The following is a 57671-nucleotide window of genomic DNA, read 5'->3' as shown; positions in this document are numbered from 1 at the left end:
GCTATTTACCAATTATTTCAATCCTATTATTCAGCCTCTCCTTTGCCATTTATGGAGAAATGCAAATGCTCAAGTTATTTGGGAATTTGGGAATCTACCAAGGGATGCTTGAGTTCTTTTCTGAAACCGGCATCAAACTGGCGCTGCTGATCGTATTGCTCCTATCATTCTTCATGGTTTTCGCTGCATTGAAGCTGATCTCCGATACGATATTGGAGCTGTCTTTATTATTCTTTTCCAAGGATTCGGAGGGTAAAGCCCTTACCAGTGTAAGAAAGGGAGCGGTCATATATGTGATTGGCGGTGCCTGTTCATTGTTCAGTGTTCAATTCATCATCGCGCTTGGGTCGATCTTTATCGCAACGAATATTGTGGCTTTAATTTATTTTGTCAATAAGTTAAGCCCAAGCCTGGACTTATCGAGGCTGGTGGGATTGGTCTTCTTTCCAATCTTCGCTTGGACGGCACTGATTTCAATTGTCGCTTATGCGGGATTGAAGCTTTATAACAGCGTCATTGCAAGTCTTCCCATATAGCAAAAAAGAAGGTGCCATCTCGGCACCTTCTTTTTTCATTCGGCAGTCTGGCTGATATCCTTCCAAATCAATACATGGGGTGATTGTGAATAGATGGATTGCAGAGTGGATGGCTTGTCTCTCCCAACCCAAACCCCCGTTGTATAGTTTGCTGTCAGACCGACAAACCATATGTCTTTCACATCATTGGTCGTACCGGTTTTCCCGCCGACATAATCCGTAGGAAAGTAGGCTTTGCGGGCTGTCCCGGAAAGGGCCGTTTCGTGGAGCAGCTGCCGCATCTTGGCTACGGTGCCTTTGCTCCATATCTCCTTGGAACGGTCTTTCCATTTATAAAGGACTTTACCCTCTTGATCGGTGACTTTAGTAATGGCGCGCGCTGGCTGATAGTTTCCGTCATTGAAGGAAGTATAGGCATCCGTCAGTTCTAGGGGACTCATGCCATATTCGAATCCGCCTATGGCCGAACTTGTATGGTGGTCTTTTTTGCTCACCTTATTAAAGTCGAAAGCATCCAGGTACTTGAAACTCGTCTCAACCCCCGTCTTTTCAAAAATTCTTATGGCGGGTGTGTTATAGGATTGAGCGAAGGCAGTTCTTATTGAGACCATCCCGTAGCTGTCACCGCTATAATTCTTTGGGCAATAGCTATTGCTGCAATAGCTAGCTCCACTAACGAGCTGATTGATGTCAGCACCCGTTTCTTCTAAGTAGGGAGCATAATCGAGAAGTGGCTTAATGGCTGACCCTGGCTGCCTATAGCTTTGGTATGCCCGATTGAAAGAATTTTTTTTATAATCCTTTCCCCCAATCAAAGAGACAAGCTCGTGCGTATGATGCTGTATAACCACTAAAGCTCCCTCGATATCATTGACACCGAGTTTGGATTGAACAGCAGTCTTTGACTGTGTTTGCAGTTTAATATCGAGGGCGGTATGGATGGTTACACCGGAATTCAAAAGCTTTTTTATCTTTTTATCCAGCTCGGCTTCTGCCTGCTTACGGATAGTGATATCAGGGCTTTGCAGAGTTTTGTCGAGACCCTCGGAGGATGAAACCAGGTTTTTCAATTCCTGATGAACATACGTCACGTAATCGGGATATAAGTCGACTGGGGTGGACAAGTCTAATTTAATCGTACTTTTGATAAGTTTTTCGTACTCGTCCTGTTTTAAATCATCTTCGGCCACCATTTGTTTCAGTAATCTCTCCTGACGCTGTTTCGTTGCATCGAAATGTTTAAGAGGATTATAGTTTTCCGGATTATTAGGGATTGCGGCCAGGAAGGCAAGTTCCGCCTTGGATAACTCTCCAGTCGGTTTACTGAAATAATATTGGGAAGCAGCTTCGATTCCATATGCGCCATTACTGAAATATATGGCATTCAAATACAGCTCCATGATTTCCGGTTTTGATTTTTTTCTCTCTATCTGATGGGCATAAATGAGCTCACTGAGTTTTCGGTTATACGACCTATCATGTGAGAGATAAACATTCCTGGCCAGTTGCTGGGTAATGGTACTGCCTCCTTGTTCAATTGCTTTATTTTGTGAATTGATAAGAAGCGCCCTGCTTATGCCGGATATGTCAACGCCCGCATGATCATAAAATTTCTGATCCTCTGTAACGATGAACAGATTTTCCAGGAAAGGGGGGATGTCTTCAAGTTTTAGGTAAGTTCGTTTCTCACCAGTGGAAATTTCACTGATGACCTTTCCATTTGCGGCCTTCATGTAACTATTCTGAGCCAGTTTTATCGATTCAATGGGAATTCGCTCGTCGAGTACATGATAGGGAGATTGCGCTACGGACCACTCCCGATAAGAAAGGAAAATGGAAAGGATCAGTATGGGAACTAAGAGGAAAATCGTGATATAACCAAGATACGTGCGCATAGTTCAACTTCCTCACTAATATATTTTTAGTATGTCCTTGGATTGAAGGGATGAAAAAATGGTACTTTTGGTCCATTACTCCATCATAATCCAAATAAGGTAGACAATAAAGAGTTTTGGGTAAATTAGGTATGACGTCAGGGTCCGTATCCGAATGGTATGTTACGATCCTAAGAAAAAAATTTCTAAATCTTCTGTTATAATGAGAAAAAAACCATTTTTTGTTTATATGTTGATGTCAGGAATATGAAGGGGGTCATAAAAATGGAGGAACAACAGCAATATGTATTCATTGATTTTGAATTTACGATGCCGGAAGGAAAAGCCAATCCAGTAGGGTTTTATCCGGAAATCATTGAGGTTGGTTTAGTCACCGTCATTAATGAGACCATTCAGGAACAATTCTCATCTTTTGTTAACCCGATGAAATTTCCAGTTTTGACGGGGAGATGCAAGAAGTTCTTGAACATTGCCCAGGATCAGGTGGACCGGGGGATTTCATTTGAAGAGCTGGTCACTTTATTGAAGAAAATAGATGAACAGCACCCGACGACGATTGTGACTTGGGGAAATATGGACATGAAGGTGCTTCGCCAGAACTGTCAGAAAGCAGGGTTGGATTTCCCCTTTTCAGGGAAACAAGTTGATCTTTGCCTGGAGTATAAACGCTTTTTCGGGGATCAAAACCAAACCGGACTTTGGAAAGCTGTACAGGCCTATGGCAAAGAAGGGACAGGCAAGCATCACAGGGCGTTGGATGATGCCATTACGACATATAATATCTTTAAGTTAGTAGAGAAAGATAAAAGTTATATGAAAAACCATGAACCGACGACAATTGGCGATCGCATTGATTTATCAAAGGTATTGAATCATTTAGCGTTATAAAAGCCAAATCATATACTACTGATTTGGCTTTTATCATGTTTTATTTGAAATAGTCTGCTGCTAGATCTTCAAGCAACTGCAAGCTTTTATCATTCCACTCTGTTTGGGCTTCGCTTAAAGTGCTTTTCATTTTCTCAACAGCTTCTCTTAAGGATTCCTTATACTCAGGAATCTCCTCATCAAAGTTCTTTACCATATTCTTTGGGACATTGGTTTGCTCCCGGAATGCCAGAGCACGCCGCTGATGGAACATGGACACTTCCGTTTGCTTCGGGTTATGAAGATCTCCCTGCATGGGATGCTTCAAGACAGCCAACACTTTAACAAGATATGCAGCAGGTCTGATATCGGTGACTTCCCCGATGTATTTTCCAGTTTTATATATGGCGGTAACCTTATCGCCTATTTTAAAATCCTGTTCTGACATTTCCCTACCACCTTTCTTTTAACTTCCTTCATGATACATAAGAACAACGACTTTTCACAGCGAATTTGTTCAATTTCGTAAAGATGCTTTTTTTATGAAAATCGTGTAAAGTGTACAAATGAAGATGAAAAATGGTGTTTCATGCCATTTTATTTTAAAAAGAAAGAGGTTATATACAATGACAAACTTTCCACAATTAACAAGTGAAGTTTTGGAAAATGAAAAAGCGGTCATCATGCAAACGACGATGGGCGATATTAAAATTAAACTATTCCCTGAACTGGCTCCAAAGACAGTGGAGAATTTCTTGACACATGCTGAAAACGGTTATTACGAAGGAATCATCTTCCACCGTGTCATCAAGGATTTCATGCTTCAAGGCGGAGATCCGACAGGGACTGGAATGGGTGGAGAAAGTATCTGGGGAGCCCCATTTGAGGACGAGTTCTCCATGCAATTATTCAATTTGCGCGGAGCTCTTTCCATGGCTAATGCAGGCCCGGGAACAAACGGCAGCCAATTCTTCGTCGTACAAGCCCAGCATGTGGACAGCAGGATGGGTGAGCAAATGAAGCAAGCCGGTTATCCGGAGGAAATCATCAGTGCATATATGGAACAAGGAGGCACACCATGGCTGGATCATAAACACTCTGTTTTTGGACAAGTGGTCGAAGGCATGGACGTTGTTGATACGATTGCCAACGTGGAGACAGTTGCGGGAGACAAGCCAGCAGTGGACGTGGTCATAAAAGGGATCACCATTTTATAAATAAAAGAAAAGCGGGGGGCTTACTGCCTCTCGTTTTTTTATGTTTTAGTGGATTACGCCCACTAGTGGATTGTTCTGGTAATTGATATAATGGGATAATGCAGTTTAATTCCCTATCAGGAAGGATGTATCGGATGGACTTTCTCAATCATGCTTTACTGGGTTTGTTTCTTTACTTTCCAGAAGACAAGACTGAATATATCTCGGCTGGTATAACTTGCTTCATTTTTTTAGTGGCAGCCGTTTTTACGATGAGGGCAATTATAAGATATTCAAAGAAGGAAGAAATGAAAACCAAGCAATTCGAAGATGAAGTCACCAAAAGGAACCAGCGAATGAAGGATGATACCATTTCTTGATCCTGGACATACCAGCAATTGCGAGCCACGTTTTTTTGATATGGATTATCTGAATATGAATGGTATTATGCTTTTGTTAGAAGGTAGAGAAGAATTAAATGTTCCCTTATCAGCATAAGCATTTTATACTATGAACATAGAGATAGAAATTTTGGGGGCGTAATTGGTTATGCAAATCATAGCGAAAAGAATGATTGCGGCAGATACGGTTAAGGACTTTTTCATTCAGCACTGGGAGACGACTCAAGTCGTTTTTTCAAGAGGCTTGTTTCATTATGCGGAACTTGAGGGTGTTGGGGTGATGGACGAGAATGAAAAAATCACGGGGTTGGGAACATACAAATTATCCGGCCATGTTTGTCAGATCATCTCTTTGAATAGTGAGCAGGAGAATCAAGGTGTGGGCTCATCGTTGCTTTATGTGATGGAAAATATCGCTAAGGAAAAAAATTGCCATACTATTAAAGCGATTACAACGAACGATAATCTACAGGCATTGAAGTTTTTTCAAAAGCGTGGTTATGTCATCTCGGAAATCGTTAAAAATGCCGTTGAAGAATCACGGAAAATCAAGCCCGAAATACCATTTTACAGTTTTGATGGAATTCCGATCAGAGACGAGATAATACTGGAGAAATACTTATAATAAGGTGAGATTCACCTGGATTTTGATAGGGGGAATAGGGATGTTTAAGAAAATGGCGGCGGATGCCCTTGGTCTTAGTGATATTGGAAGTGTGATTAAGCCTGCTGATTATGACAAGGTGGATGCAGATGACTATATCATGCATGAAGATGGGGAAAAAATTTATTTCCTGATCAAATCGAAATCCGATGAATATTGTTTTACGAATCAAGCTTTCATACATTTGGACGGCACAAGTGCCATAAGCAAAAAGCGTACACTTACAAGGTATAGCTACAGCCAGCATAATATTTCCAACGCTACACTTGAAACCGCAGGGACCGTGGATTTAGATGCGGAAATTAAATTTTCGATCGGTGCAAAGACTTTCTCGATTGATGTCCATAAGAAATTCATTGAAGAATTAAAAGACTTATTCAAATCACTCGTGAAAATCTCGGAAATTTGCCATGAGAATGAGTATGCCCTTCAATATGCCCAGCAAAGCGTAAACCTTGCTTCTTCCACTTTGAACCAGGTTCGAACTGATGGAAGCCAAATGGCTGCAAGTTTCAAGGAAATTAATTCTGCAGCTTTCGAATGGTTGATGGATAGCCGGAAAAAGTACCATGTTAAAGATTTCGGCTTTGTTTTCGAGAAATATATCAATAATTAAAAAAGGAGGCGAACACGGAATGATGTGTCCGCCTTCTTTTTTAATTGTTCAAATCACTCAAGCCAGGGCTATGTTCATTTGGCATATCCGGCATTTCAGGGACAGGGAATCCTTTTGGCGGATCGGTAACAGCAAGGTTTCCGCCATTTCGGCTCGGTGTCTCCCCTTTGAAGATCTCGCCGATTTGTGTTTGGTCCAGCCTGAAATTGAATTGTGCATTATGGTAGCCTAAATCGACATATTTGCGGCATTCAGGATATTTGTTCAAATCATAATTAGGTACAGGGAAGATTTTTCCCCAGTCAACCCCAAGCGTTTCTAATGCCTTGGCAAATGCATTTTGGTGGGCATTGTCGCGCACCATTAAAAATGCCAGTGTTTCGCGCATAGATTTATTGGAACTCATTTCATAAATCCTGGACTTTTGCAGGACCCCCGTGGACTCAAGTATGACATTGTTCAAAAGGTTAGCCACAAGATTACCGTGATCATAAACCCATGATCCATTCCATGGATTGCCGCCAGCATCGACGGGCAGGGATGCTTTCGCACCAATGATGAAGTGATGGGGGTTTGCGCCGCCTTTGATGACTCCATCCAATGGGGCGCCATCGGTAGCGGAATCTCCAGGCATATTTCCGCCAGCACCATTCAGCAGCTGATTGATGGTTGATTGGACAAGTTCAATGTGGCTAAGTTCCTCCAAGAAAACTCCACGGAGTAAATCACGATATTGTTTAGCCTTGCCGCGGAAGTTTGCGCTTTGGAAAGAATACTGCATCATCGTCCGCATTTCACCGAATTGCCCTCCAAGCGCTTCCTGAAGTACTTTTGCTGCATTCGGATCAGGATTATCGGGAACGATCATATTGATTAAGTCTTCTTTATAGAAATACAATTGGAATCCCTCCTTGAAGTTAATATTCCTAAGTTAGCTTCTGTTATCTGAATTAAATTATCCCTAAGGTAAAAAGTACCTTTATGGAATGATGGGATGGGAGAAATACTAGAGGGAAGAACGATTTTGAAAGGATGTTGCACATGCTATCCAATCAGCAGCTTAAAGAATTTCAACAGCAATTGCAGCAAATGAAACAAGAGTTGGAAGAGCGATTAAATGATTCAGGCAACTACGATTTAAGAAGAAGCTTGGAGGATTCGACAGGTGAGTTATCGAGTTACGATAATCACCCCGGAGATGAAGGAACCGAGTTATATGAACGGGGAAAGGATCTAGCCCTTTCCGAGCATGATCGCGATGAAATAAGGGATATTGAACGAGCGCTTTCCGCCATTGAGGCAGGTGAATATGGAAAGTGTGAGGTTTGTTCAAAGGAAATACCTCTTGAACGTTTGAATGCCATCCCTACCACAACTTATTGTGTCGAACATACCCCATCACAGGAAACTTCGGACAATCGGCCGGTGGAAGAGGAAGTGCTTGGACCCCCATTTGGAAAGTTCGATTATGATGACCGTCACGAATCGGTTGCATACGATGCGGAGGATTCATGGCAGGATGTTGCCAGTTATGGAACATCTGAATCGCCTTCCGATTTTGTAAATCCGCCAAACGATTATGAAGATATGTATGTCGAGTCCGAAGAAAATATCGGATATGTCGAAAATTATGAAAACTTCGTTGGTGTGGATCTATACGGTAAAGAGATAACGGTTTATCCAAACTCCCAATATCAAGAATTGAAGGAAGAACTTTTTGAAGAAAATATTCAAACCTCGTTTGGGGATTTGCCACGATATGAGCATGATCCTTATGTCGATGAAGAGAAAGATTGAAAAAGAAGAACCAGGATTCTAACCCTGGTTCTTCTTTTTATTTATGAAAACGCCAATTTCAAACGGTTTAGCCCTTCCATCAGGACGCTGCGTGAACAACCGAGATTCATTCGGACGAAGCCTTCCCCGCCAGGTCCATATTTTGAACCAGGTTCCAATGCGAGCTTCCCTTGATGGATCAGTCGATCCTTGATTTCCTTGTCGGTCAATCCAAGATCACGGCAGTCAATCCATAAAAGGTAAGAAGCTTCCGGATGCATGACATGCAGTGAAGGAATTTCGGCAGCAATGAATTCCTCTGCCACTTTTATATTTTCCTCAATATAGCCAATCATTTCTTCAAGCCATTCCAGGCCCTCTCGATAAGCGGCTTCCATTGCTGTTAAGGCAAAGATGTTAAGACCATGGAAGGCCAGTTTCGTTTGCGCCTTTTGCAGTTGCTTCTGCAATTTTTCATTACTGGCGATCAGGAATGAAGCCTGAATGCCGGCAATATTGAATGTTTTGCTTGGCGCCATTAATGTAACGGTTATGTCTGCCAAATCTTTTGAAAGCGAGCCGATCGGATAATGCCTTGATGTTTTATGGAATAAATCAGCATGTATCTCATCACTGACGATGACTACATTATATTTTGCACATAACTCCCCGATTCGTAACAGTTCGCCCTTTGTCCAAACGCGTCCGCCCGGGTTATGCGGACTGCAAAAAAGGAATAGTTTCACTCCGCTTTTCAGCTTGTCCTCAAAATCGGTGAAATCAATCTCGAAGCGGTCCTCTTTCATGATAAGGGGACTATTGACCACGACCCGGTCATTATTTTTGATCATATCAAAAAATGGGGTATAGACTGGAGATTGTAACAATATTTTATCGCCCGGGTTCGTGAATGCTTGGATCGTTGTACCGATTGCAGAAACGACGCCAGAGCTAAATGAAATCCACTCTTTATCGATTTGCCAGGAGTGCCGGTCTTTAAGCCAGCTTTGAATTTCGGTGAAAACCGTTCCAGAAGGGACCGTATAGCCGAAAATTGGATGGTTCAAACGTTCCATCAATGCCTTTTGAATGCCCTCAGGAGATGGGAAGTCCATATCGGCAACCCACATCGGGAGAACATCTTCGCGACCATATAATGATGTGAGCGAGTTTTTATCCCATTTTGCAGACCCTGAGTTTTCCCTGTTTATTTGTTCTTCGAATATTGACTTGTTCAAAATATCCACCACCGAATAAAAATTTGTCATTTCGCGAAAAGCTTGTTGTTATGATACTATGAAATCATGTTCTTTGAAAATATTGAGCAGGTGATGATTACATGGATACACAGCAAATGAATCTAGCGTTGGTTGCCGTATTGCAAGAATGGGATCCATTCAAGATAGGATGGGATCTTTATGAGCCGGAAATTGCAGATACGGTCGTAGCAATCCGGGATATAGATGAACCAAAGGAACTGGCGGAAAAAATAAAATCCATTTACGAGTTCTCGTTCGATGAATCCGTTCAGATGGAAAAGTGCCTTGAAGTTGCACAACAGCTGCTCATCATAAAAAATGATGCCAGCTGTTCGATCTAAAGGTGAAAAAGGGTGTACCCATCAGGGGCACCTTTTTTAGGTTTTTTTTGCTCTTTACTCGTAGTTTGTGCAGTATACTCGTGAATTTACGTTGGGGTGGCCACTCCAATAAACCCTTTAATTAATTGATACACTTCTTCCGGTTTCTCCTCTGGAAGAAGGTGCCCGGATTCCTCAAGGACAACAAGCTTGGAATTAGGCAGGTCTTCATGGAGCCTTTGGCCAATATTCAATGGCACAACTCGATCATGCCTTCCCCAAATAAGCAGGCATGGGGTATGAATATCACTAAGGTCCTCCTTTAATAAATCGACTTCCTTGTCCCGAAGCATCCTCCCCAATGCCCGGAAAATATCATGCTTCTTTATGAAGGGCCCTAGATACCCCTGCCGCATTTCATCGTCAATCATGGCCGGGTCATGGACGACATTTTTCAAATTCTTTTCGATACCTGATTTTTGTAGATACCGTTTTATCCCGAATGAAAAGAAGGGCAGGTAACTGACCATCTTCATTTTCTCCGAATAGCTGGGCTGATAGCCTGAACCAGCAAGTAGAATGGCATGGTCGACAAGCTCAGGATACGATTTGATGAGCTGCAGGGAAATCTGCCCGCCCATGGAATGTCCGATGATGCTGAATTTCCTGATGTCTTTTCCTTCTAAGAACATAACGACTGATTTGGCGATGTTCCGGAATGAATATGTATATCGATAATCTTTTCCGCTTTGCCCGAATGGCGGGAGGTCTATGGAAATCACATTGTATTCCTTGATTAAATAGGGCACTAATTTACGGAAACTGAAGCTCGACGACAAAAATCCATGAAGCAGGACAAGGGTGGGTAGGGAATCGTCGATTCGGTCATATTCAAAATAGATATCCATATTACCCACCTGTTCGACGCCTTTGATTGTATGACTTTCCATAAAAGCTCCTCCTCCGTAATTGGTCAATAATAAAAATCCATGTTTTCCTTGATATTCCAAAAAAGGTCCTTTAATACTGTTGCATAACAGTAATTGTAATAATAACTATGAAAAAAGACAATTACTATAACAGGTCACGAACCAATTTTGATATAATAGTGTAAGTTTATCCTGACAGAATAGGACTTATTAAATTATATTGTCATATAGGTTTTTAAAAATGTCTAATAAGGTAATTCGTGAGACTATCTGCCAGCCAAACCATCACATCTAAATTAGTGAATTCCAAAAGGGGGGTTTTCCAATGCACTTGAATGAAGAGGAATTGGAAGTCTTGAGAATCATTGAAAGTAACAGCCGGATTGATATGAAGGATTTGGCTAAAATGACCGATCAAACAGAATCGGACATTGAAATTACATTGAAGAAATTAGAAGATATGCGGGTCATTGTCCGTTATTTAACAGTCATTAACTGGGCTAAAGTGGATGAATACCATGGTGTCACAGCTATGATCGATGTAAAAGTCACTCCTAAACGCGGCGTCGGTTTCGATGAGGTCGCAAAAAGGATTTACAAATTCAAAGAAGTCCAGTCCGTTTATTTAATGTCTGGGGCTTATGATCTTTCGGTCATTGTCGAAGGACGTTCGATGAACGAAGTGGCAAGCTTTGTTTCGGAAAAGCTTTCGACACTGGATTCCGTCATTTCTACGACGACTCACTTCATTATGAAAAAATACAAGCATGATGGCACTATTTTCGAGCAAACTGAAGAAGATAAGCGGATAGTGGTGTCACCATGATTAAAACGAGTTATGTTTCAAAAACGGTTGCAGAGATTAAACCTTCAGGCATCCGCCGTTTTTTCGACTTGGCTGCCAATTTGGAAGGGGTCGTCTCCCTTGGTGTGGGTGAACCGGATTTCGTTACCTCTTGGGCAGTGAGGGAAGCGGCGATCAACTCCTTGGAGGAAGGGTATACCTCTTATACGGCCAATGCCGGATTATATGAATTAAGGTCGGAAATCAGCGGGTATATGGAGAAGCAATTCCATGTTTCGTATAGACCGGAGGATCAAATCATCGTCACGGTCGGAGCAAGCCAAGCCCTCGATATTGCCCTAAGGACTATCTTGAATCCGGGTGAAGAAGTCATTGTCGTAGAACCGTGTTTCGTCGCCTATGCACCGCTTGTGACCATGGCAGGGGGAATACCGGTCACGGTCCAAACATCCAAGGAAGATGATTTTAAGTTGACTCCCCAACAACTCGAGGCGGCAATCACGCCTAAAACGAAGGCTGTATTAATCTGTTCGCCGAATAACCCGACGGGAACCCAGCTTGGGCAGGAAGAATTAGTGATGCTTGCTGACATCGTTAAAAAGCATGACTTGCTGGTGATTTCTGATGAAATCTATGCAGAACTTGCATATGATGAGACATTCACTTCTTTTGCTGCCATTGACGGCATGCTTGAGCGGACAATAGTCATCAATGGGTTTTCGAAAGGGTTTGCGATGACTGGATGGCGTCTTGGGTTCGTTTGTGCACCAAAGGAAATTTCCGAAGCGATGCTTAAGCTTCATCAATATGCTATGATGTGTGCGCCGACCGTTGCGCAGCATGCTGCATTGGAAGCTTTAAAGCACGGAATGCAGGATGTGGAGGAAATGCGCCGCAGTTATCGAAGAAGGCGAAATTATATCGTGAAATCATTTAACGATATGGGGCTGGATTGCCATAATCCTGGCGGGGCTTTTTATGCATTTCCTTCAATCGAGAAAACGGGAATGACTTCAATGGAATTTGCTGAAAAACTTCTGACGGAAGAACTTGTAGCCGTTGTGCCGGGTGATGTATTTGGGGAAAGCGGCGAAGGTCATATCCGCTGTTCCTATGCATCCTCGATGGAACAGCTTCAAGAAGCGCTTAGAAGGATGGAACGTTTCATGAAGAATCATTGCAAATAAAAGCAAAAAAATAGGGATCCGGCCGTTCCAAGCAGCCGGATCCCTTTCCATAGGGGGAATTAGAAAAAAGAGTTAATCTAATGGATTAACATAGAAAGTGTTAATCATAGTATATCCAGTACCCTGAAAAAAAATACACATACTATGACCCTTTTTTTGAATTAAGCTTGTGTATTATATAAAGTATGCATAACATTCAGAATTTGGTCTTCGCTAAAGTCCTTGGCTGTTCTTAGAATGAGCTCCGCTTTTTTTGTTCCGATTTCTTCAATCAGTTTTTTTATATCCTCGTCGATACCAGCAGCGTTCCCAGTTTGGGCATCCTTCAGGAATTCTGAAGCAGGAATGTCAAGAACGGTGGAAAGCCGTAGAATGGTTTGTGTATCTGGAATCGATTCACCCGATTCATACATTTCTATCTTCTTCGTGCCGATTCGTAATTTCAAAGCAAGTTCCTGTTGAGTGAGGTTGTGATTCTCTCGGTATTGCCGGATATTCTTCGCGATATTTGACATAGTCAGACACTCCTTTTTCAGGAAATATATTTTCTTCTTGTCACTATTTTACCATATTATTACTTAAGGGAAGTCACGGAATATGTAGGTTTTGTGAAAAAAATGCCGCATCGAGAAATATCGAAACGGCACGTCGGATGTTAAATGAGATTAGTGGACTTAAGGAATACGAGTATGATCATGATCGGCACGACGTAGCGAATCAGGAAATACCAAAGTTTAAAAAGTGATCGGCCGGAATCAGGGCCAGATTCGAACTCCTTTTGTACCTCGATCCTTTTCATTTGATAGCCGATGAAAAGAGATATGAACAAGGCACCTACTGGCAGCGCGATATTGCTTGTCAGATAATCAGCGAAATCGAATATGGATAAATTGAAAATCTTCACATCCGAAAGCACCCCAAATGATAATGCACTAGGAATCCCAATCAGGAAAACGGTGATACCAGCTATCCAAGAAGCCTTCTTCCGCTTTGCAGCATCACCCTTGATCATGGCTGCAACGGTGATTTCGAGAATGGAGAATGCCGTCGTAAGGGTGGCAAATAATAATAATATGAAGAAAATGAACATGAAGATCCCGCCAAGCGCCATTTCATTGAATACGGCAGGCAACACGACAAAAACCAGTCCAGGCCCGCTTGAAGGGCTGAAACCCAGTGCGAAAACGGCCGGGAAGATGACCAAACCTGCCAGCAAAGAAATGAAGATATTCAGTCCAACTACCGAAAAGGCCGATTTTGTAATATCTTCTTTTTTACTTAAATAGGATGCGTAGGTTACCATCACGGAAACACCGACACTTAGTGCAAAGAAGGATTGGCCAAGTGCCAATAGGATCGTTTCCCCTGTTAATGCGGAAAAGTCCGGCTTCAAGAAGAATTTAACACCCTCCATCGCTCCATCCAGAGTCAAGGAACGGATAAGAAGAATGATGAAAAGGATGAACAAGGAAGGCATCATATATTTATTAGCCTTTTCAATTCCCTTGGAAACCCCGCCTTGCACGACCCAAATGGTAAAGACCATGAATAATAACTGAGCGATAACCGTTTCATATGGATTACTGATTATCGTATTGAAGAAGTTCCCATATTCTTCTTGCGTCAAGTTTGAGAGAGAACCTGTAAAGCTTCTTGCTAAATACGAGATGATCCAGCCTCCGACAACACTGAAGAAGGAAAGAAGAATGATTGAAGCGACGACACCGCCATATCCAATCAACGCCCAAGGCTTTCCAGGGGCGATATGTTTATATGCGCTAATGGCATCTTTCTGTGCATTGCGGCCAATCGTGAATTCCGCTATTAATATCGGTGCACCGATAAGTATGGTGAATAAAATGAAGAGCAGGAAGAAGGCCCCTCCGCCATTTGCCCCAGTCATATATGGGAGCTTCCAGATGGCGCCTAATCCAATAGCGGATCCCGCGGCTGCTAGGATGAACCCAAGTTTTGAAGTCCATTGATCTTGTTTTGACATGATGGAAAAACTCCTTTGGATGTAAAGAATATCTAGCTGTATAATACTTATTTAAAACATTTTCTCATCTTACTATGATTCTGGGGAAATGGGTAGTGCTCACTATTGCAATCTTTAGAAAAATGAGCAAATATTTAAGGGGAATAGAGGTTATTTGCAAATTTTTAGGATAAGTTATACATAAAGAACTTATAATATTTATTATTTCCAAAAAACAAACATTTTTAATGAGTAAAATCCCAAAAAGTATGGTATACTTAACTTTGATTATTTTCCAATTATGTGATATAATTTTTTATTGCGTGAAAAGACGAAAAAATATATATAAAATAGGAGTGTTACCATGTCTGAAAAATTCGAAATTGGTGCGGTAGTTGCTGGTAAAGTAACTGGTATTCAACCATACGGTGCATTTGTTGCTCTTGATGAATCAACTCAAGGTTTAGTTCATATTTCTGAAATTACTCACGGCTTCGTTAAAGATATCAACGAACATTTAAAAGTGGGCGATGAAGTGAAAGTTAAAGTGCTTTCCATCGATTCAGCTGCTGGAAAAATCGGCTTATCGATCCGCGCTACAGAAGAAGCTCCTGAGCGTACTGAAGCTCCGAAAAAAGCTCCGAAAAAACGCCAAGCTTCTGTTAAAGCGACATCTCACATCGAATCTACTGAAGGTTTCAACACATTGAAAGACAAACTTCAAGAGTGGATTGAACAATCTCAACGCGAAGACTTAATCAAAAAATAATTTTGGGAACCGGCAGATCCTTCGATCAGCCGGTTTTTTTTGTCCAGTGGGGCATATGAATGAAATAAAGCCGGGTCATGTGTTTATCCATGGCCCGGCTTTATTTTATAAAACATAAACAGTGCGATGACATCAACGAGTCGGTTTAGTTTCAGGCTCTCTGGAAATTTCAGGGCTTGGTTTAAAGAGAAGACCAAGATTAATGAGACCGGCGATTCCAACCAACCCATAAACGATACGGGCTAATCCAGCACCTTGCCCCCCGAAAATCGAAGCGACCAAGTCAAATTGGAAAAAACCTATTAATCCCCAGTTGATTGCCCCAATTATTGTAAGAACAAGTGCAGTTCTTTGTATTCCACTCATTGTACTGCCTCCTTTTTTTTGAAAAAAATCAGTTCTTTATTTATCATGCTTTTTCATCATATAAATATACATCACTCCAAAAGTTCCGGGCGGATATTTTGTATTTAAATGGAACATTGGTCATAATGAATAAAAGAAAAACTAGCACATACACTTTGGGCAATTCAAAAACGGAGTCAATGTGGCATCAATAAAGGAGAGATATCCATTGGAGAATTACACTTATAAAAATCCTACTAAAGTCATTTTCGGCAAAGGTCAGCTTGAAAGCCTAAAAACTGAAATTCCTGCGTATGGCGATAAAGTTTTACTTGTATACGGTGGAGGAAGCATAAAGAAAAATGGCTTATATGAAAAAGTGGTCAATACCTTGAAAGTGATTGATGCAGAGGTGCATGAACTTTCCGGGGTTGAACCGAATCCACGTATCTCGACAGTCCGAAAAGGTGTTGATCTTTGTAAAGAACATGGTATCGACTTTGTCCTGGCTGTTGGGGGAGGAAGCGTAATCGACGCTACAAAAGCCATCGTTGCGGGTGCTAAATATGAGGGGGATCCATGGGATCTTGTCATTAAGAAGGCACCAGTCGAAGAGGCGCTTCCATTCGGAACGGTGCTGACTTTAGCTGCAACCGGCTCTGAGGCGAATTCGGGATCTGTCATAACGAACTGGGAAACGAAAGAGAAATATGGATGGGGAAGTCCATTGGTATTTCCGCAGTTCTCCATTTTGGATCCTGAAAATACTTTTTCAGTACCAAAAGACCAAACGGTATACGGAATGGTCGATATGATGTCACATGTGTTCGAAACGTATTTCCATCCGGAAACGCATGCGCCGCTACAGGACCGTTTTTGTGAATCGCTGTTATCGACGGTGATTGAAACGGCACCTAAACTATTGGAAGACCTGGAGAATTACGAGCACCGGGCTACCATCCTGTATGCCGGAAACCTGGCCTTGAATGGGTCGCTTGGGGTCGGTTACAGCGGTGATTGGGCAACGCATAACATTGAACATGCCGTTTCTGCTGTTTATGACATCCCGCATGCAGGGGGATTGGCCATCTTATTCCCAAATTGGATGAAGCATGTGCTGCATGAAAATGTCGCACGCTTTAAACAAGTGGCAGTCCGTGTATTCCATGTGGATCCTGAAGGGAAGACAGATGAGGAAGCTGCCCTTGAAGGCATTGAAAGACTGAGGTCATTTTGGAGCAGCTTAGGGGCGCCGACCAATCTTTCGGATTATGGCATCGATGACTCACAATTGGAAATCATGGCTGACAAAGCGATGAGCAGAGGGGATTTTGGAAGATTTAAAGTGCTGAACCGTGAAGATGTTCTTGCCATTTTACGGGCTTCATTATAAACAAGTGATATGATCCATTCTCCCGCCTTGTCAGGTGGGAGATTACTTTATATGCATAATTCATTGTTTACTTGATCGATTTCTTGATTATGAGAATTACATCAGATAAAGTGAAAGGGAAACTAAAGAATTCAAGGAGGAATTTGAATGGCCCATATTCGTTTCGATTATTCAAAAGCCCTGCCGTTTTTCGGGGAGCATGAAATTACCTATTTACAGGATGCTGTAAAAGTGGCACACCATTCCCTGCATGAGCAGACTGGGGCAGGCAATGAATATCTTGGCTGGCTTGATTTACCGGCCAATTATGATAAAGAAGAGTTCTCAAGAATCAAAAAAGCGGCGGCGAAAATAAAAGAAGATTCAGAAGTGCTGCTGGTTATCGGGATCGGTGGATCATATCTGGGAGCGCGGGCAGCAGTTGAAATGCTTCAACATAGTTTTTATAACATTTTACCTTCGGATAAAAGAAATGCTCCGCAAATTTTATTTGTGGGTAATAATATAAGCTCTACATATATGCAGGACGTAATGGACCTATTGGAAAATAGGGATTTCTCGATCAATGTCATCTCTAAATCCGGTACGACCACGGAGCCTGCACTGGCCTTCAGGATTTTCCGGAAACTGCTGGAACAAAAATACGGCGTTGAAGAAGCTAAGGGCCGCATTTATGCTACCACTGATAAAGAGAAGGGTGCATTAAAAACGGTAGCGACGGAGGAAGGTTTCCAAACTTTCGTCATTCCCGATGATGTTGGCGGACGTTACTCGGTCTTAACGGCTGTAGGTCTGCTTCCGATTGCGGTCAGCGGGGCGGATATCGATCAAATCATGGAGGGAGCCGAGCGCGCCAGGGTGGACTTCAGTTCTTCCGAGTTAGGCGAGAATCAGGCATACCAATATGCGGCGGTTCGGAATATCCTTTACAATAAAGGGAAAACGATTGAAATGCTGATAAACTATGAACCTGGACTTCAATACTTCTCTGAGTGGTGGAAACAATTATTTGGGGAAAGTGAAGGAAAAGATCAAAAAGGGATATTCCCTTCATCGGCTAACTTCTCGACTGACCTGCATTCATTAGGACAGTATGTTCAGGAAGGACGGCGTGATCTTTTTGAAACAGTCATCAAAGTGGAAAAGGCCCGTCATGAAATCTTGATTGAAGAAGCGGCCAATGACTTGGATGGCCTGAATTACCTATCAGGTAAAACGGTGCAATTCGTGAATGATAAAGCATTTGAGGGTACGCTGTTAGCCCATACGGACGGTGGCGTTCCAAACCTGATCGTAACGGTTCCTCAGCTTGATGCTTATACTTTTGGCTACCTTGTGTATTTCTTCGAGAAGGCGTGTGCAATGAGCGGATACTTACTGGGTGTAAATCCATTTGATCAGCCTGGAGTGGAAGCCTATAAGGTGAACATGTTTGCTCTTTTAGGAAAGCCGGGTTATGAAAAGAAAAAAGCGGAGCTCGAACAGCGCTTATAATATAAAAGGCATCAAGCCGGAACAACATCCTGCTTGATGCCTTTTTTTGTTGAAAGCTAAAGCAGTGCCATCAAGGAAGCGACGAAGAGAGAGGAACTTCACAAAAGCATAAGGGTGTCTAGGAAGCAAACTTTCGCCAATCGAGGGAACAAAAGGGGCATTCGAGGTTTTTTTTAAGGCACTTTGGTTAAGCTAATAGAAAATTAGCGAAAGAGGTTTTATACAATGATTAAAATTTCTTCTCAGTTAGAAGGGAAAACATTCGGTTTGTTCGATCTGGAGACGAAGTTGAAACCGGAAGGATACGTGATAGGCGGGGGATGGGATTATGACCACGGATCTTTTGATTATAAGATTGATGGCAGTGATGGCTACCAATTCTTGCGGGTCCCTTTCAAGGCTGTTGATGGTTCGCTCGATAAGGATGGGGTAATGGTCGAACTATTACAACCGTTTTTGCTATCTCACAAGTACGAGGACGGGATGGATGATGAAGGAAATATCGGAAACCTCTCCGCTTCCTTCAATCAGTTTGCCGAGCCTGAAGATCCGGATGCCGAATTTCCGGAAAACTATATCTCATTAGGAAAAGCGCTTGTCCGTGATTTGGAAAAGCTTTTATTACATTAATCTTCAATGATGAGCAAGATGTCATCACGATGTATGATTACATCTCCAGGGGGCTTGAATAATGTCTTGCCTCCTGTAATGATGCCGACCAATAAAATATCTTGATCGAATAGTTTAACGTTCAACTGTTTAAACGTCAATTCAACCCAGTCATCCTGGACGGACAACTGCTTGATGTTCAATCCATTCCGGTCTGTTTGCTCTTCGGCATCCGCAAGGACCCCCTTCGATAAGCAATCCTGCATATATTCACTCGCAAATTTATTCGTTTCCACGATACCGTCCGCCCCAGCCCGTAAAGCATTTTCCTTTTGTTCATGCGTTAATATCTCCACAAGACAATATACATGAGGATTCAGCCCTTTGACGGCCAGTAATGTTAATATCGAGAACATATCCGTTTGCAGCTCGTCTTGCTTAAGGTCAGCCGTGATCAGGACGCGTACGGCTTGCTTTACATTTGCTTTCTGCAAAACGGAATCCAATGTGGCCTTTCCTTGGATAAAGTGGATATTCGTTCTTGGAAGCGGGTGCTTTTGCAGCGTATCATCTATAAGGACAATGCATTGATGATGGTTACGATCATGAATGTTTTGGATGATTCTCTGGGAACGGCCATTCCAGCCCACAATGATAAAATGCCCGCCGCCGCCGAATACTTTCTTTCCTGTTAGAAATTGCTGTTCATTGGAGATGGAAATCTTTGCAATGTACGCAAAATAAGAGGTAATCAGGCCGGCGCCTGACAAAATGAGGACCATCCCAATGAATTTACCAAGATTTGTAACGGGAGTGAAATCTCCGTATCCCACCGTTGACATAGTTACGATTGCCCACCAGATGCCATCAAGTAAAGTAGGGAATCTCTCCGGCTCCACAAAGTGTATCAAGACCCCGAATGAAAGTAAAAATAATGCGATGGTGGATAGCAACCTGATGAAACGCGGGAATCTGGGAACGATGCTGGTGTATGGACCGATTCGAATCATGTTTTTCACCCCCTTAAGCTGTTCCTTTTAGTATGGTCAAAAAAGGCTTGGCTCATAAGGGTGCGGCCAGACAAACTTTGAATGATGAATATTGGAAAGTTGCCATTATATTTCGGGTAAATGATAAAAGCCTTCCGGATGATGTCGGAAGGCTTTTATGGTTGAGTCACGTATCCTGAACCGGACTTCATGCTCGATGATTGATTATATGCCCGTTTGCGTTTCGGTATTCCTTCATCTTTTTTTAGACCCTTCTCCGGACGTTAAAGTTATCACTGATGAGCAGCCAGTTTTGAGGGAAGGCTAAGCCGAGCTTCCAATAACTCATTCCCCTTAGGTTCAGTTCTTTGATTAAATCGAATTTAGCCTGAATGGATCTGGCATCTTCAAACCACACCTCATGTTTCCTATCCTCTATATCGGTATAGTTGAAGTGCGGGGCCTGTGCGGTTTCATCATACTCGATGGCAACATTATTGGCTGCCGCAATCTGGATGGCCTGCTGCGGACTCACGGCCTTGGCAGTAGATCCCTGTACAAAAGGCAGGGTCCAATCATAGCCATATAGATTCTGCCCCATCAGGATCTTGTTGGAGGGAATATCGGTGACAGCATATTCGAGAACTTCCCGAACAGGTCCAATAGGTGACACAGCCATTGCCGGTCCTCCGCTATATCCCCATTCATAAGTCATGATGATAACGAAGTCGACGATTTCACCATGTGCTTTATAGTCATGTGCCTCATACCAACGGCCTTTTTGCTCCGCACTTGTTTTAGGGGCAAGTGCCGTGGAAATGAACCATCCTTCTTTCTTGAATCGTTCCTTGGCTTTTCGGAGAAATTGATTATACGCTTCCCGATCGGCCGGCCTTAAAAACTCAAAGTCAAAGTGAATATCCCGGAATCCATATTTCTTTGCCGTTGTAACGATATTGTTCAGGAACTTATTCTGAATGGAAGTATTCGTTAAAATGATTCGCCCAAGCTCATCGCTGAATTGGTCATTTTCCTGATTCGTGATGACCATCATCAGGACATTTTTGTTTTCTCTGGCGATGGCAGGGAATTCATTGAGCAAAGGCTCCTTTAAGGAGCCGTCACGAAGCGCCTGGAAGCTGAAAGGGGCTAAATAGGTTAAATAGGGCCCGGCTTCCCTGGCGGCCGTTTCAAGGGCCGGTGCAACCGATGTACCCCGCGGCTCGACATACCCGTTGAATTCGGCGGTCCTTTTCTTTCGTGCCGGAATATAGATCCGGTAACCAACGGATAGGTTTTGATTTTCGGAAATGCCATTTATTTTTGCCAATTCTTGAACAGGGACATCAACTTTTTGAGATATCGAATATAAACTATCACCCGGTTGAACGAAATAATAACTGCCGACGATCGGAATGACAAGGGCCTGCCCCGAAACAAGATTATTTGGGTTAGGGATCTTATTTGATTCGACGAGCCTGTCAACGGTTACGCTGTATGTCTGGGCGATGCCATATAACGTCTGGCCTGGCCTAACCACATGTATTTGCAATTCTTTTCCCTCCTACTGAAAGTTTCCTAACAGTTTATGAGCATAAAAAGAAATTCATGATAAAGAGCTTAGGATTGAGAGAATCCCAAATGGAAAAATTCAATAAATTGGCAATAATAATTTAAGCTTAAAATGCTAATTAATATTAGTAGGAGGTGAAAACACATGGCAAACAACAATAACAGCAATCAACTAGTAGTAGCTGGTGCAGAGCAAGCTCTACAACAAATGAAGAATGAAATCGCTAGTGAATTTGGTGTAAACCTAGGTGCTGACACTACTTCTCGCGCTAACGGATCTGTTGGTGGGGAAATCACAAAACGTTTGGTTCAAATGGCTGAACAACAACTAGGCGGTTCAAACTTTTCTCGTTAATTAATTGAATAAATATGGATTAGAAAGAGAAGGAGCATCGCTCCTTCTCTTTTGCATTGTTCAGCCATGTGACTGCCGGGCTTTTAAAATCTTGATTGCCTTTTCAGGGAAATCGGTCATGATGACGTCGACTCCCAACTCTGCCAGCTTGACGATGTCGGCTTCATCATTGGCGACCCAAGGACGGATTTTATATCCAAGTTTTTTCGCTTTTTCATTAACTTCCGGGGTCAAGCTGTTTTTATCTGGATGAAAACCGGCTTCTTTTTTATCACGTAAGATCTCTACGTAGTTTTCAGGAAGCCCCTCGAACAATAATGCACGTTCAAGGTCTGGGGCAAGCATCTTCACTTTTTCAATGGATTGATGGTTGAAGGAAGAGAGGATCACCCGATTTTCCATTTGATATTGACGAATTAGATCAATGATTTTCTGTTCGATTCCCTCGTAAGCGAGTTTATCCGTTTTGATTTCGATATTCATCAATAAAGCGTTGCCCTTAGCCCAGTCGAAAACGTCCATTAAAAAAGGGATCCGCTCCCCAAGGAATTCCTTGGAAAACTTGCTCCCGGCATCAGCCGTTTTCAGCCTTTGTGCCGACTGCTCTTTTACATAACCAGTAAGGGTGGTCGTTCGATCAAGTGTTTCGTCATGGATGATGACCAATTCCCCATCAGAACTGAGATGGACATCGAACTCGATCCCCTCGGCCCCAGTTTCTGCCGCCTTTTGAAATGCAGCCATGGTATTTTCAGGATGCGTTCCCTTGGACCCCCTATGGGCAAAAATAAGTATGTTTTGCAAAATCATCACATCCCCTTTAAACTTTATCCTGAACCCTATCATACATGTATCAATGAATTGTTTCAGCAATGTTTAATAGACAATGTTTTAAACAACAAGTAAAATACATATGGTATTTCCATTAATAGGTGTTCGAAATAAGAGGTGAATAAAATGAATATGTGGGAAATTTTTGTTGCAGTTATCCTTGGTCTTGTAGAAGGATTAACTGAATTTGCTCCTGTATCTTCTACAGGGCATATGATCATCGTCGATGATTTATGGCTGAAATCAACTGAGCTTTTCGGGAGTGAAATGGCAAATGCCTTTAAGGTGGTCATCCAGCTGGGTTCGATACTCGCCGTTGTCGTGCTCTTCTGGGGACGGTTCATGGACTTGCTTGGTTTAAGGAAGCTGAAGGGCACTTCCGCTGCGAACGGCCCAAAGCTTAACTTATTGCAGATCTTTGTCGGATTGCTGCCGGCTGGCGTTTTAGGTCTAATATTCGAAGATTACATTGATGACAATTTATTTACGATGAAGACGGTCATCGTCGGATTGTTCCTTGGCGCATTCTTGATGATTGCTGCGGATAAATTCCGTCCAAAGCTGACTGCTGAAACGGTTGACCAAATCACTTATAAACAAGCTTTCGGTGTAGGGTTAATTCAATGTTTGTCACTGTGGCCGGGCTTCTCGCGTTCAGGTTCAACCATTTCCGGAGGCGTACTTTTAGGGATGAGCTATCGGGCAGCTTCCGATTTCACGTTCATCATGGCAGTGCCGATCATGGCAGGTGCCAGTCTGTTGAAAATCGTCAAGTATTGGGACTCTTTCACTCCTGAAGTTCTGCCATTCTTTATTGCAGGTTTCATCAGTGCATTTATCTTTGCATTATTCTGTATCCGCTTTTTCTTGATTTTAATCAATAAAGTTAAATTGACTCCTTTTGCCATTTACCGGATCGTCTTGGCGGTTGTGCTTCTATTCATTATTTGGTAATACGAAATGAAGCCTGAAATAGGAGAGGAACCACCCCGTTGACTCGGGGTGGTTTTTTTGCGGTCGAAAAAAAGCTGGAATCCCATAAAAATTATTACGAATAATAATTTTATTTTGTTGTTTTTAATTCGTTATTGGTTAGTTAATTATCAATAAATCTTTTGGTAATAAAAAAATATTCGGTTTTTGGTGTAGTTTCAGACATAATTAGTAAAAAAATATAAGTGCGATAAAACTCCGTGAGCGTAGCGATACCAACGTGTTTGATTATTTTTTGAAATATTCAAATGATTGCATAAACTATTCTCATATAATTTATATGATATAATTTTAGTATAAATAAAGTACAGGTGTACACCTGGGGAGGACAACATGAGGAATGACCAATTGAAGAAAACGGTTGGCTTTTGGGTTGGAACATCAATTGTAGTTGGTACAGTTATCGGTTCTGGTATCTTCATGAGACCTGGTGACGTGCTTGAGTTAAGCGGTAATTCAACCATGGCCTTATTAGCCTGGCTGATAGGCGGCCTCATTACCCTTGCAAGCGGGTTGACGATTGCGGAAGTGAGTACACGGATCCCTAAAACCGGAGGCTTATATGTTTATATGGAAGAAGTGTACGGAAAAGCATGGGGATTCCTATGCGGCTGGGTTCAGACATTGGTATATGGACCTGCAGTCATGGGCGCACTCAGTTTATACTTCGGGTTATTAGTCGCAGGAATATTTAATATCGCTTCTGGCTATACTTTGGCGATAGGGATCCTGACGATCGTATTTATAGCAGGCATGAATCTTCTGGGGACAAAATACGGCGGTATCATACAAACCTTATCGACCGTTGCTAAACTGATCCCCATCATTTTCATAGCGGTGTTCGGCATCACACAAGGTGATATGCCTGTATTCAATATCGATAGTGAAAGTTCAATGAAAATCAGTATGGCCGGTGCGATTTTGGCTACGCTCTGGGCGTATGATGGCTGGATGAATGTCGGCTTCATGGCTGGGGAAATGAAAAACCCGCAGAAAACGCTGCCGCGGGCAATCATAACGGGATTGGTCGTGGTCATGGTCGCTTACTTGGCTGTGAATCTTGCCATGCTTCATGTATTGGGGGCGGAGGGAGTCATAGCTCATGGCACGAATGCAGCGAATGTTGCGGCAACGCTTCTATTTGGTGAATTGGGCGGGAAATTGATATCAATCGGAATAGCGATTTCAATCTTCGGTTGCTTGAACGGAAAGCTTTTGACTTTTCCGCGCATTACCTTGGCGATGGCGACTGATAAAATGATGCCAGGCCATAAACAAATCGGGAAAATATCGCCCAAGTTCAAAACGCCTATAAATGCGACGATATTGCAGGTGATCATTGCAATCGTCATGATGGTTGCAACAGACCCTGATAAACTTACCAATATGGCTGTATTCTCTGTCTTCTGTTTTTATGGATTAGCTTTCTTCGCAGTTTTTATCTTACGCAAAAAAGATCCGGATGCGAAAACTTATAAAGTTCCGTTTTACCCATTCATCCCCATCGTGGCGATTGCTGGAGCAATATACATTGTTGTAAGCACATTAATCGATACACCTTTAAATGCCTTGTACTCGGTGATCATCCTCATTATAGGTATGCCAGTGTATTGGCTCCTTAAAAAAAGTGAGCGGGATGATGAACGTTCATATTAATGAAAAACCCTTTACTGCATGCAGTGAAGGGTTTTTGTGAATTTGTGGAACAAAACTTTCCCTTTGGACAAAAGTGGCGAAATAGACAACTCGGGAAGTTCGTATTAACATAGGGAGAAAGTTAAAAAGTGAAGGGTCTGAACAAAAGTGAATTATATCGAGCCTGCTGGTAAATCATTCAGGAAAACAATCTTGGCTTTATTTCTTGGTAGCTTTGTAACGTTTGCGGATCTGTATAGTACCCAACCGGTCATTCCGGTTTTCGCAAAGCAATTCGGAGTCTCTCCTGCAATGGCAAGTCTTACATTATCATTCGCAACAGGAACGCTTGCCATCTGTTTATTGATTGTTTCCTTTTTCTCAGAAAATATCGATAGGAAAAAAATAATGGGGACGGCCCTCACTCTGTCTGCATTGTTATCCATATGCGTCAGCTTCATCCAGGATGACCTATACATCCTTATCGCAATACGGGCGATTCAAGGAGCGGTGCTTGCAGGTTTCCCGGCAATTGCGATGGCCTATATCAATGAAGAATTTCATCCGAAAAGCCTGGGCTATGTGATGGGGATCTATGTGAGTGGTTCGAGTATCGGCGGATTGGCTGGAAGGCTGATTGTCGGGGTGCTGACCGACCATTTCTCATGGAACATAGCGATTGGAAGCCTTGGGACTTTGAGTTTGATCATCAGTCTGGCTTTTTGGTGGATGCTTCCGCCTTCGCAGCATGCCATCCGCGTAGGTGCCTCATTTTCGAGAATCAGAACCTCCCTTATTAATAACTTAAGGAATGGCAGACTAGTACTCTTGTTCGGCATGGCCTTCCTATTAATGGGCTCGTTCGTCACTGTCTATAACTTTGTGGGCATACCTTTAATGGGACCGCCATATCATTTATCACAAACATTGATTGGCTTCATTTTCATTATCTATCTTGTGGGGACATTCAGTTCCACATGGATGGGGAAGCTTGCCGATCAATATGGCAGGAGGCATGTACTTCTTATCGGAATCGCAATCATGCTGATGGGCGCCCTTTTAACCTTATTGGATCCGCTTTTGCTTAAAATAATGGGGCTTGCACTGTTTACATTCGGTTTTTTTGGAGCTCATTCAATTGCGAGCAGCTGGGTCGGAAGGTTGGCTGATAAGAGTGAAAAGGCACAAGCGTCCGCTTTATATCTCCTGTTTTACTATGCGGGATCAAGTGTAGTGGGGGCATCAGGCGGTTTATTCCTGATGAAGTTCGGCTGGGGAGGGGTCATCTCGGCTGTATCCATTCTGATCATCCTGGCGGCCGTTTGTGCAATGATGGCTGGAAAAGTGAAAACCGTTTAAATAAAGTGATCTTTTCTATCATGTTTTTCCGGAATCCTGAATATAATATAGTGAAAATGGATATTGAATAATAGATTGATAAGAGAAGAGGGTAATAGATAGAGTGAAACGAAAAGCAGTAATTCTCATTGGGTTAATAGCCGTTTTAATTATATTATTCGTTGTATACTTAACAAGTCCGGGCAGATTGGAAAAGGTGGAGATTGTTGAAAAATACTATCCTCATTTCTCCGATGGCAAGGCAATCGGTTTTAAGACGAACGAAGTCATTGATGTGTCGGAAACCGAAGAGGGATCCAATTGCGCAATGAAATTCAACAATGGGAAAACGTTGGAAATTGATTGTGACCGTTATTTAAAATACAAAATTGATGAAACAGTCTATATTACTACTGAAGGAAATCATGTGAAGGAAATCCGGAGAAAAAGGTAGAGGCCCATCAATATTTAATGACGGACGAGCTGGGTTTGCATAATAAAGCAACTCAGCTCTTTTTTTATCCACTCAAAAACCCAGACCGTATTGGACTGGGCTTTTTCATTTTTTATCTTTGGTTTTACTTTTATCTTTTTTATTACGCCGAAGTACATCCAAGATTCTGCGGCTGTTATTTTTACTGTTTATGAGTTCGACTAAATCGCTCATGTTTTCAGATTCAAAGTCTTGTTGATCTTTTTTCATGGTAATCCCTCCAAGTCATATATCATGATACCCTTATCTAGAAGAGGGTAAACATCTATTATCATACTGGTAATAGAAGGATTTTATATCCTTAACCATTCATTATTTGATAAAATGTGATAAAAGCCCTGTATGGGAGGTCCATATGGAAGAATTAAGAATGATCGGTGAAAAAAATTGAAAAATTCAAATATATCTTAGTGGAGCATATCGAGTTGTTTGAAGAAGAGGAACCGCTTTATGATTTTGAAACGAGTAAAGAGGTACGTTCAAAGCTTATTCAAATACATGCAGATGCCTTGATCCATGGAAAAGCACAAGCGATGGAAAGTATGAAAATAACGGGTATGGAAATAGGAAAGCGCATCGTGGACATGGGCATTCCTTTAGATAAGAATATTGAGGAAGCTCAGCTGATACGCAATCTTTTCTGGAGTTTCATTGAAGAAGAGGTAAGCAATCGCTATTACTCCATTGAAATTCTGCTAAAGGCAAGCTCGATAATAGATGCAATCCTGGACCAATTCATACACTGTGTGAGTATCAGTTACGTGAATCATTATAAAGAAATGGCGAAAATGGCAAACGATTCTTTGCGGAAGATAAAAGAAAACCAAGAAGTCATGGAAGAACTGTCCACCCCGATCGTTCAGACCGTATTAAAGGATGTGCTGCTCTTGCCATTGATTGGACGCATTGACGATTGGAGAATGGAGTCGATGCAATCGACTGTTCTGCAAAAATGTGCAGATTTGCATGCGGAAGTATTGATCATGGATTTCTCCGGAATTACCTTTACGAAGGAAAACAATATGCTCTCCCTGCTGGATCGATTAGTGGGGGCACTGGCATTGATGGGGACGGAAACGATTTTTGTTGGTTTTCCCCCTGATGTCGTGAAAGAGATCGTCACACTTGATTTTGCGAATCGGGTAGAAGCCTTTCTATCGTTCAGGCAGGCTCTGGAACATCTGTTTAAACAAAGAGGACTGGCTGTTCAGCCATTATGATGGAGGTATCCTTTTTCAGGGTATCTTTTTTCTATGTCATTCCTGCGTCTCTCATATTTTATCGCCCATCGCCATTTCTCCGTGTTATAGTGAAATGACGTGGGCGGACATAAATAGGACATGTAAGGCGTGAAAGGAAGGTGGATGAAGCGTGTTTTTCAAGAAAAGTGAAGAACCTGATCATAACGAAAAATGGTATTGTGTAGGGATCATGACGGATAAAGGGTTGGAAGATGAAGAATATGATGTTTTGTCCAAACACATCCTCGACTCGGTCCAAAATGTCTCGGTCATATCGGACTTGGTAAGGGTGGAATGGGATCGGGATAAATTGCGGGCCTTGAACGAACGTTTTCAGGACCCATCTTTTTCCGACCCATGTTTTATCATTAATGAATTCATACCAGAGGATATAAAAAGGGAAAGAAAACTTCTGGAGAAAACTTATAAATGGAAGAGGCTCTTTGGTCTCCTCTCCCCGATTGAATACATGGAAGCCGAGACGAAGGCGGCCCATGACTTTGATAAAGCTCTCTTTTATACAGACGATGCAGATAAAGTGATTGAATACATTCTTGCAAATAGCTAGCATCCCCTGCAAAAACACCGATACATTGTATCGGTGTTTTTGAATTTGATTCAATGTTTATCGGAGCGATTTCGATAGTAATTCGGCCTTGCTCGGAATAATCCGTCCTTGTGCGAGTAAAGTCCGACCTTGTACCTTTCCGAACTTTCGGAAATAAAAAGAGAGAATGTAAGGAAGTTGGTAGGAAAGAGGGGGCTAAACGCGGAATATCTAAAATAGAAAGAGAGTTTTAAGGGGAGAGGAAGATGAAGCGATGGAAGTTGCCATACCTCAGCAAAAGCCAAAACGGAAGTGGAGAAAGCGTGCGCTATGGAGTTTTGGTATCCTGATCATTCTTTTGCTGTCAGTCCTGATTGCTGCAAATGTATTTCTTTCAAGGTCCTTGCCGGAAACAAAGGGGGAAATATCGCTTCCAGGTCTTTTGAAACCGGTTACGGTGGTGAGGGATTCAAGTGGGGTCCCGCATATTAACGCAGCGAATGAACATGATTTGTATTTAGCCCAAGGGTATATCCAAGCACAGGACCGCTTATTTCAAATGGATTTAAGCAGGCGTCAGGCGTCAGGAAGATTGAGTGAAGTGATTGGTGAGAAAACTGTCAAAAATGATAAGTATTTCCGCACACTTGGGTTGAGGCGGGCGGCTGAAGCCTCTTATGCAGCATATTCAAGTGACGGGAAGGAAGCCTTGGGTGTGTTTGCCGAGGGGGTGAACCTTTATATCGATGAATTGAAGGAGAATGGGAAATGGCCGGCGGAGTTCACCCTTCTTGGATACGAACCAGAGCCTTGGACACCCGTCGATTCGCTGACCATCGGTAAATATATGGCCTTTGATTTAGGCGGGAACTGGGAGGATCAGGCGTTTAGGCAGTATTTGCTGCAAACGTTCCCGAAGGAAAAAGCATATGATTTATTTCCTAATTATCCAAAGAGCGCTCCATATATAATCAGCAAGGAAGAACTGGATATTGAAAAAAGTTTTGCCGGAGCCGTTATTCCCTATGAATTCAACGGCAGCAATAATTGGGTCGTTTCAGGCAAGAAAACGGACTCCGGTCAGCCGTTATTGGCGGATGATCCCCATCTGGGCTTGGCTACACCATCCGTTTGGTATCAAATGCATTTGGAGGCCCCTTCAGTCAATGTGAGCGGTGTTATTTTTGCCGGGATTCCGGGAATCATACTAGGCCATAACGAAAAGGTCGCTTGGGGTGTGACCAATACCGGCCCGGATGTTCAGGATCTGTATATCGAGAGGAGAAACCCGGAAAACGAGAAGGAATTCTCCTACAAAGGGAAGTGGGAAAAAGCCGATATCTTGGACGAACCCATCAAAGTGAAGGATGGTAAAACACTTGATTATCAAGTGACGGTTACCCGCCATGGACCTGTGGTCTCCGAGTTTGCCGGGAAAAGCGGAAAAGATACCGTGCTTGCATTAAGGTGGACGGCACTTGATCCATCCGCCGAGCTTGAAGCGGTACTGAATATGAATAAAGCGGGAAGCTGGAAAGAATTCGAAAAGGCCCTCTTGAAATTCGAAACGCCGGCACAGAATTTCGTCTTTGCCTCAGCCGATGGGACCATTGCCTATAAGGCGAATGGGAAAATCCCAATCCGGAAAAAAGGCGATAGTATGCTGCCTGTACCTGGCTGGACGGATGAATTTGAGTGGAAAGGCTTCATTCCCTTTGATGAACTTCCAAAAACGGTGAATCCGGAAGAGGGATTCATTTCGACAGCGAATAATAAAGTCATCTCGGATGACTACCCTTACCACATCAGCAATAACTGGGCACAGCCGTACCGTCAGATGAGGATACAGGAGTTTTTAAAAGCCAATAAAAAGCTTACTGCCGAGGATATGCAAAGCCTGCAGATGGATAAGGTGAATTTGCAAGCCAAGGAGTTTGTTCCTCAATTCGTGGATGTATTGAAAGGTCCATGGGGGAAACAGGAAGACCAGGCACTGACGATTCTGAAGAAATGGAATCATATTGATTCCGTTGATGAAGCGGCACCGATGATTTTTAATGTTTGGATGAAAAAAATAGGGGATGTTCTGCTTACGGAAGAAATACCGGAGGAAACCCTCAACCTCTTTAATGGAAGGCGTTCGGCCGTTGATGAACTACTAAGGCGGGCACTGGACGGTGAGCCGGGCCCTTGGATTGAAGAGGCAGGCGGACTTGAGCAGGTGCTTGCCAAGTCGTTACAAATGACGTTAACCGAGCTTGAAGAATCACAAGGTGACGATATAGCCGATTGGGAATGGGGAGACTATCATCAGGTCAGGTTTAACCACCCGCTATCGAGTGTCTTCCCGTTAAATTATTTATTTAACAGCGGCGGCGGAATACCGGTAGGCGGTAGCAGTGTCACCGTACAGGCAGCGGCATTCTTAGATGATGGAACTGTTAATCACGGCGGCTCCTGGAGATTCGTCATCGACCTATCCGACATGAATCAAGGATATCACCTCGTTGGCCCGGGTCAATCAGGTAACGTTAAAAGTGAGTGGTACCACGATCAGCTTGATGATTGGGCAGAAGGTACTTATCACAAAACCACATTGGACGATCCAAAAGGGGATAAGCTTACATTGAAACCATCATATTGATATCTGAAAAAAAATACCAAGTCCAGCATCCTTGCTCTGGACTTGGTACTTTTTCATTGTTTTTGCTTAGTAAAGAATTCTGCAAGGAACTCCTCAAAATTAGGGGCCTCGATTGCTGCGATTTTTTCATATGATTCAATGATCTTGAGTTTAATTTCTTGCTCCAGATCATTCCGGTCTTGATAGTTCGTGTTTTTTAATGATTTTTTTATTTTAGGATTCAAAGAGTCTATGAGATCCAACAATTCTTCTTTTGACAGTTTTTTATCCACAATGGCTTTTCTCCTTTCTAACATATACCTCATCCATATAGTGCTTTCGAAGTTTTTTTAGAGCTTGTTTACGGATGCTTGAGATATTCTGCGGCGACTCATGGAAATAGGCAGCAATTTCCTTGTTGGATAGGCCGTAGGAAAAGATCATGGTCAATACCAGGCTTTGTTTGGCTGTTAACGTCTTCAAGGCTTTGATTATCTCTTCATCACTTATGTGTGAAGCGAGTTCGTTCGTTTCCCCCATCTTTTCAAGTTGAACGTCCAACGTGCCGATTCGATCGATCAAACCGCCAGTATCCATTGGTGTCGCATCAAGTACCATTCGGTAGCGTTCCCGTTGCTTCCGTGCCCTTTTATCAAAATCAACAGAGAAAAAGTAAATTAAAGAGCACATGTATTTGTATACTTTAGCCCGGTAATAGAAAATTCTGAAAGTCTCGTTGAGTTGATCAATGTTGTGTGAAGAAGGGGAATCAAGAGTTTCAGTGAAAATTTTTAAATGCTCTGGGTTCTGTAAAAATAAATGAATGATCGGCTGTGCAAAGAAAGATGAGTACTGTTGCTGCAGAAACTCCAAGGAATGAGAAAAAAAATGAGAAGTAAAGTGGTTCATTGTTATCCCTCCTTTTATTAATAAAGTGATAGACAAGGGGAATAAATCAATTATATAGGAACATCCGTTCTTTTTTCCATGAATCAATAGTGCTAGATTGATTTTTTTAAACAAGTTTCACTTTAGATATCAGATACAAGAAAAGGGGTGAAGAGGATGATGATTGAGGATGCTACTATGTGGGTTTCATTAGTTAGCGAATTTGGCTATCCATTCGTCGTTTCTATGTTTTTGCTCTTCCGCTTCGGTAAAAAATTAAAAGAACTGACAACGGACGTAGAGAACTTAAAAAAGTCCGCTCATAAAACGAAAAATCGATAACCTCAGGACGTAATGTGCCAGGTGATAAACACCGAATTTCGGATTCTATTCTAAAAAGGGTCCGGAATTCGGGTATAAAGAAATGGGTACTCTGAAAAATCAAGACTTTAGTAAACCCCTCCTTTAAAGTCAAGTGAAATAATGGTAAACCATTATTTGGAATATAGCACAAAATAGGTAAAAAATAATCGTCATTTGGAATCATTTTACTACTATAATTCATCCGACAATGGAATTAGATAGGAAATCCTCCCCTCGTACGATTTTTGTTTTATGGATTAAAGTGAAAATACTTTTAAAAAAACAACATTCATCAATAAACTTATGAATAGTATGCGGCATCCAAGTAAAAGGGTGCTGCTTTTCTTATTTTTTGGTAATAAACTGATAATATGGAAAAGGGGTGGAGAATTTGAAGGATGAACAGCTGGAAGATATTCGGATCCTGCAGCAAGAATGTGAACGGGAAGGTTTTACTTTAAAGCTGAACTGGGAAACGCTTCGCAGTCGGAATGGTGTGCACAAGAATGACTTTTTTCACTATGATGGATTGAAGCTTGTTGGGTTTATTGGTCTTTACGATTTTGGAAACAAAGCGGAGATGTGCGGGATGGTCCATCCTGATTACCGGAGGAAAGGCATTTTTACAAAGCTTCTGGAAGAGGCTATAGGGAGTGCAGTTGAGCGCAACTATAAGTTGATTCTCTTGAACTCACCTGCTCAATCCCATTCAGGGACAGGATTCTTGAAACAGCTCCCATGTGAGTTTGCTTTTTCTGAGTTTCAAATGAAGTGGTCCGAAATGGAGCTTGACGATTATGGTGATGCAGTCGTTCGCCCTTCACGGAGGGATGATGAGGAAACGGAAATTCAGCTGGATATTCAATGTTTCCAATTTACGAAACAAGAGGCAAAGGATTATTATCAGCGCATCCTATATGAGGATACTCTGAAAACCATGATGATTGAAAAGGATGGACGAGCGGTCGGTAAGATCCGTGTTGATCACTCAGACCGGGAAGCATGGATTTATGGATTTTCGATTTTGCCAAAGTACCAGGGAAAAGGACTTGGCAGAAAAGCGTTGAAAAAGGTCGTAGCCGAGCAATGCCACCTGGGATATGATATTTTTCTTGAGGTCGAGGCGACTAATGAGCATGCATTAAGACTCTATGAATCTTGTGGATTCAAAACCATTCAAAGACAGGATTATTATCAATACAAAGGGAAGACAAAGAGTCAGGGGCTGGGATGATGTTGACATTATTCATTTATAACTGGCAGGTGCGAAGTGAGTGGTTCGTATGGTGCCGGGCCTTACCGAGTGAGGAACTGAAACGGCAGCGCACAGGAGGGATGGGCAATATATTGAGGACACTTGCCCATATTATCGATGTTGAATGCAGCTGGATAAAGGCCATACAAGGAAAGCCTGATGTAGCGATCGATTTGGACGCTTATGATACGATCGAAAAGGTGGAAGATCTGTCCATCCGTTATCATTCTGAGGTTATGGACTATTTGAATTCCCATTCCATTGAAGATGAGCAAGGAATGATACAGCCATCTTGGATGGAGGGGACATACGAAAAAGGCATGATACTGCGCCATATTATAGCTCACGAAATTCACCATATAGGCCAGCTGTCCATCTGGTCGAGGGAAATGGGCATCGAACCGGTATCAGCCAGTTTAATAAATCGGGCTTTATAGGCATTAAACTTTAAAACTGGTAATGCAACTTGCATTACCAGTTTTTTATTTTAAAAGGAATTCCGAGGTTTTTTTCAAAAAGGGGATTATGGAGGGAGGACAAGCAGGGGGTGTAATTTAGCCGATCAAAAAATTAATTTGACTTAGTGTTGGCATGCTATAGAATGAAAACATTGAAAAATCAAAATATTTATAGGGGGTATCATTTAGATGTTTGAACAACGGAGGAAAAAACTTACTCGATTATTAAAGCAAAATAATATAGATGCGGCTGTTATTGTGCCGGGATCGAATATGCATTATTTTACTGGGCTGAAGCTTAAACAAAGTGAACGGCTAACACTTGTTGTTATTACCCAGGAATCTAAGATGTTTTTTATTTCACCACAAGTGGAGTTGAATAAAGTTCAGGAAGTAACGGATGAAAATGTGTTTTGGTATACAGATGAAATGGGACCAAGCGGGGCTTTAGTTGAATTGAAAAATGCAGCAGGTGCTCTTACGAAAATCGGAGTTGAATACAACTTAATGAGAATCATGGAGTTAAAAGGTGCAGAGACCTTATCGACAGCAGCTGTAGATATAAGTGCATTGATTGATACTCTGAGAATTTATAAAGATAAACAAGAAATTGAACAGATGCAGCAGGCTGTGAAAGTACTGGAGGAAAGTTTCGAAGCTACGATCCCATATATTAAGCCTGGAGTGACCGAAGTGGAAGTGGCAGCACAGCTGGAGTATGAAATGAGAAAAAGAGGCTCTGAAGGAACGCCGTTTGGAACGGTCGTTGCCTCTGGATATAGAGGAGCCAGTCCACATGGACGTGCTGGCGGCAAGAAAATTGAATCAGGGGAACTCGTTGTGATTGATTTCGGGTCCATAATCAACGGGTACATAGGGGATATTTGTCGTACGGTAGCTGTAGGGGACGTTTCTCATGAATTAAAGGAAATCTATGAAACTGTCAAAGAAGCACAGCAGGCAGCAATTGACATTATTAAACCGGGTGTGACAGCACATGAAGTAGATGGAATTGCACGTGCCGTTATACAAAGTAAAGGATATGGAGAGTATTTTACCCACCGTACAGGACATGGGTTAGGACTGAATTCCCATGAAGAACCATATATCATGATGAATAGTAACCTAGGGTTACAGCCCGGAATGGCTTTTACGGTTGAACCAGGGATTTATGTGCCTGGTAAAGGTGGAGTCCGAATAGAGGATAATATTATCATGACAGAAGATGGCTTTATCAATTTGATGTCGCTTCAAAAAGATCTTATTACTCTATAGAAGGGGATGCTGAGTATGGATATTGAACAGATTCAAAAGGATAATCCTTTTCATGAGAATTACATTTATATGAATACAGCCGCTGCATCTGCCCCACCTCGACAAGTTGTTAATGCGATCATAGATTATTTACAAAGGACAGCTAGTTTAGGTACATACTTGCCTGCATTTAGAAAAGAGGTTTATAAAAAGATAGATGAAACAAGAGTAAAGGCAGGAAGCTTCATTGGAGCTAAGGCATCAGAAGTTGCTTTTGTGAAAAACGGGACAGAAGGCATTAATTTTGTTGCAAATGGACTTTCATGGGAAGAAGGAGATGAAATAATTCTTGCTGACATTGAATTTCATAGTAATTATACACCTTGGCTGAAATTAAGAGATAAAAGAAAGGTCAGCTTAAAGATTATCGAGACTGATAAATCAGGTGTTATTGATGTAGATTTAATAGCAAAGCAAATTACAAAACGGACCAAGCTTATAACCGTTTCCCATTTACCTAATGCTTCTGGAGCGCTACAGGAAGTAGAAGAAATATGTAAACTCGCAAAAGAACATGGTGCGTTAACTCTTATCAATGCATCTCAAACCCTAGGATTGGTTCCTATTGATGTTAAAGAGCTTGATTGTGATTTTCTGACAGCTTGTGGACGGAAATGGCTGAGGGGTCCCGAAGGATCAGGGATATTGTATATTAGAGAATCGTTGGTGGATTCCATAGAACCTACTTTAATTGGCTGGGGAGGAACCACTTGGGATTTTGAAACGAATGACTATAACTATTCATCAGCCGCCAAAAGAGTTGAGGCGGGATGCCCGATTGTTCCCTCCATACTTGGGCTGGGCGCAGCTGTCGATTATGCTCAAAATATAGGTCTGGAAAATATATTTAAAAAAGTGGCAGCATTAACAGAGTATGCAGTTAATCAATTTTCCACTATTGAGGGAATCTCCATCTACGGACCACAGGATATCAAAAATCGGTTGGGCATCATTCCGTTTAATGTAAAGGGACTTCATCCGGACAGAATTACAGATTATTTAGAAGAGAAAAAGGTCATTATTGAATCTGGCACCTTCATGGCGAACGCGCTGCTTCAACAATATGGTATAGATAAAATGGCAAGGCTGTCCCCTCACTATTTTAACACTGAAGAGGAAATCGATTTGGCCGTTTCACACATTAAATCTTTACAAAAAAAGTAGGGAAGTTAGACTGCCGCTTTGATTTGAAATAAATAAAATACCATCATTCGGCTGCCCTGTCCCAAAGTTCTTTGGAGTCAGGCGCCGAATTTTTCGGTTCTCCTCTTTTTCGGCTAAACTCCTTGCGTGCCCAGACCGCATTTCCATATTATCAGCTCGATCAGCTTAAGATACGCTACATTACTATCGCTCTCTTATCCTCCTTCGAGTTTTTTGAGACTCTCTTAGAAAATCTTTTGGGGTCACCTTCCGTGCCAATTTTCCTCAAGCGGCCATAGGCCATTAGATAATACCTGAATCAAGTTCTTTTTATGATGTCCGGGTGATAGTCCGGTTTTTCCCAAAGCTAGAGGCAGCCGAAAGGTTGGTATAAGGGTTTTTTCGAAGATACAAGGGAAGTTCTAATAGCTAAGAAAGAATGAATAATAAATAGTTTGACAATTCTAACTTGTTAAATTAATATATTTCTAGTTAAGAACCAGTGGTTCTATTATAGAACCAAAGAAGGAGGAAGATTGCATGAGGATTGCAACAGATATCGGTGGAACTTTCACTGATTTAGTATATGTGGATGACAATGGGGAATTTGGATATGCCAAATCACACACAACTCCGCCCCAGTTTGAGAACGGAGTAATTGACGTAATTAAACAAAGTGGGGTCAGCGTAGAGAATATCGACATGTTCATTCATGGATCTACCGTGGTGATTAATGCATTAACCGAAAGAAAAGGTGTAAAAGTAGGATTACTTACGACAAAGGGAACTAAAGATGTCTTGGAAATTGCTCGAGGAAACCGCCCGGATTTATACAACTTTAAATATAAAAAACCAGAGGCCTTTGTGGAAAGGCATTTGCGTCTAGAAGTGACAGAACGGTTGGATTACAAAGGAAACGTCGTTACTTCGTTAGTTCAAGAAGATATTGAAAAAGCGATAGAGTATTTTAAGGAAGAACAGGTTGAAGCAATCGCCATTTGCTTTTTGCATTCTTACTTGAATCCTGAGCATGAATTGAAAGCGCTTAAAATCGTGGAGGATTTGTGGCCTGAAGTATCTGTCAGCGTTTCTAGTGATATCACTAAAGAATGGCGTGAGTATGAAAGGACGAATACGACGGTGCTGAATGCATACGTTAAACCGACTGCGAATTCATACATTGACAATCTTTCGAATAAGTTAAGTGATTTTAACATCAAAGAGAACCGGTACATCATGCAATCCAATGGCGGTGTCACGACATTCGAAAATGCGAAAAACATTCCAATCAACATGGTTGAGTCAGGGCCGGTAGCTGGGATTTTCGGTGCCGCCATTTTAGGGAAAATGATCGGCGAAGATAATATCATCGCTTTTGATATAGGCGGAACAACTGCAAAGTGTTCATTAATCAGTGACGGTGAAGTGAAAGTATCGACGAACTATTACATTGAAAAGTCCGAAAAAACAGCAGGATACCCAATTAAAGTGCCAGTCGTCGATATTGTTGAAATTGGAAATGGCGGCGGTTCCATCGCTTGGATTGATGAAATCGGCTCTTTGAAAGTGGGGCCCCAATCGGCAGGCTCATTACCAGGCCCCGTGGCATATGGACAAGGCGGGACACTGCCGACTACGACAGATGCAAATTTGTTTGTTGGGAGGCTTTCAGGGAAAAACTTCGATTACGAGGTGGACATGGAAAAAGTAAAAGCGGCAATTGATGAAAATGTCGCTAAGCCATTTCAAACATCCACTGAAGAAGGGGCTCTCGGAATCATCGAAATCGCGAATTCTAATATGCTTAACGCATTAAAGCTTATATCAGTGAGAAAAGGATATGATCCACAAGATTTTACATTGTTGGCATTCGGCGGCGGAGGCCCAATGCATGCGGCAGAACTTGCCAGAGACCTTGGAGTAAAAAAAGTGGTCATCCCATTGGCTTCATCAGTTTTCTCCGCTTGGGGCATGTTGATGACAGATTTACGGCATGATTATATCCATACCTATATAAAATTGCTGAATACCTTGGATTTAACGGAGATGAATCTAAAATGGGGAGATATGGAACTGAATTCCAAAAGACAATTTGCTAAAGAGAACGTGGATGACGGAAAGATTGTATTCAGCCGATTCGCAGATTTACGGTATATCGGCCAAGAGCATACGGTGAAAGTTCCTGTCCCGAATGGAGAATGGAATGATCAAGCCATAGCGGACATTATCCATCAATTCCATCAAATGCATGAACAAGTATATTCGTTCAACTTACCAGAAAGTGCAATTGAAATCGTTAATTTGCACCTCACCAGTTTCGGTATAGTGGAGAAACCCGTCATCTCTGAAATGAAAGAAAGTGAATCGGCTGTGGAGGATGCAAAGATTGAGGAGCGAAATGTATTTTTCAATCAATCCGGATGGTGTCGTACCCCTGTATACGAACGGACAAAATTGGCCAGAGGACATGAAGTGACGGGTCCGGCAATTGTCGAGGAACAATCTGCTTCCACTGTCATTATGGAAGGACAAAAATTATCTGTTGATGCTTATGGAAATTTAATCATTGAAACTGGGGTGAAATAATGATGAAAACTGCCAATCCGTTTGCTTTAGAAGTTATCAAGGATTCGCTACTGTCCATCGGTGAAGAGATGTTCATCGCTTTGGCAAGAACTTCTATGAGCCCGATGTTTTATGAAGTATTGGATTATGCGTGTGGCCTGACCGATGCAAAAGGGAACTTAATCAGCCAAGGAAACGGTGTCACTAGTTTTATCGGCATGCTAAGTCCGATGGTTCAGCACATACTTGATAAATATGATGATGGGAACAAATTGTCAGAAGGAGACATCATCATCATAAACGATCCATATGTAGGCGGGGGATCACATTTGTCGGATGTCGGTCTTGTGATGCCGATATATTTTGAAGGTGAGCTTATTGCTTTCTCGGCCAATAAAGGACATTGGACAGAAGTGGGAGGAAAAGATCCCGGTTCCTTTACCAATAATTCAACTGAGATTTATCAAGAAGGATTGCAAATGCCTGGAATCAAACTCTTTGAAGCTGGAAAAGTGAATGAAGGCATTATAGAAATGATTGCTACAAATGTGAGATTGCCTCAATTATCTCTTGGAGATATGTGGGCGCAAGTAGCTGCGCTTAGAACTGGTGAAAAAAGAATGAAAGAACTTTGCACGAAATATGGAAAAAGTACCGTGTCCTCCACGATGGATAACCTGATTGAACAGGCGGAAAAGTATTCATTGAAAGAGTTGGGGGAACTGCCGAAAGGAACTTTTGAAGCCCAAGATTTTATCGAGGGTGATCCTTCAAAAGGAGGGCCATATCCTATAAAAGTGAAAGTTACGATTACGGACGACGAATTCATCTGTGATTTCAGAGGCTCCCATCGACAAGTGATGAACCCCGTTAATTGTTCTTATTATGGCTTGTTATCCAGTGTCAGGGTCATGTTTTTAGCAATCATCAGACCGAAGTTCAATGTCAATGAGGGCCTATTCAAACCACTGAGAATCATCACTGATGATCATTCAATTGTTTCTGCAACAAGGCCATCGCCAGTATCGATGAACTTCGAAGCGCGAATAGGCGGTGCAGAATTGATCTGGAAGGCATTAGCTCCATTGCTTCCTGACCGCTTAACTTCCGGCCACCTTTTATCTGTCTGCTCATTTTTATTGTCGGGAAAAAAACCTGAGACAAAAGAGCCGTTCCTTATTGTTGAACCCACATTAGGTGGCTGGGGAGCAGGTGAAAGCCAAGATGGTCAAAGAGGACAATTTTGTATGGGTAACGGTGAGACATACAATATGCCGATTGAAATCGCGGAAGCCAGGTATGGAGTGAGAGTTGAAAACTATGGACTTAGATGTGATGGAGAAGGAGCGGGGCAGCATATCGGCGGTTCAGGTGTAGTACGTTCGTATAAAACTTTAAGTGATGGCCAAGAACTGACGGTTAGTTTTGGAAGACATCAATTTCAGCCTTGGGGAATGAATAAAGGAGAAAACGGATCATCAAGCTATATAAAAATCCATAAAGAAAACGGTGAGGTCATTGGGCCCTTTGGTGTCACGTCAAGATTGAAATTGGATAAAGGAGATACAATCCATCTGGTCACTGCGACTGGTGGAGGATATGGAGATCCTGCTAAAAGGGATGAACAGGCTGTGTTAAGGGATGTCAAGAACGGTTATATCACAGTTGAACAAGCAAAAGAAAAATTCGGGGTCATAGTAAATGATAAGTACGATAGCATAATCGGCTATACAGAAATACGCCAGTAGCTTAGGGAGATGGAGATATGACTTTAAAAACCTTGGAGAATGCACTGGATGTGCTGTCTTATTTCACTGCGGAAACTCCGGAATGGGGATTAAGAGATTTAGCCCGTAAAATGGAGATGAATCATACCGTTTTACACCGAATACTGAAGACATATGAGAATAAAGGGTACCTCATTCAAAACGAAAGTACAAAAAACTATGAATTGGGTTTGAAATTTTTAGAGTTTTCCAGTGTGATTAAACAAAAAATGAAACTCTCGGAATTTATCCAGCCAGTCATGAAGGAATTGGCGGACGTCGTGAATGAAACGGTTTTCCTAACGCTAAAAGATGGAGATGACGGTGTAACTGTTGAAATTGCGGAATTTGAGCAGCAAATCAAATTTAATGTAATGGTGGGTACACGCACCCCCCTTTATGTGGGGGCATCTTGTAAAACAATTATGGCTTTTCTTCCTGAGGAAGAACAATTGGAAATAACGAAAAAAGGTATGAAAGTCTTTACCGAGAAAACCATGACCGACAAACGGGAACTGTTGGAAGATTTAAAAGTCATCAAAGAACAAGGTTGGAGTTTTACGAAAGGGGAGTTCTCGGATGCTGTCTTTGGGATTGGCACACCGCTATTCAATGGCTCAGGCAAAGTAATTGGATCACTGACGATAGCGGGACCTTCCTACAGGATGCCGGAAGATAGGTTTGCCGAGACTTTGGAAATCCTGAGAAAGAAAACGGATATCATCCAGCAATATTTTAATAAGTTCGGAAACTTATACAATTAATATAAATAAGCAAATAGGGGAGATTTCAAATGGCAAATAAAAATCAAACAGGAAAAAACCATCCGACCATATTTAATCCTGCGATTTTTTTTGTAATTGTATTAATGGCCGTCATTGGGGCCATGATAGGTGTCCAACTTATTACCTCTTTAGGTATTTCCGCAAATACTTCAATCGTTGGAGCTGTATTCGCAATGATTCTGGCTCGGATTCCATTGAAATTTTTATTTAAATTCAAGTCAATCCATAGCCAGAACTTGGTGCAAACTTCTATCTCGTCAGCAACTTTCGGAGCTGCCAGCAGTTTGATGTTACCAATTGGGATACCTTATGTGCTTGGGATGCACCATTTAATTATGCCATTGTTTATCGGTGTGACTCTTGCCATGATCGTTGATGCTCTTCTGCTTTATAAAATGTTCGACACGAAAGTATTCCCTGCAAAACAAGCCTGGCCACCAGGGATTGCAACCGCTGAAGCAATTAAAGCTGGAGATGAAGGCGGGAACCGGGCAAAGTATTTACTTACCGGAATTGGAATTGGAATAATTGGTGCGATTTTGAAAATTCCCATGTCGGCGTTCGGTGTTGCATTCATAGGGAATATATGGGCGCTAACGATGTTCGGCATAGGGCTTTTATTGAGAGGTTACTCGGTTCCATTGTTCGGAATAGATATCAATGAATTGTATATCCCTCATGGATTTATGATCGGAGCGGGCATTGTTGCGTTAATTCAAGTGATAGTTTTGATTTTCAATAAAAAGAAAGAAGTGGCTGTGCAAGCTGATGAATTCTCTAAACCTACCAAAGAGTTGGGTCAAGCGTTTGGCTATGGTTTTATTGCTTATACTGCCATATCTATCCTGCTGGCAGTTTTGGGCGGAATATACACGCAAATGTCAGTTGGCATGTTAATCGGCTTCGTCCTTTTTACTATGGTTGCGGCATTTGCCCATGAATTGATTGTTGGTATTGCAGCCATGCACGCAGGTTGGTTCCCTGCTTTTGCTGTAGCACTCATTACATTGATTATTGGGATATTGATCGGATTTCCGGCAGAAGCATTGGCATTATTGGTGGGGTTCAGTGCATGTACTGGAGTTGCATTTGCTGATTTGGGATATGATTTGAAGACGGGTTATATCCTTCGAGGAAATGGCCAAGATATGGAGTTTGAAAGAAAGGGGCGTCGGAATCAGTTGTATGCTGGTTTAGTTGGTTTTTTCGTAGCTGCAATTGTCGTAGTGGTGTCATTTGAATCCTATTTCTCCCAAGGGCTGATTCCACCGGTTGACCTTGTGTATGCAACAACTATTGAATCTGGAATCTCGAATGGTATTGCAAGAGACTTAATGATTTGGGCTATCCCGGGTGCCATTCTTCAATTAATCGGTGGTGCAAAAAGGCAAATGGGAATTTTATTTGCTACTGGTTTACTTTTATTGACTCCAATTGCGGGATGGGCCGTTTTGACAGGTATTCTCTTACGAATCATCATTATGAGAAGAAGTAACGGTAAATATGAACAACAAATGACGATAATGGCCGCAGGTATCATTGCTGGTGATGCAATATACAGTTTCTGCAACTCCATTTTTAAAGCTTCAAAATGATCAGTTAACCCAACGTGGTTAGATATGCTATATTGGCAGTTACCTATTTTCTATCGATCTAGTACTGCTTCTCCTATCACCTCTAGATAAATATATATAAGCCGTATGCCTGAATAGGACTACTGCTTGATGGGGAAGCCACGAGAGTGGTTTCCCCACTTTATTATGTCCATCAAAAAAAGGAACTTTCTCCCTAAGGATTCAATGGGATTCGATGATGACTATATACATGATTGAAGGTATAACGAGCTATGGGTTCTGAATGGGAATGGTTAAAAAGTATGATTTATTCAAAATTCGTAATATTACGGTAAATTTTGACGCTTATTCGACAAAATCATGATATATTATTCTAGCATTTTACAAAAATAGAAGGGTTGTGAAGTATGTCGTTCAAGATGCATGTTAATAAGATGCTCGCCCCGATTCTTGCTGTGAGTTTGGTTGCAGCCCCATTTACCGTACCGGGGGAGACATCCGCCAAAGAGTCTAATAAGAAACCGGTCACGACTGAACCATTTATCATTACAGCTCCTATTGTTAATTACACAAAAGGCACAAAGGCGTCTGTAACGGTCACACCGAAAAAAGGGAACAAAGGAAATGAAACCGTTGTCTTCCAATTGATGAATGGGACGAAGGTCATTTCACAGTCAGCCATTGAGGCGGATATTGAATCGGCCCAAAAGTTCTCCGCGTACTTCAATTCGTACAAATCGGGTTATTGGGTCAAAGTATCGGTCGTCTCCAAGTATAACGGCAATACTAGTAACTTCGGCAACAGCCTGGCAGCCTCCGTATCGAATGCACCATTTGAACTAAGGATCATGGAAACGACGGATATACACACTAATCTGGTGAGCTATGATTATTATAAGGATGCCGTATCGGACTCCGTCGGCTTCTCGCGCACTGCTTCTTTAATCAAACAGGCACGAAAAGAAGTGAAAAATAGCGTTTTAGTGGATAACGGCGACCTTATTCAAGGGACCCCGCTAGGTACGTACAAAGCGAAAATAGCGCCACTGAAAAAAGGTGAAGTCCATCCCGTCTATAAGGCGATGAACTTACTTGACTATGATGTGGCCACATTCGGCAATCATGAATTCAATTATGGTTTATCTTATTTGGACGAGGCCATCAACGATGCGAACTTCCCTTACGTCAATGCCAATGTTTATAAAAAAGATAAAGATAATAATCCAAAGAATGACAAAAATAAATATACTCCATATAAAATCGTCACGAAGAAAGTGAAGGACATCAATGGAAAAGAAAAATCAGTGAAAATAGGCTACATTGGATTCGCCCCTCCGCAAATCATGGATTGGGATAAAGCAAATCTTGACGGTAAGGTCACTACAAAGGAAATCGTCACGACAGCGAATAAATATGTACCTGAAATGAAGAAAAAGGGCGCGGATGTCATCGTGGCGCTCACACATTCCGGGTTTAATGGCGACACCAAAAATACCGAGGATGTCATCTATTCATTAAGCAAGGTATCCGGCATCGATGCCATCACGTTCTCCCATACGCACAAGGTCTTTCCGGCACAAGATGAGGCTTCTTTAGACAGCCTATTCAAAGATGCTCAAGGAAAAATCCTTAAAGGTGTGGATAATAAAAAGGGTACCATCAATGGTGTACCAGCCGTTCAAGCAGGATATGGCGGCAGTAATCTCGGGATCATCGATCTTGATCTCCAAAATATCAAGGGAAAATGGAAAGTCGTCAATTCCGAATCATCGACACGGGCAATCAACGACAAAATAACAGGAAAAAAGGCAGCTGAAGATGCGTCTGTCGTCAAAGCCGTGAAGAAGGATCACGAAGGAACGATCAAGTATGTTAACACGCCAATTGGAACGACTACAGCTCCAATTCATAGCTATTTCTCCCTTGTGCAAGACGATCCTTCCGTACAGGTCGTGACGAGCGCACAGAAATGGTATGTAGAGAAATACATCCAAAGCAACCGCCCAGAATACAAAGACCTGCCCATTCTCTCTGTAGGGGCCCCTTTCAAAGCGGGTCGCAATGGAGTCGAGGAATTCACCGAAATCAAGGAAGGCGGACTGACCATTCGCAGCGCCGGTGATTTATATTTATATGATAATACCTTGAAGGCAATCAAGATCAAAGGGTCTGTGGTTAAAGAATGGCTTGAGATGTCTGCAGGGAAATATAATACAATCGATCCTGCCAAGTCTGAGGAACAGGAGCTGCTTAATGGGAAATTTGCCGTTTATAATTTTGATGTGATTGACGGCGTCACGTACCAAATCGATGTCACCAAGGCTCCGCGCTATGATGAAAAAGGGATGAAAGTGTCGGATTCCAGCAGGATAGCAGATTTGAAATATAATGGTGAACCAGTGGATCCGAATCAAGACTTCATCGTCGTGACGAATAATTACCGTGCTTCGGGCGGGGGGAACTTCCCGGGAGTCAAGGGCAGCGAATATGTAGTTGACTCTGCGGATGAAAATCGCCAGATCTTGATGGATTACATCACACAAGAGGGTGAGATCAATCCAACCGCTGATAATAACTGGTCGATCGCCCCGATTTCAGGCAAGGTGAACGTTACCTTCACCTCATCACCAAAAGGTGCGGAATATTTAAAAGAAGACAGCGCGATTTCCTATACAGGCAAAAAGGATGATAAAGGCTTTGGCATTTACAAATTCAATTTGGGGAAAGAAAACGTCAAGGTGCAGCTGCTCGGGATCAATGATCTTCACGGCCAGCTTGATACCACCTCCGATTTTGGCGGTATCAAACAAGGGCGTGCTGATTATTTAGCTGCGCACTTGAAGCAGCGTAAAGCTGAAAACCCTGAAAATACACTATTATTATCGGCAGGGGATGCAGTTGGGGCAAGTGCTCCCGTTTCTTCTTTGATCCAGGACAAACCGACGCTTCAGTTTTTGAATAATATGAAATTCGATGTCGGAACTGTCGGGAACCATGAATTCGACAAAGGGGTAGAAACCCTGATGGCTCAAATCAATGGCGGAAAGTCACCAACATCCGATGTAGTATTCGAAAAATTGAACTTTCCATATGTAGTAGCCAATGTCGTATATAAAGACACGAAAAAACCAATTTTAGATCCTTACGTCATAAAAAAGGTCGGCGGGGTTGATATTGGATTCATCGGTGTAGTCACGAATGCCACTCCTCAAAAAGTAAGTCCGGATGGCATTAAGAATGTGGAATTCATAGAACAGGCACCTGCCGTAAATAAGGCGGTTAAAGAGTTGAAAGATAAAGGCGTCAAATCGATTGTGGTCATCTCACATGACCCAGGGACGGAAAAGGAAGGGGTCATCACAGGCGAAGTGGCTGATCTTGCTAATGCCGTGGATGATGAAGTAGATGTGATCTTAGCCGGAGATAATCATGCTAGGGTCAACAATTATGTGGATAATAAATTGATTGTACAAGCTTACTCTTATGGAACGGCTTTTGAAGATGTGGATTTGGAAATCGATCCAAGCACAAAGGATATTGTCAAAAAGTCAGCAGAAATTGTTACGGTTACACAAGATGGCATCACACCGGATGCCGGGACGACTAAATTCATTAACGACTATTTAGACATGTTCCCCGAGTTGAAAGCCCCGCTTGGGACAACGGATGAGAAAATTTTAAGAACCAATGCCTATACACAGGAAACGGGACTTGGGAATTTAATCGCCGATTCGATGAAGGCAGATTTGAATTCCGATTTTGCCTTCATGAACCCAGGTGGAATTCGTGCAGATATTCCAAAGGGGGAAGTCACCTTTTCCGATTTAGCGAAAATCCAGCCGTTCGGAAACGTATTGGTTAAGCTGGAACTGACTGGAGCAGAAGTGAAAACACTGCTTCAACAGCAATGGGTCGTCGAAGGAGCTCCGAAAACTTTGCAAATTTCTGGACTGAGCTATACAGCCGACTTCAGTAAACCTGTCACGGAACGTGTCACCTTATTGAAGAAAGCGGACGGAACGCCGATCAAGGATACCGAAACATACACGGTCGCCGTCAATGATTTCATGGCTAGCGGCGGTGATAACTATACCGTCCTGAAAGGAAAAGAGCGTGTGTTTGGACATGCTGACCTGGAAGCATTCGTTAACTATGTGAAAGAAACCTTTAAAGGCGGGAAGATCACGGCAGAAATCGAAGGCAGAATTACGAATATCAATAATTAATGGCTCTTTTCGTAAAGATTGTTATTTTTAAAAAACTAAACGATTTAAGGTTGATTGGAGTGCAAGTGCGAGACTCCTGCGGGAGCAGCGGGACAGGTGAAACCCCACAGGCGTTTACGCCAAGGAGGCTCACCGCCCGCCCGCGGAAAGCGAGCATCTGGAGGGGAAATCAACCACACCGCTTTACTTGGTAAATAGCAACAAAGTATGCGAAAACAGCCTAATTAATAGAGGTTTACTCGTGAAACTCTAAAAGTGAGCGCCCCTTAATAGAAGGGGCGCTTCTTTATGTGATTAATTGTTTCTGAAAATGGAAAAGTTCAATCCCAATGCGAAGGTGACCCATGCTATATAGGGAACCATCGCTAAACCGGATGCACGGTCTATTCTATAAAACTCGAATGCCGTTAAAGTAATCAGGGTCAGAAGTGCAGCCATTTCAATAAAGGCCGTTCCGCGCAATCCCCATTTGAAGAATAAAAAAGACCATAAGAAATTTAACCCTAGTTGAGTATCATAGAGGCGTTCAGCGGACTTCGATTCTTTTTCTTTGGATGCAATGCGATATTTCGCTATTCCCATAATCGTATAAAGGCTTGTCCAAGCAACGGGGAAAGTCCAGGAAGGAGGAGCAAATGCAGGCTTCTTGAGTTTATCATAAACTTCTTTTGAATTTCTTGTGGCGAATATACCCACGAGTGAACCTCCGACCACAGGTACCAATAAACTTTTAGCAAATTTTCCGTAGTTCATAATGAATCCACTTCTTTCTTCATAATTTGGATGTTCTTATACCTTTACCTATTCATATGAAAATAAAACATGTTCTTCAATGACCAAGTGTAACTTTCTTCCAAACTATACGTCGGTACTATTAAGAAAAGGGGGAATACCGATGAACCGTAAAATAATGATGCTCATGTTCGGTTTGTTACTTTTACTTGCTGGATGCAGCAGTAATGAAAAAGATGATTCGGCATCTAAGGCACAGGATGAAACGGCGGACAGTAAAATGGACGCTTCAATTTCCGGGAATAAGGTGCAGGAAGAAGCAGCGGAAAAGAAAGGGATGACGGATGAAAGAAAGGTCATCCATCAAGCACAGCTTGAGTTGAAGGTGAAGAACCTTGAAAAAGCACAAATGAAGATTGAGAATAAGGTGGCTGAATATGGCGGATATGTGGTCGAGTCCAATGTATACAGGGAAGATGAAGAACTGGTGGAAGGAACGATCACTGTACGGGTCCCCGAAGCCCAGTTTCAGGATTTTCTGACCGATAGCGAGGGCGAGGCTTCAGAAGTGGTCGGAAGGAATGTGACAGGACAGGATGTAACGGAGCAATATGTAGATCTAAAAGCAAGATTGAAATCAAAGAGGGCAGTAGAGGAAAGATTACTTGCATTCATGAAGGATGCTGAGAAGACGGAAGATTTACTGAAAATATCATCAGATCTTGCCGTGGTGCAAGAAGAAATAGAGCAGCTGACCGGGCAAATGAAGTATCTTGAAAACCAAACCTCATATTCGACGGTTACCATCACGTTATCGCAGGACCGGATAGTTGTGCCTGGCATTGATAATAAAGAATGGAATACATGGGAGAGAACGAAGAAACAACTTGCAACAAGTGCGAATCTATTGCTTAAAGCGGGTTCAGGAATCATTGTTTTCATAATAGGAAACTTGCCTATCCTCATTATTTTAGGCGGAGCTGGTGCGGTGGTCCATTGGGCGATCAAAAGAAGGAGAAAAAGGTGAAAGGCAGAAATAGAGGGTGCCAATTAGATTGGGCACCCTCTGACATTTATTTATTCCGTTTATGCAAGCCGGTCGCATAATACAGGGCTACCAACAGTAAGATCCAAATCGGACCGACGATTAGAGCGATTCTTGTATCTGCTGAAAAACCGAGAACGACCATTACGAATACTAAAAAGGCTAAAGTGAAATAAGAAGTGAATGGGAAAAGCGGCATTCTGTAAGACAAGCCTTGCTTTTCTCCCTGACTCATTTTCCGTCTGGACATGATCTGTGTGACAAGTATGGTTCCCCATGTCCAGAGGGCACCGAATGTAGCGACACTTGTGACGTAAGTGAAAACTTTATCGGCTTCCATGTAGTTAAGGTAAACACCGAAAAGAAGCACGGCAGCCGAAACGATGATGGCAACGCCAGGAACGCCTGACTTTGTAGTACGTTCGAAACTTTTTGGTGATTCTCCTTGCTGCGCCAGGTTGAATAACATTCTTCCTGTACTGAAGATCCCGCTGTTACAAGATGAAAGGGCTGCTGTCAGTACGACAAACTGAATGATTCCTGCTGCGCCTGGTATACCGATTTTATCAAACATCATAACGAATGGGCTGTTTTCTCCATTCATTTCATCCCATGGAGTGATTGATAAAATGACTGTCAGAGCTAAAACGTAAAAAAGTAAAATCCGATAAAAAACGGTATCAATGGCTCTTTTTAATGATTTTTCAGGATTTTTGACTTCACCTGCGGTTACTCCAAGCATTTCAATTCCCAAATAGGCGAACATGACCATTTGGAAAGAGAGGATGACACCGGAAATACCATTAGGGAAAAACCCTCCATGTTCAACAAGGTTGCCGAAACCGACTGCGATTCCGCCGTTCCCCAGTCCAAAGAAGATCATTCCGAAGCCAAGGACGATCATAAGGATGATCGTAATGATTTTCACTAAGGCGAACCAAAACTCCAATTCACCATATGCTTTTACAGCAAGAAAGTTAATCGTCGTCATGATGGCAAGAGCGGCTAACGCCCAAGCCCATTGCGGTGTATCAGGGAACCAAAATTGCATATAAATTCCGACTGCCGTAATTTCAGCCATACAGGTGGCAATCCAAACGAACCAGTAATTCCATCCGGTTATATATCCGGCAAGAGGACCGACAAATTCGCTGGCATAGCGACTGAAAGAGCCTGCGACAGGATTTTTAATCGCCATTTCCCCTAGTGCACGCATGATAAGATAAATCATAAGCCCGCCAATGGCGTAGGAAATGATGATGGCTGGGCCGGCTAATTTTATCGCAGATGCCGAGCCGAGAAATAAACCGACTCCAATGGCTGCGCCAAGAGACATTAATGCGATATGTCTTTCTTCCAAACCTCTATGTAGTTGAGATTCTTTGGAGTTTTGCATAATTTTCCCCTTTTCTATGTTGGAGTTTATTTTCTCTATCTAGCATTTTATCACTAGTAGAGGTGAATACATATAATTTATTGATTTTTCACATAATATTACAACTAAATAATATATTTTAATAGGAAGAATGTAAAGTAAAAAATGAAAACGCTTACTACAAGGTAATCCAAACAATTTTCATCGTATTTATAATCTTTCAAAACTATTAGAATGCTATTCAAACAAAATATAATTATGTGATTTTTCTAAAAATTTAGACTTTATCAAGTAGAAAAGCTGGACCCAAAATACAGAACAGCATGTCCGTTCCATCAAAGCCAGATGGCGGAAGCCCATTCAGGATGATCTACAAAGGTAGCGATTATGCTGATACTGATTTTAAATGACCTCATTTCGGTTACGCCCGAAGGCATCTACGGACTCTGTTCATACCACTCCGGTAAGAAGCCATTCCAGGATTTCCAGGGAAGTCGATCTTATATGTTAGGTTATGGGGAAATTGTCAAATAATGAGAGTGAATGACCGGTGAGGCTTAGCGGAATTCAGGGGAATAGCCCGGGAAATATCGAAGGCTGTTATGGAAATGAAAATGATACGAAAAACCGTCAGAAATTCAATTTACAGTTTCAGTATGTAGTTCCTAAAAAACTGTAGACAAACTCGGTGAAGTCGAGTTTGTCTACAGTTTTAACCAACAGCATGCTACTGACGGTTTTTTTTACTCTGTTTTATAAGAAGACTTTGAATGAAACTCAATAACAATGATCCGATTAAAGCTCCCCAAAATGAATGTATTACAAAGCCACTGACGGCATAGGAAGTGATTTGAAACGTGAAGGCATTGATAATGAAAGAAAACAACCCGAACGTCAGGATGGTGATTGGCAATGTGATAAGCAGGAGAATGGGTCTAACCAGCAAGTTCATGATCGATAATATAAAAACCGCCAGCAAGGCTGTTCCGTAAGATTTAATCGTGATGGAGTCGAGAAGCCAGTCAATAACGAGCAATACCAGCCCGTTGATAAGAAAACGCATTATTATGTTCATGAATAACTCCTCCTGAAGGCACTTTACTACAAGTCATTATACTAAAATTTCATGAATTTCAGTAATATGTTTGCAGAATTGTCACAAAAAAAGAGGAAAGCTATGTATTTCCCCAGAGTTGAAAGGACCTAAGGGTCCAGTAGATTTCAGAAACCCGCTCCCTTTCCGTCGACTGTCTGCCAAGCCTCATCAAGCAAGCGCCTGTGGGGTCTCGGCTAGTCAGTTATTCGACAGGAGTGTCGAAATTTCTTCAGGCTTCATCCGATATAAAAAGTAAACCATGAAGGGGAAGCAAGTCTTGTTTTAAAAACACCGTTCGTCTACATTCTTTTCATTTAAAAAGGTCCAGTTGATTTCAGAAACCTGTCCCTTTCCGCCGAAAGAATCACCATTTGTCTGCAAAATGCACCCATTAGGTTCTATTTAGTTGTGGGCAATGATCTTTTCGAATTCACTTAATTCCAATGTGTTTTTCAATTTAGGGTTGGTGTTTAAGGAAAGCAGGGCACTTTCGATGAGAAAGATTCGCGGTTCAGCGTTTTGTAATAATTCCTCTTGGATAAAGTGAATCAATTTTAAGTTTTTGACACGTTCCGCTTCATCATCTTGGCATAGCCTCAAGATCATCTTTTTTAGGCCATTGGCAGAGTGCAGGAGTGCTGTATGAAAATCCTGCTGTGTATGGAAGCACTCGGGCAGCCATTGCTTGATGAGATCGGGTTCCAAAAGCTGTGCTTTTGACGAGCTGACATCTTCGAAAATCGATTTAATCCTATCTACACAATAACGGATAATTTCAGTAGGGTTGAAATCGGGCTCTTTAGCCAAGGCATTAAAATGAACCGTTTGGTGCATCATCCCCGAGTATAGAATGGCACAGTCCAAAATATAAGGTTTTTTATCAGCACCGAAAATGTCCAGAAACCGTTTGGATAGCCAATGGATATGCTGGAATTTAGCATGTGTTATGAAGTTCTTAAGTTCTGTATCATTTGAAATCATTACTTCTTCATATAAGAAAAAGATTTTATTGTTTTTGTTGGAGTGCATTTGTAATTCGGATTGTTTGATGAATATTTCAATATCTGCAAGGTTTTGCCCAATCAGCAATTCATTCCGCTCTTTTTCGAATTTTTCTTGCGAATTCAGGAAGACTGCCTTAAGCAATTCGCTTTTTGAAGAAAAATAGTTATAAAATGTTCCTTTTGAAATGCCGCTATAATCTAAAATATCCTGGATGGAAGTGGCTTGATAACCCTTTTCAATAAATAATTGGTGTGCATATTTAACTACCAGTTGTTTGCGCTCATTCATATATATCACCCTTACTCTTATTGGACGGTCATTTTAACGTAATAGTATCTTATTTTCTATACGAACACAAACCAGTATGTTTACAATTTCTCCAGCGAAATAAGGGGGAAGGCCTTTTGTTTCAGTCCAATTATGAAGAGTCCTGCTGTAGTTGAGGTTCACAAAAGCAATGAAGCATTCAGTTTCTGCCTCCTTCTATCCGTCATGTAAATAAAGCTTGATGAAGTGAACAAAGTCACAGGTGATCACTTCGGTTTGTTATAAAATAAATAGAAGGAAATAGGTAAGTAGCGCAAAGTATCCATGAATATTCGTGGCCATTCTCGATTACTACCCCATTGGTAGGAGAAATGATAAAATCACTTGTCATGAAGGAATATTGGGTATAAGGGTCGTATACCATTATTAGGAATTCTAATATGTCGATAAGTTGTTATATCGGCGTTTATATATTTTAAGTTATCCGCATTATGGTAAAAGTTGAAGTCATTATATCAACGGGAAAATAATGAATTGATTATTATATTAAAATTATTATAAATAAGTATTGATTTTTTTCTGAGAAGCGTTATCATTATATACATAAATATTAACGAAAAGGTGGTTCAATTATGTCGAATAAGAAAAACCTTACTACAAGCTGGGGAGCGCCAGTTGGAGATAATCAAAACTCGATTACTGCCGGAGAACGCGGCCCGGTACTCATTCAAGATGTACACTTATTGGAAAAGCTAGCCCACTTCAACCGTGAACGTGTGCCTGAACGTGTAGTTCATGCGAAGGGTGCCGGTGCATTCGGAACTTTCGAAGTAACGAACGACCTTTCTCAGTACACGAAAGCTAAACTTTTCAATGGTGTGGGAAAAAAGACAGATCTTTTTATCCGTTTCTCCACAGTTGCAGGTGAATTGGGTTCTGCTGATACAGTCCGTGACCCGCGTGGATTTGCTGTTAAATTCTACACGGAAGAAGGAAACTACGATATCGTCGGTAATAATACGCCTGTATTCTTTATTCGCGATGCGATTAAATTCCCTGATTTCATTCATACACAAAAAAGAGATCCTAGAACACATTTGAAAAACCCTACGGCTGTTTGGGATTTCTGGTCACATTCACCAGAATCTTTGCACCAAGTGACGATCCTGATGTCCGACCGGGGCATTCCTGCTACACTTCGTCATACACATGGTTTCGGAAGCCACACATTTAAATGGGTGAATGCTGAAGGACAAGGCGTATGGGTGAAATACCACTTCAAAACAGAACAGGGCATCAAAAACCTTGATGTGGATCTAGCTGCAAAACTAGCAGGTGAAAACCCTGATTACCATACGGAAGATCTTTTCAATGCGATTGAAAAAGGGGACTTCCCTGCATGGAAATTATATGTTCAGATCATGCCTCTGGAAGATGCGGATACGTACCGTTTCGATCCATTCGATGTGACGAAGGTATGGTCTCAAAAAGATTATCCGTTGATCGAGCTTGGCCGGATGGTATTGAACAGAAATCCTGAAAACTACTTTGCTGAAGTAGAGCAAGCCACGTTCTCACCAGGAACATTCGTACCGGGAATTGAAGCTTCCCCAGACAAGATGCTTCAAGGACGTCTATTCGCATATGGAGATGCACACCGTTACCGTGTGGGCTCGAATCACAACCAGCTTCCGGTTAACCGTCCGAAAGTGGAAGCGAATAACTATCAGCGTGATGGCTTCATGCGTGCTGATGACAATGGCAAGGGATCTGTTTATTATGAGCCGAATAGTTTTAGTGGCCCTGCCGAATCAACGGAAAATAAAGTGACTCCTTTCGAGGTGACTGGGCAAGCTGCACAAGTCGGTCATAATAGCGATGATCACTACACTCAAGCAGGCGACTTATACCGTCTATTAAGTGCCGAAGAGAAAACTCGCCTTGTTGACACGATCGTGGGCGCAATGAAACCTGTCGAATTGGAGGAAATCAAGCTTCGTCAAATCGGTCATTTTTACAAAGCCGATCCAGAATACGGAACGCGCATAGCCGAAGGTTTAGGTTTGCCTGTACCGCAAGAAGCGTAAAATATGGGACTCTCAATCTATTAAATGAAAACAGGCATCCATTCATGAATGGGTGCCTGTTTTGTTTGTTTATGGAAGGCTCCGTTATATAAATGGCACCCGACAAGTTCGGTAAGAATATATAGTTATAAATGTTTGTAAGGAAGTCAGGCTGTCAGATTAATTGGGGGCCAGTTACTTAAATTATAAAGGGTGGAATTTATGACTAGTAAAAAGAATCGGGTGTTAGTAGGCAGTCCAATTTACCAGAAACCAGATATTTTACAAAAGTTCCTGCTCTCACTTAAAAGGTTGGATGTGGAGGGACTGGAGCTTGGCATTTTCTTCATTGATGACAATGATGATGAGCGATCAAGCAAAATGCTCGAGGATTTCGGTCAGGAACTGAACAATGTCAAAATACTGGCATCCAATCAAAGCGATGTATATGTGTGTAATGGCACTACCCATTACTGGAATGAGAATCTGGTATGGAAGGTCGCTGATTTCAAAAATATGATGATCGAACACGCGATTAAGGAAGACTATGATTATTTATTTCTAATCGACTCGGACCTCCTGCTATACCCTTTGACCATCAAGCAGCTTATTTCTGCCAAAAAGGATATCATCTCTAATATTTTCTGGACAAAATGGCAGCCTGATGCCGAAGAACGTCCCCAAGTATGGTTATACGATGAATACACCCAATGGGAGATATCACGCGGTCAAGAGTTGGCGGACTCGGAGATCACCACACGTTATCAGTCGTACATCCGACAGATGAGAACACCTGGTGTTCATAAAGTTGGGGGCCTGGGTGCCTGTACACTCATAAGCCAAAAAGCATTGAAAGCAGGTGTGAATTTTAAAATGATTGAGAATCTATCATTTTGGGGTGAAGACCGGCATTTTTGCATCCGTGCGGCAGCCTTAGGGTTTTCCCTGTATGTTGATACCCACTTGCCTGCTTATCATATATACAGGGATTCGGACTTGGAGGGTGCGATGGAATTCCTTGATCGGACGGATAAGCGGGGAGCTTCACCTTCAGGGGCATCCCGTCCCAAATTAACGCTGAGCATGGTCATCAAAAATGAAAGTGACCGTTATCTAAGGAAGGTTTTAGAGGAAATTCGTGATTATATTGATGAAGCGGTGATTATTGATGATGGGAGCACGGACGATTCCGCAGAGGTTTGTTCAGAGGTATTGAAGGGGATACCGGTGCGTATCATCAGGAATGATGTCTCCAAGTTCTCCAATGAAATAGAACTTCGTAAACAACAATGGTCGGAGACGGTGAAGTCAAATCCCGAGTGGATTTTAAATCTTGACGCTGATGAAATGTTTGAAAAAAGATTCAAAGAGGTAGTCAGGCAGCTGATAAGTGATCAAGAAGTGGATGTATATTGCTTTCGGTTATATGATTTTTGGAATGAAACCCATTACAGGGAGGATGAACACTGGTGCGCTCACCGTTATTACCGGCCGTTCCTGGTCAGGTATCGGGAGGGGTTTGAATGCAAATGGAACGATAGGCCGCAGCATTGTGGGAGATTTGCAGAAAATGTCTTTGAATTGCCTCACAAGTTATCCGACATTCGCTTAAAGCATCTGGGCTGGGTCAAAGAAGAAGATCGGATGGCGAAATTCAAAAGATATCAGGAATTGGACCCTAAGGGGACGTATGGAAGTACTGAGCAATATTTCAGCATTCTGGATGATGCCCCCAATTTGGTTCGTTTTGAGGAGTGACTTTTCTATTGGTGAGGGTGCTTCGCGTTGGCAATAATTAAATCGAATCAGCATACATTTGGTTAAGAGGAGGTGCAGTATGGACGTTTTTGTGCGGCAAAATGATTCCTTGTGGTATTATAGCCAATTATTCAAGGTGAATTACCAACTTATCATTGATTCCAATAGTGGGATTGATCCACTTGCACTTATGATTGGCCAACAAATCAAAATTCCTGGCTTTACGACGACCAGTTATAATATTAAACAAGGTGATTCGTTATGGGCAATTGCCAAGTCACGTCATCTTACATTGGATGCCCTATTGTTGGTTAATCCCAATCTCAACCCGAAT

54 protein-coding genes (2 of these 54 cut by a window edge) are annotated in these 57671 nt (G+C 42.0%); 36 read left to right on the top strand and 18 right to left on the bottom strand.

The window, feature by feature from the left end; all coding sequences use genetic code 11:
- A protein-coding gene (locus N0M92_RS10730; RefSeq protein WP_260285691.1) for a YufK family protein crosses the window boundary here: on the top strand, positions 1-536 show its 3' portion. 22 nt of this gene lie to the left of the window's left edge; the window shows 536 of its 558 coding nt (coding positions 23-558); the start codon falls outside the window, past its left edge; the stop codon is at positions 534-536.
- A 35-nt stretch (positions 537-571) separates the two neighbouring features.
- Here the strand turns inward: N0M92_RS10730 and N0M92_RS10725 are convergent, their stop codons facing one another.
- On the bottom strand, positions 572-2431 hold the full coding sequence (locus tag N0M92_RS10725; protein ID WP_260285690.1) for a transglycosylase domain-containing protein: 1860 nt from the start codon (positions 2429-2431) through the stop codon (positions 572-574).
- Between the two features lie 264 nt (positions 2432-2695).
- Between N0M92_RS10725 and kapD the strand changes: the two genes are divergently transcribed.
- Entirely contained in the window at positions 2696-3319 is a 624-nt protein-coding gene (kapD, locus tag N0M92_RS10720; RefSeq protein ID WP_260285689.1) for a 3'-5' exonuclease KapD, read from the top strand.
- 40 nt (positions 3320-3359) lie between these two features.
- Here kapD and N0M92_RS10715 read toward each other — a convergent pair whose 3' ends face one another.
- On the bottom strand, positions 3360-3746 hold the full coding sequence (locus tag N0M92_RS10715; protein WP_260285688.1) for a kinase-associated lipoprotein B: 387 nt from the start codon (positions 3744-3746) through the stop codon (positions 3360-3362).
- 178 nt (positions 3747-3924) lie between these two features.
- Between N0M92_RS10715 and N0M92_RS10710 the strand changes: the two genes are divergently transcribed.
- From N0M92_RS10710 to N0M92_RS10695, 4 genes are all read left to right on the top strand, one after another.
- Complete coding sequence (locus N0M92_RS10710; protein ID WP_034310270.1) at positions 3925-4515, top strand: peptidylprolyl isomerase; 591 nt, start codon at positions 3925-3927, stop codon at positions 4513-4515.
- Between the two features lie 134 nt (positions 4516-4649).
- Positions 4650-4874, top strand: a complete 225-nt coding sequence (locus N0M92_RS10705; protein ID WP_192206910.1) for a hypothetical protein — start codon at positions 4650-4652, stop codon at positions 4872-4874.
- A 169-nt stretch (positions 4875-5043) separates the two neighbouring features.
- Positions 5044-5520 (top strand): GNAT family N-acetyltransferase, encoded by a 477-nt coding sequence (locus N0M92_RS10700; RefSeq protein ID WP_260285687.1) that lies wholly within the window; start codon positions 5044-5046, stop codon positions 5518-5520.
- Between the two features lie 40 nt (positions 5521-5560).
- Positions 5561-6175, top strand: coding sequence for a PH domain-containing protein (locus N0M92_RS10695; protein ID WP_260285686.1), 615 nt, complete (start codon positions 5561-5563; stop codon positions 6173-6175).
- Positions 6176-6215: 40 nt separating this feature from the next.
- Here N0M92_RS10695 and N0M92_RS10690 read toward each other — a convergent pair whose 3' ends face one another.
- On the bottom strand, positions 6216-7073 hold the full coding sequence (locus N0M92_RS10690; RefSeq protein ID WP_260285684.1) for a manganese catalase family protein: 858 nt from the start codon (positions 7071-7073) through the stop codon (positions 6216-6218).
- Between the two features lie 143 nt (positions 7074-7216).
- Here N0M92_RS10690 and N0M92_RS10685 point away from each other — a divergent pair, with 143 nt between their 5' ends.
- Entirely contained in the window at positions 7217-7972 is a 756-nt protein-coding gene (locus tag N0M92_RS10685) for a TraR/DksA C4-type zinc finger protein (RefSeq protein WP_260285682.1), read from the top strand.
- Between the two features lie 41 nt (positions 7973-8013).
- Here the strand turns inward: N0M92_RS10685 and N0M92_RS10680 are convergent, their stop codons facing one another.
- Positions 8014-9198, bottom strand: coding sequence for a MalY/PatB family protein (locus tag N0M92_RS10680; protein ID WP_311202542.1), 1185 nt, complete (start codon positions 9196-9198; stop codon positions 8014-8016).
- Positions 9199-9290: 92 nt separating this feature from the next.
- Between N0M92_RS10680 and N0M92_RS10675 the strand changes: the two genes are divergently transcribed.
- Positions 9291-9551, top strand: a complete 261-nt coding sequence (locus N0M92_RS10675; protein WP_192206904.1) for a DUF1871 family protein — start codon at positions 9291-9293, stop codon at positions 9549-9551.
- An 86-nt stretch (positions 9552-9637) separates the two neighbouring features.
- On the opposite strand, the gene N0M92_RS10670 is transcribed toward N0M92_RS10675, so the two are convergent.
- A complete protein-coding gene (locus N0M92_RS10670) occupies positions 9638-10480 on the bottom strand; it encodes an alpha/beta fold hydrolase (RefSeq protein WP_260285678.1) in 843 nt (280 codons plus the stop codon).
- A gap of 304 nt (positions 10481-10784) precedes the next feature.
- Between N0M92_RS10670 and N0M92_RS10665 the strand changes: the two genes are divergently transcribed.
- The gene (locus N0M92_RS10665; RefSeq protein WP_260285676.1) at positions 10785-11285 is read left to right on the top strand and encodes an Lrp/AsnC family transcriptional regulator; all 501 of its coding nucleotides are present in this window, start codon (positions 10785-10787) and stop codon (positions 11283-11285) included.
- Positions 11282-12451: an aminotransferase gene (locus N0M92_RS10660; protein ID WP_260285675.1), complete on the top strand. Its 1170-nt coding sequence runs from the start codon at positions 11282-11284 to the stop codon at positions 12449-12451. Before N0M92_RS10665 ends, N0M92_RS10660 begins: the two co-directional genes overlap by 4 nt.
- 161 nt (positions 12452-12612) lie before the next feature.
- Here the strand turns inward: N0M92_RS10660 and N0M92_RS10655 are convergent, their stop codons facing one another.
- Both N0M92_RS10655 and N0M92_RS10650 read right to left on the bottom strand, forming a co-directional pair.
- Positions 12613-12966, bottom strand: a complete 354-nt coding sequence (locus N0M92_RS10655; RefSeq protein ID WP_260285674.1) for a helix-turn-helix domain-containing protein — start codon at positions 12964-12966, stop codon at positions 12613-12615.
- Positions 12967-13106: 140 nt separating this feature from the next.
- Positions 13107-14450: a sodium-dependent transporter gene (locus N0M92_RS10650; RefSeq protein WP_260285673.1), complete on the bottom strand. Its 1344-nt coding sequence runs from the start codon at positions 14448-14450 to the stop codon at positions 13107-13109.
- Positions 14451-14793: 343 nt separating this feature from the next.
- Here N0M92_RS10650 and yugI point away from each other — a divergent pair, with 343 nt between their 5' ends.
- A complete protein-coding gene (yugI, locus tag N0M92_RS10645) occupies positions 14794-15198 on the top strand; it encodes a S1 domain-containing post-transcriptional regulator GSP13 (RefSeq protein ID WP_034310304.1) in 405 nt (134 codons plus the stop codon).
- Positions 15199-15330: 132 nt separating this feature from the next.
- Here yugI and N0M92_RS10640 read toward each other — a convergent pair whose 3' ends face one another.
- Positions 15331-15564 carry a DUF378 domain-containing protein gene (locus tag N0M92_RS10640; RefSeq protein ID WP_260285671.1) on the bottom strand — a complete coding sequence of 78 codons (234 nt, stop codon included), beginning with the start codon at positions 15562-15564 and terminating at the stop codon, positions 15331-15333.
- A 208-nt stretch (positions 15565-15772) separates the two neighbouring features.
- Between N0M92_RS10640 and N0M92_RS10635 the strand changes: the two genes are divergently transcribed.
- From N0M92_RS10635 to N0M92_RS10625, 3 genes are all read left to right on the top strand, one after another.
- Positions 15773-16936, top strand: a complete 1164-nt coding sequence (locus tag N0M92_RS10635; protein WP_260285669.1) for an iron-containing alcohol dehydrogenase — start codon at positions 15773-15775, stop codon at positions 16934-16936.
- A gap of 147 nt (positions 16937-17083) precedes the next feature.
- Positions 17084-18430: a glucose-6-phosphate isomerase gene (locus N0M92_RS10630; protein ID WP_192206897.1), complete on the top strand. Its 1347-nt coding sequence runs from the start codon at positions 17084-17086 to the stop codon at positions 18428-18430.
- A gap of 225 nt (positions 18431-18655) precedes the next feature.
- Positions 18656-19060, top strand: coding sequence for a YugN-like family protein (locus N0M92_RS10625; RefSeq protein ID WP_098371426.1), 405 nt, complete (start codon positions 18656-18658; stop codon positions 19058-19060).
- On the opposite strand, the gene N0M92_RS10620 is transcribed toward N0M92_RS10625, so the two are convergent.
- A complete protein-coding gene (locus N0M92_RS10620) occupies positions 19057-20049 on the bottom strand; it encodes a potassium channel family protein (RefSeq protein WP_260285667.1) in 993 nt (330 codons plus the stop codon). The genes N0M92_RS10625 and N0M92_RS10620 overlap by 4 nt on opposite strands.
- A gap of 244 nt (positions 20050-20293) precedes the next feature.
- Positions 20294-21580, bottom strand: coding sequence for a glycoside hydrolase family 18 protein (locus N0M92_RS10615; protein ID WP_260285666.1), 1287 nt, complete (start codon positions 21578-21580; stop codon positions 20294-20296).
- A 165-nt stretch (positions 21581-21745) separates the two neighbouring features.
- Here N0M92_RS10615 and N0M92_RS10610 point away from each other — a divergent pair, with 165 nt between their 5' ends.
- Positions 21746-21955, top strand: a complete 210-nt coding sequence (locus N0M92_RS10610; protein WP_076368100.1) for an alpha/beta-type small acid-soluble spore protein — start codon at positions 21746-21748, stop codon at positions 21953-21955.
- A 60-nt stretch (positions 21956-22015) separates the two neighbouring features.
- Here N0M92_RS10610 and N0M92_RS10605 read toward each other — a convergent pair whose 3' ends face one another.
- Positions 22016-22759, bottom strand: coding sequence for a glycerophosphodiester phosphodiesterase (locus tag N0M92_RS10605; protein WP_260285665.1), 744 nt, complete (start codon positions 22757-22759; stop codon positions 22016-22018).
- Between the two features lie 153 nt (positions 22760-22912).
- On the opposite strand from N0M92_RS10605, the gene N0M92_RS10600 reads away from it, so the two are divergent.
- The 4 genes from N0M92_RS10600 (at position 22913) to N0M92_RS10585 (ending at position 27206) form a co-directional block, all read left to right on the top strand.
- On the top strand, positions 22913-23740 hold the full coding sequence (locus tag N0M92_RS10600) for an undecaprenyl-diphosphate phosphatase (RefSeq protein ID WP_311202538.1): 828 nt from the start codon (positions 22913-22915) through the stop codon (positions 23738-23740).
- 372 nt (positions 23741-24112) lie between these two features.
- The gene (locus N0M92_RS10595; RefSeq protein ID WP_260285664.1) at positions 24113-25435 is read left to right on the top strand and encodes an APC family permease; all 1323 of its coding nucleotides are present in this window, start codon (positions 24113-24115) and stop codon (positions 25433-25435) included.
- 147 nt (positions 25436-25582) lie between these two features.
- Positions 25583-26773 carry an MFS transporter gene (locus N0M92_RS10590; protein ID WP_260285663.1) on the top strand — a complete coding sequence of 397 codons (1191 nt, stop codon included), beginning with the start codon at positions 25583-25585 and terminating at the stop codon, positions 26771-26773.
- A 103-nt stretch (positions 26774-26876) separates the two neighbouring features.
- Positions 26877-27206 carry a hypothetical protein gene (locus N0M92_RS10585; protein WP_260285662.1) on the top strand — a complete coding sequence of 110 codons (330 nt, stop codon included), beginning with the start codon at positions 26877-26879 and terminating at the stop codon, positions 27204-27206.
- A gap of 105 nt (positions 27207-27311) precedes the next feature.
- On the opposite strand, the gene N0M92_RS10580 is transcribed toward N0M92_RS10585, so the two are convergent.
- Entirely contained in the window at positions 27312-27455 is a 144-nt protein-coding gene (locus tag N0M92_RS10580; protein ID WP_179086062.1) for a hypothetical protein, read from the bottom strand.
- A 167-nt stretch (positions 27456-27622) separates the two neighbouring features.
- Between N0M92_RS10580 and N0M92_RS10575 the strand changes: the two genes are divergently transcribed.
- From N0M92_RS10575 to N0M92_RS10565, 3 genes are all read left to right on the top strand, one after another.
- Positions 27623-28465: an STAS domain-containing protein gene (locus N0M92_RS10575; protein ID WP_260285661.1), complete on the top strand. Its 843-nt coding sequence runs from the start codon at positions 27623-27625 to the stop codon at positions 28463-28465.
- Positions 28466-28616: 151 nt separating this feature from the next.
- Positions 28617-29054, top strand: coding sequence for a hypothetical protein (locus N0M92_RS10570; RefSeq protein WP_260285660.1), 438 nt, complete (start codon positions 28617-28619; stop codon positions 29052-29054).
- Positions 29055-29307: 253 nt separating this feature from the next.
- Complete coding sequence (locus N0M92_RS10565; RefSeq protein WP_260285659.1) at positions 29308-31677, top strand: penicillin acylase family protein; 2370 nt, start codon at positions 29308-29310, stop codon at positions 31675-31677.
- A gap of 53 nt (positions 31678-31730) precedes the next feature.
- Here the strand turns inward: N0M92_RS10565 and N0M92_RS10560 are convergent, their stop codons facing one another.
- Entirely contained in the window at positions 31731-31949 is a 219-nt protein-coding gene (locus N0M92_RS10560) for a hypothetical protein (RefSeq protein ID WP_081395591.1), read from the bottom strand.
- Positions 31942-32565 carry a sigma-70 family RNA polymerase sigma factor gene (locus tag N0M92_RS10555; RefSeq protein WP_260285658.1) on the bottom strand — a complete coding sequence of 208 codons (624 nt, stop codon included), beginning with the start codon at positions 32563-32565 and terminating at the stop codon, positions 31942-31944. Before N0M92_RS10555 ends, N0M92_RS10560 begins: the two co-directional genes overlap by 8 nt.
- A gap of 156 nt (positions 32566-32721) precedes the next feature.
- On the opposite strand from N0M92_RS10555, the gene N0M92_RS10550 reads away from it, so the two are divergent.
- The 10 genes from N0M92_RS10550 (at position 32722) to N0M92_RS10505 (ending at position 47993) form a co-directional block, all read left to right on the top strand.
- Entirely contained in the window at positions 32722-32886 is a 165-nt protein-coding gene (locus tag N0M92_RS10550) for a YvrJ family protein (RefSeq protein ID WP_260285657.1), read from the top strand.
- Positions 32887-33298: 412 nt separating this feature from the next.
- A complete protein-coding gene (locus tag N0M92_RS10545; protein WP_260285656.1) occupies positions 33299-34141 on the top strand; it encodes a GNAT family N-acetyltransferase in 843 nt (280 codons plus the stop codon).
- Complete coding sequence (locus tag N0M92_RS10540; protein ID WP_260285655.1) at positions 34141-34599, top strand: DinB family protein; 459 nt, start codon at positions 34141-34143, stop codon at positions 34597-34599. Before N0M92_RS10545 ends, N0M92_RS10540 begins: the two co-directional genes overlap by 1 nt.
- A 210-nt stretch (positions 34600-34809) precedes the next feature.
- Positions 34810-35895 (top strand): M24 family metallopeptidase, encoded by a 1086-nt coding sequence (locus N0M92_RS10535; RefSeq protein ID WP_260285654.1) that lies wholly within the window; start codon positions 34810-34812, stop codon positions 35893-35895.
- Positions 35896-35910: 15 nt separating this feature from the next.
- Positions 35911-37098 (top strand): aminotransferase class V-fold PLP-dependent enzyme, encoded by a 1188-nt coding sequence (locus tag N0M92_RS10530; RefSeq protein WP_260285653.1) that lies wholly within the window; start codon positions 35911-35913, stop codon positions 37096-37098.
- 519 nt (positions 37099-37617) lie between these two features.
- Positions 37618-39663: a hydantoinase/oxoprolinase family protein gene (locus tag N0M92_RS10525; protein WP_260285652.1), complete on the top strand. Its 2046-nt coding sequence runs from the start codon at positions 37618-37620 to the stop codon at positions 39661-39663.
- On the top strand, positions 39663-41390 hold the full coding sequence (locus N0M92_RS10520; protein WP_397443833.1) for a hydantoinase B/oxoprolinase family protein: 1728 nt from the start codon (positions 39663-39665) through the stop codon (positions 41388-41390). The genes N0M92_RS10525 and N0M92_RS10520 overlap by 1 nt, the downstream gene beginning before the upstream one ends.
- 17 nt (positions 41391-41407) lie before the next feature.
- A complete protein-coding gene (locus N0M92_RS10515; RefSeq protein WP_260285651.1) occupies positions 41408-42172 on the top strand; it encodes an IclR family transcriptional regulator in 765 nt (254 codons plus the stop codon).
- A 29-nt stretch (positions 42173-42201) separates the two neighbouring features.
- On the top strand, positions 42202-43788 hold the full coding sequence (locus N0M92_RS10510) for an OPT/YSL family transporter (protein WP_260285650.1): 1587 nt from the start codon (positions 42202-42204) through the stop codon (positions 43786-43788).
- Positions 43789-44174: 386 nt separating this feature from the next.
- Positions 44175-47993, top strand: a complete 3819-nt coding sequence (locus tag N0M92_RS10505) for a bifunctional 2',3'-cyclic-nucleotide 2'-phosphodiesterase/3'-nucleotidase (RefSeq protein WP_260285649.1) — start codon at positions 44175-44177, stop codon at positions 47991-47993.
- A gap of 294 nt (positions 47994-48287) precedes the next feature.
- On the opposite strand, the gene N0M92_RS10500 is transcribed toward N0M92_RS10505, so the two are convergent.
- Complete coding sequence (locus tag N0M92_RS10500) at positions 48288-48746, bottom strand: TspO/MBR family protein (protein ID WP_260285648.1); 459 nt, start codon at positions 48744-48746, stop codon at positions 48288-48290.
- A gap of 142 nt (positions 48747-48888) precedes the next feature.
- On the opposite strand from N0M92_RS10500, the gene N0M92_RS10495 reads away from it, so the two are divergent.
- Positions 48889-49752, top strand: coding sequence for a DUF4349 domain-containing protein (locus N0M92_RS10495; RefSeq protein ID WP_260285647.1), 864 nt, complete (start codon positions 48889-48891; stop codon positions 49750-49752).
- 46 nt (positions 49753-49798) lie between these two features.
- Here N0M92_RS10495 and N0M92_RS10490 read toward each other — a convergent pair whose 3' ends face one another.
- The 3 genes from N0M92_RS10490 to N0M92_RS10480 form a co-directional block, all read right to left on the bottom strand.
- A complete protein-coding gene (locus N0M92_RS10490; RefSeq protein WP_260285646.1) occupies positions 49799-51166 on the bottom strand; it encodes an amino acid permease in 1368 nt (455 codons plus the stop codon).
- Between the two features lie 706 nt (positions 51167-51872).
- The gene (locus N0M92_RS10485) at positions 51873-52220 is read right to left on the bottom strand and encodes a phage holin family protein (protein ID WP_192206878.1); all 348 of its coding nucleotides are present in this window, start codon (positions 52218-52220) and stop codon (positions 51873-51875) included.
- 423 nt (positions 52221-52643) lie between these two features.
- Positions 52644-53534, bottom strand: coding sequence for a TetR/AcrR family transcriptional regulator (locus tag N0M92_RS10480; RefSeq protein ID WP_260285644.1), 891 nt, complete (start codon positions 53532-53534; stop codon positions 52644-52646).
- A gap of 611 nt (positions 53535-54145) precedes the next feature.
- Here N0M92_RS10480 and katA point away from each other — a divergent pair.
- From katA to N0M92_RS10465, 3 genes are all read left to right on the top strand, one after another.
- Entirely contained in the window at positions 54146-55600 is a 1455-nt protein-coding gene (katA, locus tag N0M92_RS10475; protein WP_260285643.1) for a catalase KatA, read from the top strand.
- 201 nt (positions 55601-55801) lie between these two features.
- Positions 55802-57337 (top strand): glycosyltransferase, encoded by a 1536-nt coding sequence (locus tag N0M92_RS10470; RefSeq protein ID WP_260285642.1) that lies wholly within the window; start codon positions 55802-55804, stop codon positions 57335-57337.
- 79 nt (positions 57338-57416) lie between these two features.
- On the top strand, positions 57417-57671 hold the start of the coding sequence (locus tag N0M92_RS10465; RefSeq protein WP_260285641.1) for a M14 family metallopeptidase. The gene runs 939 nt beyond the window's last position; the window shows 255 of its 1194 coding nt (coding positions 1-255); its start codon is at positions 57417-57419; its stop codon lies off the right edge, out of view.

It is taken from the genome of Peribacillus aracenensis (assembly GCF_025175645.1).
Classification (GTDB): domain Bacteria; phylum Bacillota; class Bacilli; order Bacillales; family DSM-1321; genus Peribacillus; species Peribacillus aracenensis.
This window is presented reverse-complemented; position numbering and strand designations above follow the sequence as displayed.

Coding starts and splice junctions, on each gene's coding strand:
- kapD (WP_260285689.1), top strand. CDS start 2,696: ATGGAGGAACAACAGCAATATGTATTCATTGATTTTGAATTTACGATG.
- N0M92_RS10470 (WP_260285642.1), top strand. CDS start 55,802: ATGACTAGTAAAAAGAATCGGGTGTTAGTAGGCAGTCCAATTTACCAG.
- N0M92_RS10530 (WP_260285653.1), top strand. CDS start 35,911: ATGGATATTGAACAGATTCAAAAGGATAATCCTTTTCATGAGAATTAC.
- N0M92_RS10660 (WP_260285675.1), top strand. CDS start 11,282: ATGATTAAAACGAGTTATGTTTCAAAAACGGTTGCAGAGATTAAACCT.
- N0M92_RS10675 (WP_192206904.1), top strand. CDS start 9,291: ATGGATACACAGCAAATGAATCTAGCGTTGGTTGCCGTATTGCAAGAA.
- N0M92_RS10550 (WP_260285657.1), top strand. CDS start 32,722: ATGATGATTGAGGATGCTACTATGTGGGTTTCATTAGTTAGCGAATTT.
- N0M92_RS10480 (WP_260285644.1), bottom strand. CDS start 53,534: ATGAATGAGCGCAAACAACTGGTAGTTAAATATGCACACCAATTATTT.
- N0M92_RS10625 (WP_098371426.1), top strand. CDS start 18,656: ATGATTAAAATTTCTTCTCAGTTAGAAGGGAAAACATTCGGTTTGTTC.
- N0M92_RS10700 (WP_260285687.1), top strand. CDS start 5,044: ATGCAAATCATAGCGAAAAGAATGATTGCGGCAGATACGGTTAAGGAC.
- N0M92_RS10525 (WP_260285652.1), top strand. CDS start 37,618: ATGAGGATTGCAACAGATATCGGTGGAACTTTCACTGATTTAGTATAT.
- N0M92_RS10715 (WP_260285688.1), bottom strand. CDS start 3,746: ATGTCAGAACAGGATTTTAAAATAGGCGATAAGGTTACCGCCATATAT.
- N0M92_RS10540 (WP_260285655.1), top strand. CDS start 34,141: ATGTTGACATTATTCATTTATAACTGGCAGGTGCGAAGTGAGTGGTTC.
- N0M92_RS10640 (WP_260285671.1), bottom strand. CDS start 15,564: ATGAGTGGAATACAAAGAACTGCACTTGTTCTTACAATAATTGGGGCA.
- N0M92_RS10710 (WP_034310270.1), top strand. CDS start 3,925: ATGACAAACTTTCCACAATTAACAAGTGAAGTTTTGGAAAATGAAAAA.
- N0M92_RS10620 (WP_260285667.1), bottom strand. CDS start 20,049: ATGATTCGAATCGGTCCATACACCAGCATCGTTCCCAGATTCCCGCGT.
- N0M92_RS10595 (WP_260285664.1), top strand. CDS start 24,113: ATGAGGAATGACCAATTGAAGAAAACGGTTGGCTTTTGGGTTGGAACA.
- N0M92_RS10655 (WP_260285674.1), bottom strand. CDS start 12,966: ATGTCAAATATCGCGAAGAATATCCGGCAATACCGAGAGAATCACAAC.
- yugI (WP_034310304.1), top strand. CDS start 14,794: ATGTCTGAAAAATTCGAAATTGGTGCGGTAGTTGCTGGTAAAGTAACT.
- N0M92_RS10535 (WP_260285654.1), top strand. CDS start 34,810: ATGTTTGAACAACGGAGGAAAAAACTTACTCGATTATTAAAGCAAAAT.
- N0M92_RS10695 (WP_260285686.1), top strand. CDS start 5,561: ATGTTTAAGAAAATGGCGGCGGATGCCCTTGGTCTTAGTGATATTGGA.
- katA (WP_260285643.1), top strand. CDS start 54,146: ATGTCGAATAAGAAAAACCTTACTACAAGCTGGGGAGCGCCAGTTGGA.
- N0M92_RS10725 (WP_260285690.1), bottom strand. CDS start 2,431: ATGCGCACGTATCTTGGTTATATCACGATTTTCCTCTTAGTTCCCATA.
- N0M92_RS10610 (WP_076368100.1), top strand. CDS start 21,746: ATGGCAAACAACAATAACAGCAATCAACTAGTAGTAGCTGGTGCAGAG.
- N0M92_RS10670 (WP_260285678.1), bottom strand. CDS start 10,480: ATGGAAAGTCATACAATCAAAGGCGTCGAACAGGTGGGTAATATGGAT.
- N0M92_RS10515 (WP_260285651.1), top strand. CDS start 41,408: ATGACTTTAAAAACCTTGGAGAATGCACTGGATGTGCTGTCTTATTTC.
- N0M92_RS10505 (WP_260285649.1), top strand. CDS start 44,175: ATGTCGTTCAAGATGCATGTTAATAAGATGCTCGCCCCGATTCTTGCT.
- N0M92_RS10510 (WP_260285650.1), top strand. CDS start 42,202: ATGGCAAATAAAAATCAAACAGGAAAAAACCATCCGACCATATTTAAT.
- N0M92_RS10685 (WP_260285682.1), top strand. CDS start 7,217: ATGCTATCCAATCAGCAGCTTAAAGAATTTCAACAGCAATTGCAGCAA.
- N0M92_RS10600 (WP_311202538.1), top strand. CDS start 22,913: ATGAATATGTGGGAAATTTTTGTTGCAGTTATCCTTGGTCTTGTAGAA.
- N0M92_RS10495 (WP_260285647.1), top strand. CDS start 48,889: ATGAACCGTAAAATAATGATGCTCATGTTCGGTTTGTTACTTTTACTT.
- N0M92_RS10705 (WP_192206910.1), top strand. CDS start 4,650: ATGGACTTTCTCAATCATGCTTTACTGGGTTTGTTTCTTTACTTTCCA.
- N0M92_RS10650 (WP_260285673.1), bottom strand. CDS start 14,450: ATGTCAAAACAAGATCAATGGACTTCAAAACTTGGGTTCATCCTAGCA.
- N0M92_RS10555 (WP_260285658.1), bottom strand. CDS start 32,565: ATGAACCACTTTACTTCTCATTTTTTTTCTCATTCCTTGGAGTTTCTG.
- N0M92_RS10520 (WP_397443833.1), top strand. CDS start 39,663: ATGATGAAAACTGCCAATCCGTTTGCTTTAGAAGTTATCAAGGATTCG.
- N0M92_RS10665 (WP_260285676.1), top strand. CDS start 10,785: ATGCACTTGAATGAAGAGGAATTGGAAGTCTTGAGAATCATTGAAAGT.
- N0M92_RS10580 (WP_179086062.1), bottom strand. CDS start 27,455: ATGAAAAAAGATCAACAAGACTTTGAATCTGAAAACATGAGCGATTTA.
- N0M92_RS10565 (WP_260285659.1), top strand. CDS start 29,308: ATGGAAGTTGCCATACCTCAGCAAAAGCCAAAACGGAAGTGGAGAAAG.
- N0M92_RS10490 (WP_260285646.1), bottom strand. CDS start 51,166: ATGCAAAACTCCAAAGAATCTCAACTACATAGAGGTTTGGAAGAAAGA.
- N0M92_RS10630 (WP_192206897.1), top strand. CDS start 17,084: ATGGCCCATATTCGTTTCGATTATTCAAAAGCCCTGCCGTTTTTCGGG.
- N0M92_RS10485 (WP_192206878.1), bottom strand. CDS start 52,220: ATGAACATAATAATGCGTTTTCTTATCAACGGGCTGGTATTGCTCGTT.
- N0M92_RS10500 (WP_260285648.1), bottom strand. CDS start 48,746: ATGAACTACGGAAAATTTGCTAAAAGTTTATTGGTACCTGTGGTCGGA.